The organism is Sphingomonas sp. CFBP 13728, from assembly GCF_014841895.1.
Lineage (GTDB): Bacteria > Pseudomonadota > Alphaproteobacteria > Sphingomonadales > Sphingomonadaceae > Sphingomonas.
Map to the genome: position 1 here is coordinate 57,672 of NZ_JACYUS010000003.1, position 55,399 is coordinate 113,070.

Below are 55,399 nucleotides of genomic sequence, written 5' to 3' on the forward strand. Positions count from 1 at the left end.
AGCGTGCAGAACCCGGCGAGTCCGCCGATCAATCGATCGGGCAGCGGCGGGTCGATATCGAGCGCGGCGCCGACGAGCCCGGTCGCAGCCAGCAGGATCGTCAGTCGATCAGGCAGCCAGAATGCGACGAGGTCGAGGCTCGCCAACGCCAGCAACAACCATCCGAACACCGCGCCGGCGATGCCGACCATCCCCGGCGCAACGAGCCCCGCAGCCAAGCCGATCGCAAGCCCCGCCAACTCGATCCGCCAATGCACCGGACTGATCGCGACTCCGCACCCTTTGCACCGGCCACGCAGGACGAGCGCACTCAACAGCGGTACCAGCTCGACCGCGCGGAGCGTCTGCCCGCAGCCATCGCACGCCGAACGCCCCTGCATCACGGATCGCCCGTCAGGCCAGCGCGTCACCAGCGCCGCGACGAAGCTGCCGATGATCGCTCCGAGCACCCCCAGCAGCACCGCCCAGAACGCAGCCTCAGACACCCGTTTTCCGCACGAGGTAGCGATACACGCCGAGGAGGTTGATGCCGAACAACACGATATTCTGCGTGCCCAGCGCCCAGTCCCCGGTCAAGGCCGCACCGCTCAGCCAGGCGATCGACGAGGCAACAAACAGCACGAACCCCCACCCGGTCACGCGCCGCCCGAAATCGAGCGACACCATGAACGCGGCGATGACGCCGGATGCTGCGGCGGACCATTTGAGCGTCGTGATGAGTGTTTCCATCGGACCGGTGTACGCGCTTCCGCGCCGCCCGATACTGAGCGAGGTCAACACGCCGCGTATGGTGGCAGCGGCTATAGTTCCAGCGTGTAATAGCGCGAGAACGCCGTGTCCTCATACGTGCCGAATGGCTCGCATGCGACGAAGCCGGTTCGTTCGTAGAGCGACCGCGCCGGCGCATAAGCCGCGGTGCTGCCCGTCTCCAGACTGACGCGACCACAGCCCCGCGAGCGTGCCTCGGTGATCAGATGATCGAGCATCGTACGACCGACACCGCGGCGAAGCCGATCGGGGGACGTCCGCATCGACTTCAGTTCGCCGTGGCCTGGATCAAGCTGCTTCAGCGCGCCGATCCCGGCGAGGACATGGTCGTCCCAGCACGACCACAGGGTAACCGCCGGATCACGCAAACCGCTCATGTCGAGCGCGAAGACGCTGTCCGGCGGCGAGTTCGCATAGGCCTCCCGGAGATGCAGCGCGATCAATGCGACGACATCGGGATTATCCAGCGTATCTCGAACGATCCGCATAGTCTCCACCTCCGTCTTCAAGTTCAGGGCAGCGTCTCGCCGGCTTCCACGCCCCACAGCCCGCCGATCTGCACGAACCCCGCCTGCCCCTTCACGTCCATGCGGCACCAGCCACTGCCGCACTGGCTCAACCGCCCGACCACGCCTGGAGCGGCCCGCCACAGCAAGCGGCTGCCGGCATTGGGCTTCTCGCGAAGTTCGACGGGGTCAGTGCCGTGCACGATCGCGGTGCGCGTGCCGCTCAACAGGTTCGCCTGCATCCAGCCTTCGGCGCCGTCGGGATCGGCGATCTTGCGCCATTCCTTGTAGATAGCGACCACCTTGATGGGGAGATCCTGGCGCTGATACAGCCAGCTCGCCGGATAGGTCCGCGCAGGGCCGGTCCGCATCCGCGCGCGCGATGCCGAGATCGACGCGTAATAGGGCAGCGTGCGCTTCGTCGCGTCGGCCGCGGCGACCGGGTCGGGCACCAGCGCGGTGGCAACGAAAACGGAAAGCGCGGCGGCGAGAATGCGCATGGTCATGTCCTAACTGGCGAACCGAACTCCTATCGCGACGAACCGCTTTCCTCAACCGAAGTTGCGGCCCCGACGGTGACGGGACGTTGACGGGCACGAGCGCCTTCGCCAAGCCATCCGCATGACCGACACACGCCGCTGTCCGAACCCGAAGGTCGTCGTCACTCGCGAGCTGGCCGATACGCTGATGGATCGGATGGAGGCGCTGTTCGACACGCAGAACAACCGTGCCGACACGAAGCTCGACCGCGAACAGCTTGCCGCAGCGATGGCCGACTGCGACGTGTTCGTACCGACCGTGACCGACGATATCGATGCGGCGCTCATTGCAGGCGCCGGCGACCGGCTGAAACTGATCGCCAACTACGGCGCGGGCGTGAACCATATCGACCTGAAGGCAGCACGCGCACGCGGGATCATCGTCACCAACACGCCGGGGGTGCTCACCGAGGACACCGCGGACATGACGATGGCGCTGATCCTGTCGGTTCCGCGCCGCCTAGCCGAGGGCGAGAAGCTGGTGCGGTCGGGCCAGTGGAACGGCTGGAGCCCGGGCGGGATGCTTGGCCACCGGATCGGCGGCAAGGCGCTCGGGATCGTCGGGATGGGGCGGATCGGCCAGGCGGTCGCGCTGAGGGCACGCGCGTTCGGGCTGACGATCCATTATCATAACCGCACCCGCCTCCCCGCGGTCCGCGAGGCACAGCTGGCCGCCACCTTCCATGCATCGCTCGACGACATGCTCGGGGCGGTCGACATCGTCACGATCCACACGCCCTTGAACGCCGACAGCCGCGACCTGATCGACGCTCGCCGGATCGGCCTGATGCAGCCGCACGTGTACCTCATCAACGCCGCGCGCGGCGGGATCGTCGACGAGGGTGCGCTGGTCGATGCGCTGGAAGCAGGCAAGCTAGCGGGTGCAGGTCTCGACGTCTGGGCGCACGAGCCGGCGATCGATCCGCGACTGCTCGCGCTACCCAACGTCGTGATGCTGCCGCACATGGGCTCCGCGACGCTCGAAGGGCGGATGGCATCGGGCGAGCGCGTCATCCAGAATATCCGGATGTGGGCGGATGGCCATCGCCCGCCGGATCAGGTGCTCGACGGCTGGATCTGATCCCGCCGATACGATCTGCATCAATATTTCGGAACCGATGCCGCGATGCAGCATTTGTTGGATACCCCCGGAGAGACAGGAGTATCCAAGATGAAGAAGTTTGCCGTTTCCGCCCTGCTGGTCGCATCCGCCGTGTCGATGAGCGCATGCTCGACGCTCAAGGGCGCGGGCATCGGTGCAGCCGGTGGCGCAGGCGTTGCCGCCGCGACCGGTGGTAGCGTCGAGAAGGGCGCGGCCGTTGGTGGTGCCGGTGGCGCCGTCGTCGGCACGGTCGCCGACTGATACGTTACCCCGCAACATGAACGATCCTCCCCCGCCAGGGGGAGGGTTAAACCGAACGCCCTTAAACCGCGCGCATCCAGTGGGTTCGCGCTACTGTTCCGGTCAGGACCTTTGACCCGAACGCCTTGATGATCTTCGCCGCATCCGCGCTGTTCATCAGCACGACGCGCGTTCCGCCCGATGGCAGCGTCTCGATCGCACTGATGATCGCGCCATGCTTCTTGCACATCGCAACGACCTGAGGCTGTTCGACGCTGACATTGACCGCGCGCGAGATCGGCACGACCGTGTCCGTACCCGTCGTCACGATGCGGACTCTGAGGTCACGAAGGCAGAATAGATCGTCATGCGGCATTCCCGGCTCGGAGCGGGAGCGCAAAGCATCTCTCAGTCACAGCCTGCCCGTACGAAGCGCCGCGATGCCTCGGCTATGCGCGCTATCGCCCCGAACGGCAATGGCGCTGCGTGCCCCGCTATGCTCGCACCCGCAGCAAAGCGAGGCCGAACCCGACGAAGATCGCACCCGTCACGCGGTCGAAGGCGCGCCGCAACGCCGGGCGGGTGAGATAGCGCGCGAGCGTTCGCCCACCGGCTGCATACATGCCGTACCAGAAGCTCTCGACCACCGCGAAAGTCACGACGAGGATCGCGAACTGCGGCGCCTGCGGTGACGCGCGGTCGACGAACTGTGGCAGGAACGCGGCGGCGAACAGCAGCAACTTGGGATTGCTGATCCCGATCACGAACCCGCCGCGAAACAGGCGCCACGCCGATACGGAAGGAGGGAGTGCCACCGGCGACGTATCGTCGCCGACGTCGACCGGAGACCCCGCCCCGCGCCACGCCTTGATCCCGAGGAAGATCAAGTACGCGACGCCGGCATAGCGCAACGCGTCGAACACTCTCGGCCAAGCCGCGAGCAGCGCGGATACGCCCGCCGCGGACGCCGCCAGCACGAGCACCAGCGCGGTCAGGCACCCCGCCATCGCCGCGACGCTACGCCGCGCGCCGAAGGCGATGCTGCGCGTCATGACGTGCAACATATTGGGTCCTGGCGTCCCGCACAGGAGGAACACCGCAACCACGAACAACCACCAGGCGTGTAGCGTCATTTACGGCTCCTGTTGTTCACGGGACGGTTCGGGCGGTTCCAGCGAGCCGTCTGCCCCCCAGCCCCGTCACCCCAGCGGAAGCTGGGGTCTCCCCGTTTGGCGGGCGACTAAAACCTCAGAACGATACCCCAGCTTTCGCTGGGGTGACGGGGCTGCTTAGGAAAACGGCGAAAATGTTCGCGTGAGACGCGTTCGGCTCAGTCACCGATATCTACCGCCTCAATCCCCCGTCAAAATCCGGTCGACCAACTGCCCGACGCTCGGCACGAAGCCGTTCGAATAGAACGGGTCCTTCTTGAAATTATACGCCGCATGCCCCGCGAACATCAGATTCTGGTCGATGTCGCCGCCATGCGCGATGTCCTGCAACGTCTTCTGGATGCAGAAGCTACGCGGGTCGGCGAGGCGTCCGGTCGAGTTGGTCTCGGTATCCGCCCAGCTCGAGAACGAGCATTGCGACAGGCAGCCCATGCAGTCGGCCTGGTCCTTGCGGATCATGCCCTTCTCGGTCGGGCTGACGAACACCAGCGTGTTGTCCGGCGTCTTGAGCGCATCGGTATAGCCCTCGCCGAACCACTGCCGCGCACGCAGCAGGTCGTTGCGCGTGACCCAGAAGTTCTTGCCCTTCACGCCGACGTCGAGCTGGAAGATATGGTCGCCCGCCTCCTGCGTCGAGAACGCGATCTGGCGCTCCGAGCGTGCTTCGAGCGAGCGCAGGAAGGGATTGCGCACAGCCGACGAATAGAAGCCGGTCGGCGAAAACTTGTGCAGCAGCACGTCGCCTTCCTCGATCTGGGTCAGCGCGTCCTTCCACCCCTGCGGGATCGGGCTTTCGCGCGTGAGAAGTGGTCGCGTGCCGAACTGGAACGCGATCGTGCCTAGTTCCGGATTATCGATCCAGTCGTTCCAGTCGCGCAGATACCAGACGCCACCGGCCATCACGATCGGCACGTCGTCGCTGATGCCGCCTTCGCGCATCACGTCGCGCAGTTCCTTCACGCGCGGATACGGGTCCTGCGGCTTCAACGGGTCCTCGGCGTTCGACAGGCCGTTATGCCCGCCCGCGAGCCACGGATCCTCGTACACCACCGCGGCTAGCCACTCGGCCGCCTTCGAATACGCCCGCTTCCACAGCGCGCGGAAGGCGCGACCGGAGCTGACGATCGGCAGGTAGCTGACGCCGTAGGACGCGGTAATCTCGGACAGTTTGTACGGCATGCCTGCGCCGCAGGTGACGCCGGCGACCTTGCCACGCGTACGCTCCAGCACACCGTGCAGGATCCGCTGCGCGCCGCCCATTTCCCACAGCACGTTGATGTTGATCGCGCCATTGCCGTCGGCGATCTCATACGCGCGCTCGACCTGCTGGACCGCGCCTTCGATGGCGTATTCGACCAGTTCCTCGTGACGGGCGCGCCGCGTCAGGGCTTCATAGACCTGCGGGATGATCTTGCCGTCGGGATCGTAGCTGTCGGCGTTGACCGCCGACACCGTGCCGATACCCCCGGCCGCAGCCCAGGCGCCGGCCGACGCGTGGTTGGTCGCGGCAACGCCCTTGCCGCCCTCAACCAGAGGCCAGACTTCCCGACCGTTATAGACGATAGGCTTCAGGCCCTTGAACACGACGTCACCTCTCCCGGAAAATACGGCCCCCTATATCGCAAGGACGCAGCGTGCGAGCAATATTACGACCTAGGTTAGCGCACCCGGACGGTTCAGGGCATCTTCGTACAGCGCGCGATAGCGAGCGATCATAACCGCTTCGTCGAATTCCGCGCGTGCCTTGGCCTGGTTTGCGGCCCCGACCGAGGCGCGCAAGGCGGGATCGCCGACCAGCGCCTGCAACGCATCACGCAACCGAACCTCGTTTGCGATCTCGGTCACGAACGGCAGATTCTCGGGCGCGACCATCCGCGTGATGTCGCCGACGGGATAGCTTGCGATCGGCAGGCCCGCGGCCATCGCCTCGACCACCGCGATCGGGAACTGCTCGCTGCGCGACGACAGCGCGAGCATATCGAAATGGCCGATATAGCGGTACGGGCGATCGAGAAATCCGGGCAGCACGAGCTTGTCCGCCATCCCCATCGCGGCGGCGGCTTGCAGGATGTTCGCGCGCTCCGGGCCCTCCCCGATGATCACCAGCCGCACGCGTCCGGATACACCACCGACCGCACGGACCAGCGCAGTGAGGTCCTTCACCTCGCGCAAGCCCGCCAGCGCACCGATCACCACTTCCTTGGCGTTGCGCGTGAACCCGGGGATGGCCTTGGGTTCGGGCTTCTGCGCGTAATAGGCCGTGCCGATCCCGTTGACGATCCGGTGGACGCGCTCGCGCGGCTGTTTCCAGGTCTTCAGCGCGATGCCTTCGAGCACTTCGGAGGGCACCGCGAGCGCATGCGCCGCGCCCAATGCAAGCCGCCGATAGATGTTGCGCTCGATCTTGAGCCCGCCCGCCTCGTCCGCGTTGAACCCGTCCTCGTGATGGACGAGCGGCGGCGCGTCCTTCGCGAACGCCCGCCGCGCCATCGCCCCATCGATCGCACCCCAGTTATAGCTCAGCACCAGATCGAACCGCCGCATATACTGCGCGATCGCCTCGTAGCGCTTCACCGAAGGCTTGCCCGTCAGCGGCGGTGGGTTCTGCGCGATCTCGTAGCGGATGCCCTTTGCGATCGAGTCCCGCGCTCCCAGGGCATCGGGCATACCCGACACGATGGTATGCTTCGCGCGATCGCCGAACGCGTTCATCAACCGAACCGCCCGCGCCTCCTTGCCGCCAAGATCGAACGACGAGTGGAGATGCAGGATGTTCACGGGAGCAGACATGGCGAACGCGATGCCGATTTCGGCGCGCGCTTTCAAGGGACCTTCGATACCCGACAGGACTTGCCCGCTCCGCCATCCGCGTTCGCCGTTCCCGCAATGACCACTTGCAGGCGCCCCTTGGTTGGACGAGCATGGTAGGCAAAGGGGAGAGAATGATGATCAAGGCATTTCTGGTCGGGCTGGCGGCGACCGTCTCGGTATCGGCATTGGCGCAGACCAAGCCGTCGACCACGACCTATATTCACGCCGGCACGCTGCTCGATCGCCCTGGTCAAGCGCCGCGCGGCAACACGACGATCATCGTTCGCGACGGCAAGGTGGCGGAGTTGCGCGACGGCTTCGTGGCACCGGAGCAAGGCGCGGCTCTGGTCGATCTCCGCAACGCCTTCGTCCTGCCGGGGCTGGTCGACATGCACGTGCATCTCTGGGGTATCGGCGGCGATCCGATGCGCGCGCGTCTGGAGGCGCTGAACCGCGATCGGTTCGACGACGAGATGACCGCCGTCGCCAACGCCCGCACGACGCTGAACGCCGGTTTCACGTCGGTCCGCGATCTCGGCGGTGATCCGCGCGGCATCCGTGCGCTCCGCGACGCGATCGATGCGGGGACGGTCGAGGGACCAAGCATCACCAACGCCGGCGAGATGATCTCGGTGACCGGCGGGCATGGCGACGGCGGCAACGGGCTGGCCGAGGAATTCGCCGACATGGTGCATGCCAAGGAAGTGAACCTGTGCGACGGTCCCGACGACTGCCGCCGCGCGGTGCGCGCGCAGGTCGCACTCGGCGCCCGCGTCATCAAGTTCGCCGCGACCGGCGGCGTGCTTTCGAACGTCAGCGGCGGGCTCGGCCGTGCGATGACGCCCGAGGAGATGCGCGCGATCATCGAGACGGCGCATACGCTCGGTCGCAAGGTCGCCGCGCATAGCCATGCGACCGAAGGCACGCGCGCGGCGCTGGAGGCCGGTGTCGATTCGATCGAGCACGGGACGTTCCTCGACGCGGATACGATCAAGCTGTTCAAGACCAGGGGCGCCTATCTGGTGCCGACCGAGATCGCGCCCGTCGCGGCGCTCGCGCAGGCCCGCGGCGGCGCGCTGCCGCCCGCGACGATCGTCAAGGCCGAAGCCGCCGCGGCCGCGATGGCCGACAGCCACCGTCGCGCCTATGCGGCCGGCGTGAAGGTCGCGTTCGGAACCGATACCGGCGTGTCGAAGCACGGCGACAACGCGACCGAGTTCGCGCTGATGGTGAAGAACGGCCTCACCCCGACGCAGGCGATCGCCGCCGCCACCGTCGGCGCCGCCGACCTGCTGGGCCGCGACGACATCGGTACGCTGGCGCCCGGCAAGACGGCGGACATCATCGCGGTGACGGGCTCTCCGCTGCAGGACGTCACGCGGCTCGAACACGTCGATTTCGTCATGCACCGCGGCAAGATCGCCAAGACGTCGTCCGGCGGCGTCTGACAGCCGGGATCGACCGCGCGGCGCCCGGGGTTCAGTGTCGCTGACCCCGGCCCGTCGCGGCCCAGTAGAGTCCGCCCAGCAGGTGCTGGAGATAGCGCTCGTCGCGGTACGCCTCCGCATCGTGGCCGAGCAGCGTGACGAACACCCGCCCCTTCTCATACCGATGATACCAGGCTTCGGGGTGGTCCTTCCCCATCGGCTTCGCCACCTGACCCGGCCAGATCCTGGTCGGGTCATAACTGGTCTCGTCGACCGTGAGCACCGTATCGATGGGGACCGCGAACGGATTGCTGGTGACGTAGAACTCGTCGCTCCAGATCCAGCGGTCGGGCACGCCGAACGTCGCCGGAAAGCCCTTGTCGACCACGGTGACGACGCCGGTCTGCAGCATCGGATGATTGACGAAACTGCGACCCACCAGTTTCTCGTACCACGGCCAGTCGGTCTTCGGGATGATCGCGGCGCGGTGCACGACGATCGCGTTGCCGCCACCACGCATATACGCCTCGAAATGCCGACGCTGCGTCTGGCTCAGCTGTTCCGCCGGCGTATTCAGGAACATCACCGCCGCGTAGTGGCTGAGGTCGCCGTCGAACACCGCAGGGTCGCTGGTCCACTCGACGTGGAACGCATGCAGCTTCGCGAGGTGCTCGATACTGTCGCGCGCGACCGGAATATATTCATAGTGGTATTTGCTGGGGGTCGCGATCACCAGGACCTTGAACTGATCCTCGGCGAAGCCGACCGACGGGATCATCAAAAGGACGATCGCGAGAAGCGCTCGAAAAGCCGCGGTCATCATGTCCCCTTTGCGTCGGCAAAGCGCCTTATAGCGATCGAAGCGCCGCCGATGATACCGCGGCGCGTGTCAATCCGCCGGCGTGGCGAACCAGATGACGTGCCGCGGCCCCTTGCCGTTGCTGCGCGCCCGCACGACGACCTCCTCGGTCCGGAAGCCGGACGAGGCCAGGCGACGGACGAAGACCGGGTCGGGGGCCGCCGACCAGATCGCCAGGACGCCGCCGGGGGCCAGCGCCCGCTTCGCCGCAGCCAGTCCGCGTACCGAATAGAGCCGGTTGTTGTCGGTCCGCGTCAGCCCGTCGGGGCCGTTGTCGACGTCTAGCAGGATCGCGTCGTACGCCGACGACGCCTCTGCGATGACCGCGCCGACATCGCCCTGCACCAATGTCACGCGCGGATCGTCGAGACAGCCCGCCATCAGCGTCGCCATCGGCCCGCGCGCCCAGTCGATGATCTCCGGCACCAGTTCGACCACCGTTATCCGTGCGTTCTGGTCGAGCGCTGCCAGCGCCGCGCGCAGCGTAAACCCCATGCCGTACCCACCGATCAGCAGATGCGGTCCCTGTCGTTGGCGCGGGCGCTTTCCCAGCCGTTCGCAGGTCATGACCGCGAGCGCCTCTTCCGAGCCCGTCATCCGCGTGCTCATCAGCTCGGCACGATCGAGCAGGATCATGAAGTCGCCGCCGCGGCTGTACAGGTGCAGTTCCTCACCGCCGCCCGGCACGATCGCGGTGGCCAGCAATTCCCGTGGTGTCATGCTGCGCTCACGTCCCTGGATACCGGGCCCTGCATCAATGCGGCCGCCGCCCGGCAGTCCGCGCGGCATTGGCCTTCTCTTCGGCCGCGAGCTTGCGCCAGCGCGCGAACCGGTCCAGCGCCAGCGTGCCAGCCTTGATCCCCGCCTGGACCGCACAGCCCGGCTCTACGGTGTGCGAACAATCCGAAAACTTGCACGCCTGTGCCGCCAGTTCGAAATCGTCGAACACCTCGGCGATCCCGGTCGACGCGTCCGACAGTTGCAGTTCGCGCATGCCGGGCAGGTCGAGCAGCCAGCCGCCCTCCTCCAGCCGGTGCATCTCGCGCACGGTGGTCGTATGCCGTCCCGTCGAATCACCCTTGCGGATCGCCTGGGTGAGGATGCTCTCCGACCCGCGCAACGTGTTGACGAGCGTTGACTTTCCGACGCCGGACGAGCCGAGGAACGCCACCGTCTTGCCCTTGCCGCACCAGGCCGCGAGGTGTGCGACGCTGGCCGGATCGCGACCGTCGATCGCCTCGACTTGCAATCCCGCCTCGATGCCGTGCACCGCCGCCACGAACGTCTCCGGGCTGTCGGTCAGGTCGATCTTGGTCAGGACGACGACCGGGTTCACGCCGACCTCGCGCGCGAGAACGAGGTACCGCTCGATCCGCGCGACGCTGAAATCCTGGTTGCACGACGCGACGAGGAACACCGTGTCGACATTGGCGGCGATCATCTGATCCTTGCGCGGATCGGCGGGTGATCGCCGCTTGAACAGGTTCATCCGGTGCAGGACGCGCACCGGCTCCAGCGTCCGATTGTCGATCAGCAGCCAGTCGCCGACGGTCGGATGATCGTCCGTCGGCAAGGCACCGGCTATGTACGGCGAGACGAAACGCTGCCCCCCCTCGCCCGCGACCGCGATCTGGCCGCGGTGGACGGACATCACGCGAACGGGGTGGCAGTGCGCCGTTTCGTCATTCGAAACCTGGACGCTGAAATGATCGTTCCAGCCAAGATCGAGCAGTGTCTCGGTCGGAGCTGTCATCGGGTTGCGGCGTCCACTATCATGCCGGCTCGGCTGACATCATCCGCGCCGATACGCAAGCGACTAGGTCGACGCCGAACCGTCGCTACGCGGCTCGCCAACGCCGATATCCCATGACCGCCAGCGCGATCATCACCGCATAGAGGCCCGCCGTCAGCATGAGCCCCTTCATGATGAACATCCCGACATAGAGCACGTCGACAACGATCCAGAGCAGCCAGCTCGCAGCATGACGCCGCGCCGTCGAATATTGCGCGACCAGGCTGAAACTGCTCAACCCCGCGTCCATCCAGGGCAGCGCCGCGTTCGTATAGCGGCTCATGAACCAACCGATCGCGAGCGCGCCGACCGCACCGGCCGCCAGCCCGGCGGAGGCTTGCGCGCGATGCAACGGCCTCACGACGATGTCGCCGGTATCCGCCTTGCCACGCGCCCACGCGATCCAGCCATAGACGATCGCGATCCCGAACAGCGCCTGCAGGACCATGTCCGCATACAGGCGAACGTCGAGGAAGAGCTTGAAGTACAGGGCGCAGGCAACGAAATTGACCGGCCAGCACAGCATGCGCCGCGTCGCGGTCAGCCAGATGCCCGCGAAGCTGACGACGACGGCGATGATTTCGAACCCCGTCATCGGACCGGACCCTCGCCGCCGATTCGCTTCAGGAAATCCTGACCGACTGCCGACAGGAACCAGTCGGCATGACCGACCAGATAGTCGTCCCATGCCAGCATCGCCGAGTCCGGGTCGCCGACGATGCCGGCGAAATAGTCGATCTCCGACAACGCGAATTCGAGATGGACCAGCGGCAACAGGCGCACGATCGTCGCGATGTCGGCGCAGCTCAGAGGCCGGATCGTCGCATAGCCCGAAAGGATCGCGATCGCGGCCTCCGGGTCTGCGATCGCCGCGTCGTTCCCCTGCCCCAGCTTCAACCACTGTACCGCGGTGCGCTCGATCGCGGTGGCGACATCATGGACGGCGCAAGTACGGTCGGCGAGACCGAAGTCGAACACCGTCCGCACGCTCCCGTCGCCCGACCAGAGCAGGTTGGACGGATGCCAGTCGTTGTGAGTCCATAGCGGCACCTGCGCCGCCAGCAGCGCGGGAAGCCCGTCGCCCAACGTTCCGAACAGTCTCGCAAGGTCCCGCCGCCACGGTCGGGGCGTCAGGAATGCGGCGAGCGCCGGACGGGCGGCGACATAGACTTCGGCCGCCGCGATCGGATCGGCTGCGGGCAGGATCGTAAAGCTCGCCACGAGCGATTGCGAGCGACGTGCCGGAGCCATGAAATCGCGTGCGGCCAAGTGCAGCGTCGCGAGGGCGACACCCGCGGCATGCGCGTGGGCGTGCTTGAAGAACGGCGTCCACGACAGACTGTCGCGGTACAGGTCCGCGCCGGGCGCCTCGCGAAAGAGCTCGTAGGACCACTCGCCGCGCGCAACTACACTCCCGCCATCTGCGGTGGCCATCACTTCGGCCACGGAAACGCCCGCACCGGCGAGATGCGCGATGAATGCGTGCTCCTCCGCCAAGCCCTCGATCGAACGAACACTAGCGTGATGACGTTTCAGCAAGAACGCGCCCTGCGTCGTGTGTGCCAACGTCGCGGCGGAAAAGGGACGCGGGGAATGCCAGTGCAGCCCGGTCATCCGTCCTGCCGCCGGGAAGCGGGCGAGTACAGCCTCGGCCTCGTCCGCGGTTATCGCGGGCCAGGTCGGCGCCTCCATCGCGGTGCCCATGCCGTGGACGAGATGCGCGGGCTGCGACGCCACCTCAGAACGCCCGCGAGATCGTCGCCATGACCGCCGCGCCGCTGCCGATGTAATAAGCGGGCGGTGCGCCAGCGATGACCGTGCCGTTGCGGCCGATTGTGTCCTGCGCATTGGTGCTGACCGACTGCACACCGGCGAGGACGTGCGGATCGGTGACGTTGATCGCGTTGACGCGCAGGTCGGTCCGCTTGCCGTCGAGCCAGTCGGCGAGGTGCATGCCGACCGACAGATCGAGCGTCGCATAGCCCTTGATGCGCTCGTCGTTCATGAAGCTCGCATATTGCCGGCCGATATATTTCGACGCGACGCTGCCGAAGAAACGTCCGTCGTCATAGATCCCGCCGGCGCCGAACTGCACCGTCGGGCTGGACACCGCGTGCTTGCCCCTGGTCGGCAGGAAGTCCGCGCCGACCGGGAGGTCGTCGTCGATCCGGGCGCGCAGATACTCGCCGGAAAGATACAGGCTGACCCCGGCGACCGGGCGATAGTCGATCTCCGCATCGACGCCGTACGAGGTCTGGCCACCCGCGTTGAGCGTCGCGTTGACCTGCGCGCCGCCTTGGTCGAGCACGGTCGCGAGTTGGCGGTTGCGGAACTTGTAGTGGAAGCCGGTCACCGACGCGGAGAACTGCTCGCCGATGAAGCGATAGCCCACTTCCTGCGAGACCGAATATTCGTTCTTAAGCGCGTTGGTCCCCTGAACGACGACCGCGCCACCTGCATAGCTGTTGTAGAGCGTGAACTCATTCGGCGTGCGGAAGTTGGTGGTGATGTTGGCGAACAGCTGCTGGCGATCGTCGATCCGGTAGTGGATCGCGGCGCGCGGCAACGCGGCGAAGCTGTCGTTGCGCACCTTGTCCTGCGGTCCGGGGAGGTAGTTGCGGCCGTTGCGCAGCACGTTCACGCCCTTGAACCCGGCATCGATCGTCAGCCGCGGCGTGAGTGCGATGCTGTCGGCGAGGAAGAAGCCTTTCGTGACGGTGACGGTGCGCTGGTTCTCATAGGCGAGCAGGCGGCCGTCGGCGGTGCGGATTGCCTTCGAACGATAGCCCCAGCGGTCGAACGGCTGCCCATCGGCGTCGACCGAGGTGTACGACTGCGTAACGCGGTCGGTGCCGTAGTCGAACCAGAGCCCAGCGGTGAGCGTGTGTGCGCCGGTCCTGAAGGTGAGCTTGCTGACGTTGCCGGTTCGCATCTGGTCGCCGGTATAATTGCCGAGCACGGTCGCGACGCCGTCGACTGCACCGGGCAGCGCGATCGGCTGTGCCAGTTCCTCGGTGCCAAGGAAATTGCCTTCGGTGGTCAACTGCGTGCCGTAAGGCGAGTTGCCGTAGCCGAACTGGAGGTAGGTGGTGCTGTCGAGCGCCAGCTGATCGGTCAGCACCAGGTGCACCGGCGCGGAGGCGTAGAGGTTACGGAACGGCGCGCGGTACAGGCGCCAGTAATTCGTATTTCCCTGCGTGTAGCGCTTGTCGTAGTTGAAGCCGCGACCTTGCACGTTCCATTCGGCGAGCGTCGGGCTCGGGTAGCTCGACGAGTTCGCGTCGTTGTACGACAGCGCTAGGCTGGCGCGGTTGCCGGCGCCCCATTCGTTGAGAATCTTCGCGTCGATATGCTGGCGGGTGTCGAAACCGGCACCCCGCCAATTGTCCGCGCGGGTGTTCGAATAGGACAGGGACGCCTTAAGCCCGGTATTGCCGATCGTCCCGCTATCGACGCGGAAGAACCCACGCCGCGCCGCGTAGCTGCCGAGCGACAGGTCGAGGAGCGCGCCGGGACGCGCCTTCGGATCGTCCAGCGACAGCGACAACAGCCCGCCGGCGCCGCCGAGCGTCGGTGAATCGATATCGACCGAGCCTTGCGCGAGCGTGATACGCTTGAGGTTCTCCGGGTCGGCGAACTGCGACGGATAGGCGTAATAATAGCCGATGTCGTTCTGCGGCGCGCCTTCCATCAGCACCCCGATCTCGTCCTGGCCGAGACCGCGCAACGTCAGGCTGGAACTCGTCGACAGGCCGTACGGGTCGCTCGATGCGACATTCGCGCCGGGCAACAGCGTGACAAGCTGGAACGCGTTGAGCGTCGGCGCCTGCTTGACGATGAAGTCGGCGGAGATCGCACTTTGCGCGCGCGGCACCTTCTGGTCGGGCAGCAAGCCGGCCGGATCCTGTTTGCCGACCACCCGAATCTCGGCAGGTTCGACCGGATCGGACGCTTGCGCCCCGGCCGACGATGCGGCGAGGGTCGCAGACAGGGACAGTGCGACCCGCCCCAGAAGTCTGCGCTCGCGCCCAGCGGAAATCACACTCAAACCAGCACTGAAAAAAGTCACGTCCACTCCAATCGGAGGGACGACGGGCCAGCCGCAGACCCTCCCTACGCCGGTATAAGCCGGATCAGGTTCAGCGGGTCATGGGCTGCTGCCCACCTCTCAGCCGCGCATGAGCGGCCCCCCGGGGATACGCGTCGCTTAGGCGGTCCGGGGGTGCGTGGAAAGCGCTATCGCGTGCGGTTCACGGGGCGGCGGCGAACGCGTCCTTGGAGATATGCGTGATCCGGCACGCGAGGTCCGCCTCGCCGCTTGCCACCACGTAGAAGTCGCCGGCGTCGGCGATGCCCGTCGTGAAGACCACGTTGTCGAGGTACATGCTGTCCCTCAGCGGCTCGGTGAGCGCGGGGTTCGGCTCCAGCAATGCGGTGTGCTCAGTCGCGACGGTAATCGACGGGTCGTCCTTGTCGAGGATCGACCAGTACGTCCGGTAGATGCCGACCACGCCAGATGGCTCGACACCGTGCCACAGCGTCAGCCAGCCGCGATCGGTCAGGATCGGCGGCGCGCCGCCGCCCATCCGCGCAGTCGACACTGTGGCCGAATGTGGCCGGATGCCGGGCTTGTCGTGCGGCTTCCAATGCAGCGCATCGGGTGAGCGCGACAGGTTGATCGACGGTCCGCTGCGCCATTCGCTGCCCGGTGGATACGCGAAATACAGGTCTCCGAGTGGGCGGGTCTGCGCCCAATACTGCCCGTCGATCAGCCCCTCGAAGATCAGCATGTCCTTGTTCTGGTGATCGAGGACGATCCCCTTGAGCTGCCAGTCGAGCGCATCGGCGGACGAATACAACGTCGTCGAATGCCGCTCCGGGCTCACCGAACAGGTGGTCATCAAATACCGATCCCCAACCTTCGAGATCCGCGCATCCTCGACGCCATAGCATTGGTACGACGTCCGCGGCGCGATCGCCTTGTCGTAATGCACCGCAACGACCGATCGTGCCTCGGGGTCCAGCTCGACCGGCAGCAACCAGGACAACGACGTCAACGCCATCACCTTCCACCCGCCCCCAGGGATCAGGAACTTGCGCGGATCCTTCGTATCAACCATCTGCAACGGCCACGCATCAAGCAGGTACGCGCCGTCCTGCCAGCGGATCGCATGCACGTTGCCGTTCTTGATAGGCTGCCGCAACGCTTCGGCGACGCGCACCATCAGCAGCAGATTGCCGTTCGCCAGCCGCGTCATCCCGGGATTGAACGCGCCGAGCACATAGGTCTCCGCGCCGACCTTCCCCGCCAGCGGCGAGCGCGACAGGTCGATGTCGGCGGGGGTGAAGACGAGCTGATCGAACATGCTATTCTCCTAAGGTATCTAATCTTTCATCGCCCCCCTTCGCCCTCCCCCTTTTTGTTCGCCACCCTATCTCCGTTCGCCCTGAGCGAAGTCGAAGGGTGTGCTCCGAGCGAAGGTGCTTCGACTTCGCTCAGCACGAACGGAATTGGGGAAGCTAGTGGGCGCCTATTCCCCCTCGAGCGCCCGCGGAACGATCACGATCTGCTGGATCACGGTCCGCGTCGGCTGTGTCAGGACGAATTCCACCCCGACCGCAATGTCCTCCGCGCGCAGCATCTGCTCAGCCTCGATCATCTGGCGCTGCTTTTCGTCGGGCACATCCGGATACTGCATGTTCGAGCCGACCTTGCCGGGCTCGACCAGCGAGACCTTGATCCCCTTCGGCCCGAGCTCGCGCCGCAACGCCTCCGAGAAGCCGGCGATGCCCGACTTCACCCCGGCATACACCGTCGAGCTCGGCCCGAGGATATGCGCGCTCAGCGAGCCGATGATGACGATGTCGCTGATCGGCTTCATCCGGTGCGCGGCGTGATGCGCGCTGAGCAGGTACGCGGTGAAATCGACCGCGATCGCATAGCGGAGTTCGTCCTCGCTCATCTGCGTCAGCCCGCCCGCTGCGACCGCCGCGTTGACGACGGTGATGTCGAAGCCGCCGAGATACGCCTCGCCCGCATCGAAGAACGCGCGAACCTTGTCGGGATCGGCCAGTTCGGTGATCATCCCGTCGCCCTCGCCGACCTCGCGGATGTGCGCCAGTGCATCCCGAAGATACCGCTCATCGCGTCCACAGATATAGACCTTGGCACCGTTAGCCGCGAGCATCACCGCGATCGCCCGGCCGATCCCGGTCGTGCCCCCGGTAATGATCGCGCGACGGCCCTTGAGCGGGCGGGCGGTCGTGTGGAGGTCGGCGCGTTCGGTCATTGAGTTTCCCGGCTTGTCAGTAAGGTCGACGCCAAACGCGCAGTCCCAGCCGGATGTCCCTAAGCGCGGATGCCCGCCCCCTCAAGAGCGCGCGCCAGCAACCGGTCGATCGGCTCCTGCAGCATCGTCTCGCTCAGCGTCGGCGCGTGGCCGACGCCCGGCACGGTCACCAGTTCGGCCTGGTCGAGCGATGCCGCCATCCGCTCCGCGGTCGCCGCCGACAGCAGGTCCGAGCGCCCGCCGCGCACGATCAGCGTCGGCACGTCGCGCAGCGACGCCAGCCCCTGCCACATGTCCGGCCCCGCTTCGTTCCCCGGCACGCGGAACGGCTCGGCGATCTTCAGATCGTAGTCGAGCACGATCCGCCCCGAACTGTTGAGCCGGTACAGCCGCTTGGCCATCGCCAGCCAATCCTCGATCTGCCAGTCGGGATAGACGTCGGCGTTGTTCTCGGAGACGCAGCGCGCGGCGTGCATCCAGGTCGGAAAGACGCTCGCCTTGCCGACATAGCCGCGGATTCGCGATAGCCCCTGCGCGTCGATCTCCGGGCCGACGTCGTTGAGCAGCGCCGCCATCATCCGGCCGCGCGATGGCCCGGCCATCAGCATCGTCACGATCCCGCCGAGCGACGTGCCGAACGCGATATACCGGTCGATACCCTGATCGGTCAGCAATGCCTCGACGTCCTGCACGTACGTCAGCGGGACGTACGACATCGGGTCCTTCGCGTACGCGCTCTCGCCCCGCCCGCGAAAGTCCACCGCGATCAAACGCCAGCGCCCCGCGAGCCTCGCCGCGAGCGCATCGAAATCGCGAGCATTACGCGTCAGGCCGGGCATGCAAATGATTGGTGGCTGGCCTTCCGCCCCGCCGGGATAGTCCCTCGCGTGGAGCCTTAGCCCGTCGTTGGACCACCAATAGAGGTTTTCGTAAGCGGCCATGGTTGCGTCCTTCGGGTAGCGGCCACCATATCGCCGCATGCCTATCTCCCCGCAAGCCTATCGCCCCGAAGCAAAGCTCCTCGACCTCGGCGACGGCTTCTTCGATCCCGTCGCGCCCGCCGACTTCCCCGAGACGCGAACTCGCTTCCGCAACGACCGCGCCGCCACGCAGATCGGAGTCGACACGCTCTCCGACGACGAATGGACGCGCCATTTCGGCCGGTTCGAGCCGCTCCCCGGCACGCTCCCCCAGCCGTTCGCACTCCGCTACCACGGCCACCAGTTCCGCAACTACAATCCCGATCTCGGCGACGGCCGCGGTTTCACCTTTGCGCAGATGCGGGATGACCGAGGCCGGTTGATGGACCTCGGCACCAAGGGATCCGGCCAGACGCCGTGGAGCCGTGCCGGTGACGGCCGCCTCACCCTCAAGGGCGGCATGCGCGAAATCCTCGCGACCGAGATGCTGGAAGCGCTCAACGTGCCGACTTCGCGGACACTGTCGCTGATCGAGACCGGCGAGGAACTCCAACGCGGCGACGAGCCCAGCCCAACTCGCTCCGCAGTGCTGGTCCGCCTCAACCACAGCCACGTCCGCATCGGCAGCTTCCAGCGTCTCGCCTACCACCGCGACGAAGCGGGATTGCGCAAGCTCGTCGGCTACACGCTGCGCAACCTCTACGACGAGGACAGCGACGATCCGGTCCGCCTGCTCGACCTTGTCGTCGGCCGCACCGCGCGCCTCGCGGCGCGCTACATGGCGGCGGGCTTCGTCCACGGCGTACTCAATTCGGACAACATCAACGTCACCGGGGAGAGCTTCGACTACGGCCCATGGCGGTTCGCCCCGACCTGGGACCCCGCCTTCACCGCCGCCTATTTCGACCACCAGGGACTCTACGCGTTCGGTCGCCAGCCCGAGGCGATCCACTGGGACGTGATGCAACTCGCCGTCGCACTTCGCCAGATCGCCGAGAGCGACCCGCTGGTAGCCGCACTCGACCAGTTCGGTCCGCGCTACCAACCCGAGGTCACGCAGGCGATCCTCTGGCGCCTCGGCGTCCGCCCGCGCGATCCCGATACCGACCGCGACCTCGTCCAGGTCACCGAACGCGCACTTCGCACCTCGGAAGTCGGCATCGACCGCTTCTTTTTCGACGTGTTCGGGGGCGACTTGCCCGAAACCTATACCGACCCCTGGACCGAGGTCCGCGCCGCGCTCGCGTCGTACGAACCCCGCAAGGACAGGTCGCACGCCTATTGGTCGGGCGAGCCTTGCAGCATGCTGATCGACGAAGTGGAGGCGATCTGGGCCCCGATCGCCGACAATGACGACTGGACGCTGTTGACCGCGAAAGTCGCCGCGATCCGCAACATGGGAGACGCGCTCGCCGAATAATTGGAATCATCCCTGATTTGAGGCAAGAGCAGCGCCATGTCCGACGAGATCATCTCCCACGAACCCGCCACCGGCGCGGTCCTCTGGCGCCATCCGGTCGGCGACGTCGACGCGGAGGTCGCCTGCGCGCGCGCCGGCTGGTCGAGCTGGGCGTCGAAACCGCTCGCCTTCCGGATCGAGACGATGCGGCGCTTCGCCAACATCGTCCGGCAGCGCAACGATGCCTTCACCGACCTGATCGCGCGCGAGACCGGCAAGCCGATCTGGGAAGCGCGCGGCGAAGTCGAGACCGTCATCGCCAAGGTCGACATCTCGGTCAGCGCCTACGCCGATCGCACCGCGCAACGCCGCCTCGAAGCGACGATGGGCTCGCGCATCGCCGTCCGCCACAAGCCACACGGCGTGCTCGCGGTGCTCGGGCCGTACAATTTCCCCGCGCATCTGCCCAACGGCCACATCGTCCCTGCGCTGATCGCGGGCAACGCGGTCGTCTTCAAGCCGTCGGAAAAAACCCCAGCCGTCGGCGCCTTCCTGGTCGAGTGCTTCCGCGCCGCCGGGGTGCCGCCCGAATGCATCCGTCTCGTCATCGGTGGCCCGAACGAAGGCAAGGCGCTCGCCGCGCATCCCGATATCGACGGACTGCTGTTCACTGGCTCGGCGCGCACCGGCCTGGCGCTCAACCGCGCGTTCGCCGACAAGCCCGAGAAGATCCTCGCGCTCGAGATGGGCGGCAACAATCCGATCGTCGTCTGGGATACGCCCGACCTGCACACCGCGGCCGTGCTGATCATCCAATCGGCCTTCACCACCGCCGGCCAGCGCTGCACCGCCGCCCGCAGGCTGATCGTCGATACGAAGCTCTACGACCCGTTGATCGCCACGCTCGACAAGATGGTCGGCCGGATCATCGTCGGCGAGCCGCACGCCAACCCCGCCCCGTTCATGGGCCCCGTGATCGACAACGAAGCCGCCGAGCAACTCACCGAGAGTTTCCTCGAACTGCTCACGCGCGGCGGCCGCCCGATCCGCCATCTCGAACGCCCGGTCGCGGACCTGCCGTTCCTCAAGCCCGCGCTGATCGACGTCACCGACATCGCCGACCGCCCCGATATCGAGCTGTTCGGGCCGATCCTCCAGGTCGTCCGCGTCGATGATTTCGACGCCGCGATCGCCGAGGCGAACAACACGCGCTACGGCTTGTCCGCCTCGCTGATCAGCCAGACTCCCTCGCTCTACGACCGGTTCTGGGCGAACATCCGCGCCGGCATCGTCAACTGGAACAAGCCGACCAACGGCGCCTCGTCAGGCGCGCCGTTCGGCGGCATCGGCTGGTCGGGCAACCACCGCCCGAGCGCCTATTACGCAGCCGATTACTGCGCCTATCCCGTTGTCAGCAGCGAGTCCGAAAGCGCCCGCGCGAGCATCGGCATCGGCTTGGCCGACGGCTGACCGCAGATTGGCTTAGCAGCCTCGAGTTATCGATTGGAGACGCGGTCAAGTTGCGTCCCGTCATTCCCGCGCAGGCGGGAACCCATACTGGCAGGCCTTGCAGCAGAATTGCATGCGTTCGAGGATATGGGTCCCCGCCTCCGCGGGGATGACGAAGGGTGGGACAGCGGTCTCCGGGGTAAAAGCAATCCTACCTCCCGCCAAAGCATCATTCGGTTGCAGCGCCGCGCTCATCCGCCCATCTCCGGTCGCATGGCAAGCCTCCTAGACCCCACCGCCCGCGGGCGCGTCATCCTCGTCGGGGCGGGCCCGGGCGATCCCGGTCTCCTGACCGTCCGCGCGGTCGAGGCGCTCAAGACCGCCGACGTCGTCGTGCATGACGGGCTGATTGACCCGCGCGTGCTCGACATCGCGCCCCCCTCCGCCCAGCGCATCTCGGTCGCCAAGCAACGCGCGCGCCACACGTTGCCGCAGGAGGCGATCAACGCGCTGATCATCGCGCACGTGAAGACCGGGGCGATCGTCATCCGGCTCAAGGGTGGCGACCCGTTCGTCTTCGGTCGTGGCGGCGAGGAGGTCGAGGCGGTTCGCGCCGCCGGCCTGCCCGTCGAGGTGATCCCCGGCGTCTCGGCTGCGCTCGGCTGTGCGGCGGAGGCGATGCTCCCCCTCACCCACCGCGATCATTCGAGCGCAGTCAGCTTCGTCGCGGGCCAGTGCAAGGGTTTGACCGAGCAGGACTGGTCGGGGCTCGCCGGTCAGGGCCGCACGCTCGTGATCTACATGGGCATCGCCACCGCGACCGATATCGCCGACAAGCTGATGGCCGACGGCGTCGCGCCCGACATGCCCGTCGCCGTGCTCGAACGCGGCACGTTGCAGGGTAGCCGCGCAATCCGCACGCTGCTCGCCGATCTCGGCGCGATGGTCACGCGCGAGGCGGTGAAAAGCCCCGCGATCATCGTCGTCGGCGAAGTCGTCGAACTGTCAGACGCCGAAGACAAACTCGCCCGCTGGGCCCGCGTAGCAGAGGACGCCGCCGCATGAAGTTGTTGACCGGAAACGACCTTCCCACTGGCGACGTCGTCTGGTGGACCGGAAATGGCTGGTCGCGCCACATCGAGGACGCGGCTGACGTCGGCGTCGCGGGTGAAGCGGTCCTCCAGGCGGAGGAAGGCGCACGCCGCGTCAACGTCCCCTATCTGATCGAGGCGACGCAAACCGACGAAGGCCCCCGCCCCGCCCACATCAAGGACCGCATTCGTGCGCTCGGGCCCACGATGCGGCCCGACCTGACCCTCAAACCCGCCGACCCCAACGCCGGCAGCTGGGTAATCTGATATGTATAAATACGACGAATACGACCAGGCGATCGTCGACCAGCGGGTCGACGAGTTTCGCGACCAGGTTCGCCGCCGCCTTTCGGGCGAGCTGACCGAGGACCAGTTCAAGCCGCTGCGGCTGATGAACGGGCTGTACCTCCAGCTGCATGCGTACATGTTGCGCGTCGCGGTGCCGTACGGGACGCTCGACGGCCGCCAGATGCGGATGCTCGGGCACATCGCGCGGAAATACGATCGCGGCTACGGCCACTTCACCACGCGGCAGAACATCCAGTTCAACTGGATTCAGCTCGACCAGACCCCGGACATCCTCCAGGAGCTGGCGACGGTCGAGATGCACGCCATCCAGACCAGCGGCAACTGCATCCGCAACATCAGTTCCGACCAGTTCGCCGGCGCCGCCGCGGACGAGGTCGCCGATCCGCGCCCCTGGGCCGAGCTGATCCGCCAGTGGTCGACGTTCCACCCGGAATTCACCTACCTCCCGCGGAAGTTCAAGATCTGCGTTATCGCGGCGGACGAGGATCGCGCGGCCATGCGGCTGCACGACATCGGCATCGGGCTGTACGTCCGCGACGGCGAACTCGGCGCGAAGATCTTTGTCGGCGGCGGCATGGGTCGCACGCCAATGATCAGCCACGAGATCCGCGATTTCGTCCCCGCCGACGACCTGATGAGCTATCTCGAGGCGTGCCTGCGCGTCTACAATCGCTACGGCCGGCGCGACAACATCTACAAGGCGCGGATCAAGATCCTGCTCCACGAGATCGGCCCCGACGAATATCGCCGCCAGGTCGAGGAGGAATTTGCCGCGGTGAAGGGCCTCGGCCTCGATCCTCCGCGGGCCGAGCTGGAGCGCATCACCAGCCACTTCGGCGCGCCCGATTTCGACGCGAGCGCCTCGACCGACATCGACCGCAGCGATCCCGACTTCGCGGTGTGGCTCGACCAGAACGTGAAGGCGCACAAGCAGCCGGGCTATGCGATCGTCAATATCAGCCTGAAGCCGATCGGTGGCATCCCCGGCGACGCGTCGGCGGACCAGATCGACGTGATGGCCGATCTCGGCACGCGCTACAGCTTCGACGAACTGCGCGTCACGCATGCGCAGAACATCGTCCTGCCGCACGTCCGCATCGCCGACCTGCACGCGGTGTGGTCGGCGCTCAACGACGCCGGGCTCGCCGAGGCTAATCTCGACCTGATCAGCGACATCATCGCCTGCCCGGGTCTCGATTACTGCAGCCTCGCCAACGCGCGCTCGATCCCGCTGGCGCAGAAGATCGCGACCCGCTTCGGCAGCCTCGATCGCCAGCGTGATCTCGGCGAACTGAAGCTCAAGATCAGCGGCTGCATCAACGCGTGCGGGCATCATCATGCGGGCCACATCGGCATCCTCGGCGTCGACAAGAAGGGCACCGAGAATTACCAGCTCTCGCTCGGCGGCTCGGGCGCGGAGGATGTCAGCCTCGCGAAGATCACCGGGCCCGGCTTCTCCGAGGACGGCGTGGTCGACGCAATCGAGCGCGTCACCGACCGCTATCTGCAGGTCCGCGACCCCGGCGAGCGCTTCCTCGACACCTACCGCCGCGTGGGCTTCGAGACGTTCAAGGAGGCGATCTATGGTTGAGTATCCGGGCCAGACGCTACTCCGCTTTCGCGACGACGAGCCGCATGACGAGCCCGCGGTGACGCTCGATTCGTTCATCGGCCAGAGCAACGCCGCCGCCGTGCGCCTGGAAGCAGGCGACGACGCGCGCGCGCTGTTGCCGCAAATCGACCAGCTCGCGCTAATCGAGGTGAGCTTTCCGGGCTATCGCGACGGACGTGGCTATTCGTCCGCGCGAATCCTGCGCGAGGCGGGGTATACCGGTGAACTGCGGGCGCAGGGCGATGTCCTGGTCGATCAGATTCCGCTGATGCGCCGCTGCGGGTTCGACAGCTTCGCACCCCAGGCGCCGATCGATATCGACGTGCTGCGCGCGAGCCTGGAACGCTACGATACGCCGTACCAGAAGGCGGCGGATGGCGCGGTGCCGGTTTGGAAGCTGCGCCATGGGTGAGCCCGCGCGCCAACTCGACATGATCGACGTCACCCCGGCGTTCACGCGCGCCGATGCGATGGCGATGCAGGAGCGGTTCGAAGGCGTCTCCGCACAGGAGATGCTGTTCGAGCTACTCGTCGGCGAGTTGCGCGGGCGGATCGCGGCGGTGTCGTCGTTCGGCGCGGAGTCGGCGGTGCTGCTGCACATGGTCGCGCAGGTCGATGTCGACGTGCCGGTGGTGTTCACGAATACGCAGAAGATGTTCGGCGAGACGCTGGCGTACCGTGACGAGTTGGCGGAGAAATTGGGGTTCACGGACCTGCGCGTGTTCCGGCCCGATCCGCGGTTGCTGGCGATCAAGGACAAGACGGGGTTGCGGTGGTCGTATGACCCCGACGGCTGTTGCGATCTGCGGAAAGTCGAGCCGTTGCGGCGAGCTCTAGCCCCGTTCGATGCGTGGATTTCGGGGCGGAAGGGGTTCCAGTCAGGGACGCGTACTGCCTTGCCGCGGTTCGAGGAGGATGAGGGCCGCCTGAAGATCAACCCGCTGGCGGATTGGGACAAGGCCAAGCTTGACGCGTATTTTGCGGAGCATGAATTGCCGCGGCACCCGCTGGAGGCGCAAGGCTATCTCTCGATCGGCTGCGCGCCCTGCACGACCAAGGTCGCCCCCGGCGAAGACCCGCGCGCAGGCCGCTGGCGCAGTTTCGACAAGGTCGAATGCGGCATCCACGCTCCCACCGATTACGATCCGATGATTTGACCGCTGTCCCTCGCCCCTTCGGGGAGAGGGACACCGATTACGATCCGATGATTTGACCGCTGTCCCTCGCCCCTTCGGGGAGAGGGAGGGAGGAGCCGTAGGCGACGGAAGGGAGAGGGGCTGTTGGGATCCAGGTCCCGAGCCACACTCCCCTCTCCCTTCCCACGGCAAGGGCCGCGGGCCTCTTCCCTCTCCCCGAAGGGGCGAGGGAGACGATGGGATCAATACTCGGCGAGATCCGAGAACTTGGTGATCGTCGGATCGAACTTCATCCGCACCTTGCCGGTCGCACCGTGACGCTGCTTCGCGATGATCAGCTCCGCCAGACCATACACCCGCTCCATCTCCGCCGCCCACGACGCATGGTCCTCGAAGATCTTCGAGCTATCCCCTTCCGCCGGCCGCTTGGGCTCCTTCGACGCGACGTAGTAATCCTCGCGGTACACGAACCAGACCATGTCCGCGTCCTGCTCGATCGACCCCGACTCGCGCAAATCCGACAGCATCGGCGTCTTGTCCTCGCGCGACTCCACCGCACGCGACAGCTGCGACAGCGCCAGCACCGGCACGTTGAGGTCCTTCGCCAACGTCTTCAGCCCGCGCGAAATCTCGGAGATTTCCTGAACGCGGTTGCCGTCCTTGCTCTTGCCCGACCCCGACAGCAGCTGGAGGTAATCGACCACCACCAGCCCGATCTCGTTGTTATGCCGACGCTGCAACCGGCGAACACGCGTATGCAGCGCGCCGATCGACAGGCCGCCGGTATCGTCGATGAACAGCGGCAAATTCTCCAGTTCGGCTGCCGCGGCCGCCAACTGCGCGAACTCGGTGCGGCTGATCTTACCCATGCGGAGCGATTCGGACGAAATCTGCGACTGCTCGGCGAGAATACGCGTCGCGAGCTGATCCGCGGACATCTCCAGCGAGAAGAACGCGACCTTCGCGCCGACCGAGTCCTTCGGGGCGATCCCGTCGGCCATGTCGCGCATCCAGCGCCGCGCGGCGTTGAACGCGATGTTGGTCGCGAGCGAGGTCTTGCCCATGCCCGGACGGCCGGCGAGAATCATGAGATCGCTGTGATGCATGCCGCCGATCTTGGCGTTGATCGAATCGATGCCGGTGGTGACGCCCGACAGATTGCCGCCCGAGTTCAGCGCGCGCTCGGCCATCTTGACCGCCGCGGTGGTCGCCTGCGCGAACGACTTCACCGTGTTTTCGGAACCGCCATCCGCCGCGACCTTGAACAGCTCTTCCTCGGCGAGCTCGATCTGTGCGCGCGGGTTGACCTCTTCGGAGGTGTCCATTGCGCGATCGACCAGCGTCCGCCCGACCGACACGAGCGCGCGCAACATCGCGAGGTCGTAGATCTGCTGCGCGAACTGGCGCGCGCCGATCAGGCCGGCGCCGCTGCCCGTCAGCCCTGCGAGATACGCTGGCCCACCAAGCTCGCGCATGCCCTCGTCCGCATCGAACATCGGCCGCAACGTCACCGGCGTCACCAGCATGTCGTTGCCGCGCAGCGTCTTGATCGCCGCGAAGATGCGCCCGTGGACGGGCTCGAAGAAATGCCCAGGCTCCAGCTTGTCGACGAGGTCGTCCGCGAGCCGGTTGTCGATCATCATCGCGCCGAGCATCGCGGCCTCGGCTTCGACGTTGCGGGGAAGCTGCTGCGGTTCGGGGACCGCGGGAACGGGGAATGCGAGAGTTGCCATCCCCTGCACCTACGCGATGGACGGGTCCTCGTCCAAGCTATCGCGCCGGAATGCTGGGGATAAGTGACAGGTCGAACCTGCCCCGCTATCGAACCGGTATGGCCGACCCGCGGATCATCGACGTGCAACTCGACGAGACCAGTCTCGGCTGGCGCTCGCCCGACGTCGAGCAGGAGCGCCGGATCGCGATCTTCGACCTGATCGAGGGCAATCACTTCGCCCCGCAGCGGGCCTATGCCGACGGCTATGCGGGGCCGTACAAGATCAAGCTCCAGTCGGAAGAAGGACGCCTCGGCATCCATATCCACCGCGAGGACGATACGCATCTCGAGACGCTGGTGCTCGCGCTCGGTCGGTTCCGCCGACCGATCCGAGATTATTTCGCGATCTGCGACAGTTACTATCAGGCAATCCGGCAATCCTCCCCCGCCCAGATCGAGACGGTCGACATGGCCCGCCGGGGCGTCCACAACGAGGCCGCCGAGCTGCTCAAGGAGCGTCTCGACGGCAAGATCGAGGTCGATTTCGATACCGCGCGACGGCTGTTCACGCTGATCTGCGTCCTCCACATCCGCAACTAGAAGACCCATGGCTCACGCACTTTTGAAATTCGCGGCCGCGCTCGCCGCGACCGGCTTCGTCGGTATCTGCGGCTGGACCGCCGCGACCGGCTGGCACCCCGACGTCAAACACTACCCGCTGCAGGGCATCGACCTCGCCGAAAACCCCGGCCCGGTCGAATGGGGCACGGTGCGCGCGAGCGGTGCCGACTTCGCCTATATCGTCGCGACGTCGGGCACCGACCGGCGCGATCCGACGTTCGAGGCGAACTGGGCGGCGCTGCCCGACGCCGGCCTGCGACGCGGCGCGGTGCACGTCTATTCCTTGTGTCAGCGTGCGGACGAGCAGGCGAACGCGTTCAACACCTTCGTGCCGCGGACTTCGGACGCGTTGCCGACCGCGGTCGACATCGCGTTCCACGACGACTGCACCGCGCGGCCCGATCGCGCGACGCTGATCGCCGACATCGCGCAGTTCGTGACGATGGTCGAGACGCACACCCGCCAGCCGGTGATGCTGCGGATCAGCAAGGCGATGGATTCGAAGTACACGCTGTCGGATGCCGTGCCGCGGCCGCTATGGGCGGTGGAGAATATCCTCAAGCCCGACTACACCGCGCGGCCATGGCGGATGTGGCGGGCAAGCGATTTCCGCCGCATCGACGGGATCGAGGGACCGGTGAACTGGGACGTGGTGGCATCATGACTGATCAAGCAACGCAACTCGTAGCGGCAGCACGCGACGCCGCGCGCAACGCCCACGCACCCTATTCGCGGTTCGCGGTCGGTGCTGCAGTACTGCTCGACGACGGCACGGTGATCACCGGCGCGAACTTCGAGAATGCGAGCTACGGCCTGTCGCTGTGCGCCGAGACGGTCGCGATCGCCACCGCCAGCGCGGCAGGGCGGCTCCGCGATATCGTCGCGATCGGCGTGATCGGCGGCGCGATGAATGCTGATGGCCGCGCGACCGGCTCCTCCCCCGTCAGCCCGTGCGGCCGCTGCCGCCAGGTCATCAACGAAGCGGCGCAGATGGGCGGCCGCGACCTGCCGGTGCATTGCGGCGCGGCGGAAGGCGATGCAATCCGCACCTATACCGTGTCCGAATTGCTGCCCGACGCGTTCGGGCCGGCGGACCTCGGGGTCAGCTAAGCAACGCCTCCTGGGGGATCGCCGCTTATACTTCGCGTCCGTCGGTGCGCCGCGTGATACGCGACACGGCCAAACAACAGGTCGAGATCCTCTCGACTGACGTCGAGCGTTTCGCCGAGATCGGCAAGCGCGTTGTCCAGATCCTCGGGGTGCGGCGTCGCTTCGTCCGGGATCAGCGGCTTCCCGGATACCGGTATCGCGCGATGCGGATAGCTGTGGCCGGAGAACCGGTGGAACAGAATGCCGCACGCGGTCAATATGATGGCGTTGAGTGCGATCGGCACGACGGCGAACGCGAACCCCGCCTGCAACACGGCGGGGCCGCCGACGACCGCGGTCAGGGCGACCGCACCCGCCGGAGGGTGTAGCGACCGCGTCAATGACATCACGAGGATCGCGCCCGCCACTGCGATCGCCGCGGCGAACTCGGGCACGGGAACCAGTCTTGCCACGACGATGCCGACCAGCGCCGACAGGACATTCCCACCGATGACCGGCCAGGGTTGTGCGAGCGGACTTGCAGGCACGGCGAACACGAGAACTGCGGCGGCCCCCATCGGCGCCGCGATCAGCAGGACACTGCCGTGCGGATGGACGAACGACGCGCTGATCGCACTCGTCAGCGCAATGCCGATCAGCGCTCCGAGGCAGGCCAACAGCCTGTCGCCAAGAGAGCCTCCTGCGAGAATGGGTACGAAAAACGCGCGCATGGTGAAATCCGGTGAGTGACCCCGGCTCCTATGGCGAACGGGGTCCGGTGTCACGGAACCTCGACGCTATGGCGCTAGCTCCTCGCCTCGATCGGCGTCTCGTAGAAGCCGCGAAAGCGCTTGCTCGGCTCGAACACGCGGGTCTGGCCGATCACCGTCTCACCCGCACCCATCACCAGCATCCCCCCCGGCTTGAGCGCGGCGGCGATCTTCGGGAAAACCTGCCCCTTGGTTTTGGTCGACAGGTACAGCAGCACGTTGCGACAGAGAACGATGTCGAACTGCCCCGGCGGCGGCTGGTCGGACACGAGGTTCATCCGACGATAGGTCACCAGCGCGAGCAGTTCCGGCTTGGCGACCCAGTCGGTCCCGGTCGTATCGAACCAGCGGATCATCCGACGAACCGGCAGCCCGCGCTGGATCTCGAACTGCGAGAACCGGCCCGATCGCGCGCGAACGATCGCCGCATCGGACACGTCGGTAGCGACGATCTCCGGCATCGACGCACCGCTCGCCTCGCGACGCTCGGCGAACTGCATCGCAAGCGACAGCGGTTCCTGGCCGGTCGAACAGCCCGCACACCAGATCCGCGCGCGACGGCCATCCTGCTCGACGTCCGTGACCGCCTCCGCGAGCATCTCGAACACCAGCGCGTCGCGAAAGAAGGACGTCTCCTGGTTGACGAGCGCATCGACGATGGAGTCGCCGATCTGCCGATCGCTGCCCTGCAACAACTGCGTGACGAGCTGGTCGAGCGTGTCGAGTTTGCGCGCGCGCAACAAGGGTTTCAGCGCGGTATCCAGCCGCCATGAGCGATACGCGGCGATCTGTTGTCCGGTCCGTGCCTCGAGCAACGCGGTCAGCACGTTGATCGCGGTCTGTGATGCCGTGGAGGAAGTCGGAAGATCACGGTGCGTCATGGTCGACGGCGCGATGCGACGAGGCGGCCGATCGCGTCCGGCGGCAACACCGCGTCCGCCACGCCGGCAGCCGCGACCGCGCCTGGCATGCCCCATACGACCGAGCTCTGCTGATCCTGCGCAACGACGCAGCCGCCGACCTCGTGAACCCGCCGCGCGCCCTCGGCCCCATCGCGGCCCATCCCGCTGAGGATGATCGCCAGCATCCGTGAGCCGTACACATCGGCGAGCGAGCCGAGCATCGGATCGACCGAGGGCATGCAGCCGCTGGCGACCGGTTCGTGCGTGAGCCGGAACGCAGCACCGCCATCGGACAGCTTGACGCATTTCAGATGTGCGTCGCCCGGCGCTATGACGATCCGGCCCGGCCGAATCCGCAACCGATCGACCGCGACCTCGCACGGACGACCGGCAAGCAGCGCGATCTGCGCCGCGAAATACGGCATGAACGACGTCGGCAGATGCTGCGTGATGACGATCGGCAGGCGGAATCCAGCGGGAAGCGCGCGGAACATCTGGCTGAGCGCGTGGATGCCACCGGTCGAGGCGCCGATCGCAACGATGTCATAGTCCGCGCTGCTAGAGATCGGCCGCGTCGGAGCTTCGTTGCTCTCGGGTGTCGGGCGTAGGTCGGACCGGGGAGCAGGACGCACCAACGCCGCAGCCGGCATCGGTGAGGGCCGCTCGCTCAGCTTTTCGAGCTTGGCGACGAGCATCGATCCGAACCGGCCGGACAATGCTCCCGCCGCCGGCTTGATGAGCGTCTCGGCCGCACCCAGCGCGAGCGCCTGGACCGCGATGGCCCCGCCCTCGTCCGCGGTCGACGACACGATCAGCACCTTCGCCCCCCGCCCCGCCGCAACGAGCGACGGCAGTGCGGTCAGTCCGTCGACCCCCGGCATCTGGATATCGAGCAGGATGAAATCGACCGTCGCCCGGCCTAGAAACTCAAGCGCCGCCGCGACGTTGCCGACCGCACCGACCACCGAGAAGCGGTCGCTCGCATCGATCATCCGCGCGATGACGGCGCGGGCGACGACCGAATCGTCGACGATCAACACCTGCGCGGTGTCGAGACCGTCGCGATCCGAGTACCGCGAGACAGGAAGAGGCCGGATCGTCACCGTGGCGCCTCGGTTCAGGCCATGCCGACGATCTGGAGCTTCGATTCGAGCGTATCGCGGTCGAACGGCTTCATCACATATTCGTCCGCGCCCGCTTCGATCGCCGCGCGGATATAGGCCATGCCGTTCTCGGTGGTGCAGAACACGACCTTGGGCCGGCGCGGCACATCGGCTTCACGCAGCGCGCGCAGGAAATCCATCCCGCTCATCACCGGCATGTTCCAGTCGAGCAGGATCACGTCGGGCAGCGACGCCATGCAGGCCGCCAGCGCCTCGCGGCCGTCACAGGCTTCGGTGACGGTGAAGTCGAGCGTCTCCAGGATGTGACGCGCGACTTTGCGGATCACCTTTGAATCATCGACGACAAGACAGGTCTTCATGGCAGGCCTTCCGGGGCAAATCGTGCGACCGTCCTAGATCGCAAAGGGTAAGCAGCGAGTTAAGCGTGGAATTTCAGACTCAAGCGGCCAGCGGCGTCGCAGGAATGACGGCCACCAGATCGAGTATCAGCAACGGGTCTCCGTCACGCTCGATGATGCCGGTGCCCGCCCGGCCCCAGCCGCCTTGCAGCGCGAGTCCGGATGACAATGGTAGCCGCACGAACGGCGCGACGTCTTCGACGGAATCGACCAGTATCGCGTAATGATGCCCGTCGACGACCGTGATGACCGCGCGCCGCACCGTGTCGGGCGTCGGCGAAAGGCCGAGCGCGGTACCCGTGTCGATCACCGTCACCACCCGGCTGCGCAGCGCGGCCAATCCTCGGACGAACGTGCCCGCGCGCGGCACCGCGACGACCTCACCGATGTCGACCACCGAATCGACCTGCGCGGTATCGATCGCGACACCGCGACCGGCAATATGCGCGATCAGGAACAACTCGGTCACAGGCCCCTCCGAGCGGCGATCGCCGCGATCAACGCAGGCCGGTCATAACGATAGACGCTCGCGTCATTGTCGCCCTCGGCATTGCGCGCACGCCGCAACGTCACCACCGGAGCCCGAGTTTCGCGAACCGGTGCGTCTTCCATCGCCAGCGCGACCGCGGCCGTCTCGCCCGCCGCCAGCGCGGTTACACAGCGATAACCGGACGCCTCCAGCGCGGGCTTGAGGAACGTTTCCATCCAGCCCGATCCATCGACCTGCAACAGGCATACCGGCGGCGATGCGATCGTCACTGGCTCGCCTGCGAACAGAGCGTGCGGATCGACCAGTTCGATCTGCTCGCCTGCGATCAGCACGACACCGGCGATAGGTCCAGTCCCGCCCGACGCGGAGCGACGCGCCGGCGCGATCTCGGCGGGCAGCGTCACGATCTCGATCGCATCGGCAATCGCATAGGCCATCTCGCTTTCGCCGTCGGTCAGCCGCAGAACGGCGACTTCGCTCCGGTCGCCGATCTCGCCGACCGCGTGAAGCGGGATGATCGCGTCGCCGACCGACAGCCGCATCGCCCCGGCCGTCCAGCGTATCGCGCTGGTCGGCACCGGCTCGACGCGATCGATCACCGCCAGCGCGATCGCGCGCCGCTGACCGTCGAGATCGTCGAACAGCAATGCCGGCACGCCTGGGACGACCACCTCGTCGGCACCTGCATCGTGCACGACCACCGGCGCGAAGCGCAGCCCCGCCACCGCGGCTATGCCCGATGCGTCGAGCAACAGCATCGGCAGGCCGTTGTCCGGCAGCGTCTTCCCCGCATAGACACCGGTCGCCATCACCGCGGGCGAGGCCGGTTTCACGACCAGTTCCTCGGTATCGATCACGGTGTCGACACCGAGCGCGTACTCGCCCTCGCGGGTCGACACGATCACCAGGGTCGGCGGCGGCTCGGTACCGAGGCGGAACAGATGACCGAGCGAAACCAGCGGCATCCGGCGCCCCCGGACCAGTACCGCCGCGGCGTCGCCGATCGCCTCGATCCGTACGGAGTCGCCGCGGACCGTCACGATCTCCTCGATCGACTGGCGGGCGAGTGCGAAGCGCTGCGTGCCGACGCCGACGATGATCGTCGACAGGATCGACAGCGTCAGCGGCGCGTGGATGACGATGCGAAGCCCGCGCCCCGGATCGTTGGTCAGGACGATCCGGCCGCCGATCTGTTCGATGTTCGCGCGGACCACGTCCATGCCGACGCCGCGACCGGACGTGGCGGTGACGGTATCTCGGCTGGACAGGCCGGGTGCGAAGATCAGGTCGAGCTTGGCGGTCGCGCTCATCGCCGCGAGTTCGGCGAGCGTGTGGAGATTCTGCTCCGCGGCCTTGGCGACGATCCGGGCGACGTCGATGCCCTGCCCGTCGTCGCTGATCTCGATAAGGATCTGGTTGCCGGACTGGCGCGCGGAAACCACCAGACGCCCCGTTTCGGGCTTGTCGGCGACGCGGCGCACCATCGGCGTCTCGATCCCGTGATCGATCGAGTTGCGGATGATATGGACCAGCGGATCGCGCATCAGCTCGATCATCTCGCGGTCGAGTTCGACATCGGCGCCCTCGATCACGAGGTTCACCGCCTTGCACAGCTCCGCGCTGGTATCGCGCACCATCCGCGGCAACGCGGAGAACAGCGCATCGACCTTCTGCATGCGCGTCCGCGTGACGGTGTCGCGCATGTCGGCGACGGTCAGCGACAGGCGTTCCAGCGCGGCCTCGACCTTCGGATCGACATCGCTGTCTCGCAGCCGCCGCGCGAGTTCGTTACGCGCCAGAACCATCTCGGACATGCCGCTCATCATGTGATCGAGCAGATCGACATTGAGGCGTACGCTGCGACTGGTGGCGCGGCCAGCGGGTGCCGAAGCGGCCAGAACGGGTACAGCCGCCGCCTGACGCTGCGCGTCCGGGGCAAGCGCAGCGATCAGCAGGTCCTCGCCCGAATCGTCCAGCGCCGACCCCGCATCGATCGCCTCGACGATCTCCGAAATCCGGTCGACGATGCCGAGCACCGCGTTGACGAGCGCCGTATCGGGCGTCCGCTTGCCGTCGCGGACGGCGGCCAGCACGTCTTCCGCCGCATGGCTGAGGCGGGCAAGTCGTGGCAGATCGAGAAACCCGCAGCTTCCCTTGACGGTATGCACGAAGCGGAAGATCGCATCGAGGCGGGCGCCGTCGGCGGGCTGCGCCTCCCATGCGACGATCTCGCCGGAGATCGCTCCCAGCGTTTCGCGCGTCTCGGCAATGAATTCCTGTAACAGATCGTCCATGCCGGCCCCGCGTTCGAGACGCCGTCATGCATGGTGGAGGTTAAGAGGCCGTTAGCTCTGGTACGAAGGACCGGTGCTTAGATCCTTCCCTGAACGCAGGATCGCGAACCTCGACGCGCTTACCGCGCGCTGAAGACCGCACCGAAGATCATGATGTCATCGGCGGGCTCGGATACGATCACCGCTCCACCAGCTTCCGTGACCAGCGTATTGATCATGTACGCGGCGGCGGCGCGTGGCGTGACGTTGTGAACGCCCTCGCCCTCGACCAGCGTACGCCGGATCTCGGGATCGAGCACGATGCGGGCCCCCTCGATCTTGACGACGATCTCCAGCTGGCCGTCATTGTCCTCGGCGCCGACCTCCATCGTACCGCCGCGTACGAGCGATTCGGTCGCGACGAGCGCGAGGTTGAGCAGCACCTTGACCGCCGACCGCGGCATCGCCGTCGTCTCGACTGCCCAGACGAACGTGATCCGCTTGTTCTCGGCAACCAGCCCCTCGATCGCAGTGCGCGCCTCGTGTGTATCGACCAGCTCGCCGAACCCGCCCGCCGCCCCGAAGGCCAGGCGGAAGAACTTGAGCTTGCTCGCGGACGCGCGTGCGCTGTCGGCGAGCAACTGCATCACCCGCTCGCGCATTGCAGGGTCGGTCTCGTCGGCGAGCAGTTCCAGTCCGTTGTTCAACGCGCCTACCGGTGAGAGCAGGTCGTGACACAGGCGCGAACAGAGCAGGCTCGCGAAATCGACCGGGCTGACCGTCATGAAAATCCCCTAATTCTGGAGGGTCTTGTGACGGGGGTGCAGCCGCTGCGCAAGTGCGACGACTTGGGAGAAGCGGACCAAACCCGCCCCGTGACCCCGGCCCTGTTCCGGGGTCCACGATTCCGCAGACTAACGGCTATCGAGTGGGCGGAACGGTGGATGCCGGAACGAGGCTCTCCTGGGCGTAGCCGAAGGGCCCGGCACGACTGAATTCGACGAGCCTTACGTGCAGTCGATCGCCTCTTCGACGAATGCTCCGACGTCGACCGATCGCCAGGCGCGCGCTCGACCCGCGCCGATAATCAACCAGACCGCCCCGTCCCCCATCGCCTGCGCCGCATCGCGCGGAGACGGAACAGGCAAACCAGATGGATGCGAGTGATAATGCCCGATCACGGCCATCCCGCCCGATCGCGCGTGCCGATGCGCGGCAAACAACGCGGCTGGATCGATCTCGAACGTCCGCGCAGGGTTCGCCGCCACGTTCGCGCACGCAGCCGTCGCTTCGATCCGTCCCGCCGCCCCCAACAGCAGCCCGCAGACCTCCGCATCCGGCGACGCGACCGCCACTGCGACCAACCGCCGCAGCAATTCGCTTGAAATCGTCACGCTCATCGCCACATCGGTAGGACATGGACCGGGGGGTTTCCATCGTCGAAGCATCGATCACGCCGGCCACGGATGGCTGGAGGCTGGATCGTGCGCTCGCCGAAGTGCTTCCCGACATGTCGCGCGAGCGGTTGAAAGCGCTGATTGCCGCGGGCCAGGTGTCGCTCAACGGTCGCGAGTGGCGCGATTCGGCTAAAAAGGCCGCCGCAGGCCAGGTTTTCGCGGTTGTGATCCCTCCGCCGACGCCGCTGCACAACGAAGCGCAGGATATCCCGCTCGTCGTCGCCTATGAGGACGACGACCTGATCGTGATCGACAAGCCCGCCGGCCTCGTCGTCCACCCCGCTGCGGGCAATTTCGACGGTACGCTGGTCAATGCGCTGCTCCATCACTGCGCCGGCAATCTGTCGGGCATCGGCGGCGTCGCGCGGCCCGGCATCGTCCACCGCATCGACAAGGACACGTCGGGGCTGATGATCGCCGCCAAGACGGACCGCGCGCACGAAGGCCTGGCGAAGCAGTTCCACGACCACAGCATCGACCGCCGCTACAAGGCGATCGTCGGCGGCATCCCGCGCCCATCGAGCGGGACGGTCAACGCACCGCTCGCGCGCAGTCCGCAGAACCGAAAGAAGATTGCGATCGTCGAGGGCGGCAAGCGCGCGGTGACGCATTTCTCGACGATCACGGCGCTCCGCGGTGCGGCGTTGATCGAGTGCCGGCTGGAGACGGGCCGTACGCATCAGGTGCGCGTGCACATGGCGTCGATCGGCCACGCCTTGTTGGGGGACCCGGTCTATGGTAGAACAAAGCAAGCTCAGAAGTCGCTGCTCGAAACGCTCGGTTTCCGCCGGCAGGCCTTGCACGCGGCGCATCTGGGGTTCATCCATCCGGTGAAAAGCATCGCTTTGGCGTTCGAAAGCGAAATGCCCGCAGACATGCAGGAACTGTTCACCCAGCTTCACGTATAGATAGTCGGTCCTATGCCGCATTGCGGCAATCGGGGTCAGCAGAAAGGGATTACGACCATGGCAGCCCGCTCCAACGTTCCAGCGACGATTCCTGCGCTCGGCAGCGAGGCGGGTCTCAATCGCTATCTCGCCGAGATCAAGAAATTCCCCCTCCTGAAACCCGAGCAGGAATATATGCTCGCCAAGCGCTTCCAGGAGCATGGCGACACGGAGGCTGCGGCGCAGCTGGTGACGTCGCATCTTCGCCTCGTGGCGAAGATCGCGATGGGCTATCGCGGCTATGGCCTGCCGACGTCGGAGCTGATCTCCGAGGGCAATATCGGCCTCATGCAAGGCGTGAAGAAGTTCGAGCCCGAGCGTGGTTTCCGTCTCGCGACCTATGCGATGTGGTGGATCCGCGCCTCGATCCAGGAATATATTCTGCGGTCGTGGAGCCTCGTGAAGATGGGCACCACCGCGGCGCAGAAGAAGCTGTTCTTCAACCTGCGCCGCATGAAGAGCCGCCTCGATGCGTTCGAGGACGGCGATCTGCGCCCCGAACACGTCACCAAAATTGCGACTGATCTCGGTGTGGCCGAAACCGACGTAGTAAGCATGAACCGTCGTATGGCGATGGGTGGCGATACGTCGCTCAACGTGCCGATGCGCGAAGACGGCGAAGGCCAGTGGCAGGATTGGCTGCAGGACGATGCGCCGTTGCAGGACAAGATCGTCGCCGATGCGCAAGAGGCGGACGTTCGCCACTCGATGCTGGTGTCGGCGATGGACGACCTCAACGAGCGCGAGCAGCATATCCTGACCGAGCGCCGTCTGACCGACGATCCCAAGACGCTCGAGGAATTGTCGCAGGTCTACGGCGTGTCGCGCGAGCGCGTGCGGCAGATTGAGGTGCGTGCGTTTGAGAAGCTGCAAAAGGCGATGATGCGGATCGCCGGCGAGAAGCGACTGCTGGCGGCATAATATGGCGCGCACCGTCGTTATCGGCGGCGGTGCGGCCGGTATTGCTGCGGCAAGGACGCTGCATGATGCGGGCAATGATGTTTTGCTGGTCGAGGCCAGCGACCGCCTGGGTGGCCGAGCCCACAGCCTGCCCCTAGCCTCCCTGATCCCCCGCGAAGGCGGGGGCCCAGACTGGCCCCCCGCCTTCGCGGGGGAACATGTCGACGCTGGTTGCGGCTGGCTACACTCCGCCCAGCGCAATCCCTGGACCGAGATCACCGAAAGGTCGGGCTTTACCGTAGACCGTTCCGACGCGAACTGGCGCACTCAGTGGCACGACCTCGGCTTCTCTCCCGAAGACCAGGCTGCATCCGCCGACGCCTACCAAGACTGGAACGAGCGAGCCCTTGCCGCTCTAGAAGGCGCCGACCGCCCCCTTTCCGACTTCATCGCCCCCGACAACAAATGGCGCCCGAAGATCGACGCGATCTCCGGCTACGCCAACGGCGCAAACCTCACGCAAGTCTCGCTCCACGATTGGGCAGCCTACGAAAAAGCCGCCACCGACGACAATTGGACGGTCAAGGAAGGCTACGGCACGCTCGTCGCCAGCCTAGCCGCCGGCCTAAACGTTCGCCTCTCCACCCCGGTAACGCGCATCGACCACAGCGGCCGCCGCATCAAACTCGACACCCCGGCCGGCACGATCGAAGCGGACCACGTGATCGTCTGCGTCCCCACTACCGTCCTCGCCAAGTCGCAGATCGTCTTCGACCCGCCGCTTCCCGACAAGCATGCCGCCGCCGCGGACCTTCCGCTCGGCCTTGCGGACAAGGTGTTCCTCCACGTCGACCGCCCCGAATGGCCGACCAACGCGCACTTGGTCGGCACCCCCTACAGCGCTTGCACCGCCAGCCACCGCCTGTCTCCGTTCGGCTGGCCGATCGTCGAGAGCTTCTTCGGCGGCGACTGCGCGGAGATGCTGGAGGACGGCGATGCGGCACAGTTCGCGATCGACGAACTCGTCGGACTTCTGGGAAGCGACTGGCGCAAGCGCTTTACGCCACTGGCCGCGACCCGCTGGCGCCACGAACGCTATATCGGTGGCAGCTATAGCCACGCACGCATCGGCCGGGCCGGCCAGCGCGCCGTCCTCGCCGCGTCGGTCGATGGCCGTATTCACTTCGCCGGCGAAGCATGCCACGCGTTCGACTTCTCGACAGCACACGGCGCGTACGAAACCGGGGTGACCGCCGCCCGCGCGGTCATTGGCGAGGCGGCGACGATCGCATAAGGAGCGGCGATGGGCCTTATCCGCATCGCCGTCAAGATCGTCTTCGCCTTCGTCCTGATCACGGTCGCGTGGGTCGGCATCTACCGCTTCGTGCCGGTCCCGTTCACCTGGACGATGATGGGTGACGTCATCAACGGCCACGGCGTGACCAAGGACTGGATGCCGCTGTCGGAGATGGACCCGGACATGGCGCGCGCGGCGATCGCTGGCGAGGATTCGCGGTTCTGTTCGCATCACGGCTTCGATTTCAAGGCGATGGCGGGGGCGGCGGCGCGCAATGCGCAGGGCGGGCGGATCCGCGGTGGGTCGACGATCAGCCAGCAGACCGCGAAGAACGCGTTTCTGTTCCAGGGTGGCGGCTATGTGCGGAAAGCGTTCGAGGCGTATTTCACGGTACTAATCGAAGCGATGTGGCCGAAGCGGCGGATCATGGAGGTGTATCTCAATATCGCCGAGACGGGGATCGGGACGTACGGCGCGAACGCTGGGGCGATCCGGTATTTCAACCACGATGCGTCGCGACTGTCACCAACGGAAGCGGGACGGATTGCGGCTGTCCTGCCGTTGCCCAAGAAGCGGGCTGCGATCGATCCTCATGGCTTCGTGCGGAAGCATGGGAACACGCTGTCACGGCGGGTTTCGGTTGTCCGGAATGATGGGTTGGACAGTTGCCTGCGATCCTAAACCACGTTCGTCACCCCGGACTTGTTCCGGGGTCCACCGGTCCGCAAACTCAGTATCGGTTGTCACGCGGAACGGTGGATGCCGGAACAAGCCCGGCATGACGGAGTGTTTGGTGTGACCGCTCCTCCCACCCCCATGTTCTCCCGCGAAGGCGGGAGTCCAGGCTGTGTCCCCGCCTTCGCGGGGACACAGCCCTTAATAGACGTTACTGCGTCGACTTCTCGACCGCGTCGCCGGCCTTGTCGGCTGCACTACCGACGCTCTTCGCCGCCGAAGTGATCGCCGCGTCCTTGCTGTTCTGTGCGCCTTGACGGCTGAACAGGTAATAGCCGCCGATCAGGACCGCTATCAGCAGGACGATGCCGATCAGCATGCCGCTGCCGCCCCCGCGGCGTTCGATGATCGTGGTGTGGGTGGTCGGGGTTTCGACGATACGCTCTTCGGCCATTTTGACTCTCCCTGATTACTGGAGAGCGCAACGCCGACCGAAGAACGATTGTTCCCGCGCCGAAACGAACCCGATTTGGTTCAGAACGGCAGCTTGAAGCCTGGCGGCAGTTGCAGGCCGCTAGTCATCTTCGACATCTCCGTCCCCGATACCGCATCCGCCTTCGCGCGCGCATCGTTGAACGCTGCGGTGAGGAGGTCCTCGAGCATCTGCTTCTCGCTCACCTGCATCAGCGAATCGTCGATCGCGATGTTGATGATGCGGCCCTTGGCGGACGCCTTCACCTTGACGAGACCGCCGCCGGACGCGCCCTCGACCTCGATCGTATCGAGGCTGGCCTGCGCCTTTTCCAGTTCGCTCTGGACGTTCTGCGCCATGGCGAGGATTTCATCGATATTCTTCATGCGTTGCTCCTTTGGCCGGGCCACGATTCTAGCTGGGCGTCGGGAAACGCTGCCACCGCGGCCCTCATGATGGGGGATCCGAGAATAGCCTGGCGCACCGCGGCGTCGGCGGCGTCCTGCGCCTCGCGCAGCGTCGGCGCGCCGGGGGCGTCGACGATCGACACTTTCCACGCGGTCCGCGTCACGCTCTTCAACAGCGTGTTGAGTTCGGCGAGCGTGTCGGCCGAGACCGGGCGACTACCGCTGAGGACGAATTCGGGCGGCGCATAGCTCACGACGCGGGCGCCGTGACGAAGACGCGCAGCGATCGCGAGGCCGCCTGATTCGTCGAGCAGATCGACCAGCGCTTCGAACGTCGGCGGCAGGATCGGTCCGGTTGCGACGGGTTCGGGCGCCTTCGCAGCGGATCCAGCGTTCCAGGGCGGCGCTTCGCCGGACGGGGGTGTAGGTGGCGGCGGTGCCGTTGGTGTAGCCGCAGGGGGCGTACCGCTGGCGATCTGCCGCGCGAGTTCGCCGGGATCGGGCAGCGTCGAGGCGTAGATCGCGCGCAACAGCGCCATCTCCGCAGCCTCGATCGGCAGCGCGGCCTTGGCGACCTCGTCATGGCCCTTGAGGAACAGCTGCCACAGGCGGTGCAGCGCGGGGTAGCCGAGCGATGCCGCCCATTCCTCGCGTGCCGCACGCTCCTCCATCGGCTGCGCGGCGTCCGCCGGCGTGCCGACCTTGGTCAGCGTGATGCCGTGGACGGTTTCGAGCAGCGAGCGGAGAACCGACAGCGGGTCGACGCCGTAATCATATTGGCGGCGCATCGAGACGAGCGCCCCTGCCCCGTCGCCGGCGAGGATCAGCGTCAGCAGGTCGCGGACCGCGCCGCGATCCGACAAGCCGAGCATCTGGCGTACCGCGTCTGCCGTCACGCCGCCGCCTTCGAGCCCGGCATGCGCAATCGCCTGGTCGAGGATAGACAAACCGTCGCGCGCGGAGCCTTCCGCGGCGCGCGCGATCAGCATCAGCGCTTCAGGGTCCGCTACCACGCCCTCTTGCTCGGAAACCCACGCGAAATGCTTCGAAAGCTGTTCGGCTGAGATGCGGCGAAGGTCGAATCGCTGGCAGCGCGAGAGGACCGTCACCGGGACCTTGTTCACTTCGGTGGTCGCGAACAGGAATTTCACATGGGGCGGCGGCTCCTCCAGCGTCTTTAGCAGCGCGTTGAACGCGTTCTTCGACAGCATGTGAACTTCGTCGATGATGTAGATCTTGAAGCGTGCGGTGACTGCCGAATAGCGTGACGCGTCGATGATCTCGCGGACGTCGTCGACGCCGGTATGGCTGGCGGCGTCCATCTCGATCACGTCGATATGGCGGCCCTCGGCGATCGCGCGGCAGGGTTCGCAGACGCCGCAGGGGTCTATCGTCGGGCCGCCGTCGCCGTCGGGGCCGATGCAGTTGAGTGCCTTGGCGATCAGGCGGGCCGTCGACGTTTTCCCCACGCCGCGGACGCCGGTCATCAGGAACGCGTGGGCGAGCCGGTCGCGCTTGATCGCGTTGCCGAGCGTCTGGACCATCGCGTCCTGCCCGATCAGCTCGGAAAAGGTCTGCGGTCGGTATTTGCGCGCTAGCACGCGGTAGGCGGGGGCGTCCGGCGTTTTCACCGGCTGCGGGGGTTCGCCCAGGTCGAAGGAATCTGACATTGTGGGCGTCATAGCGGGTGCTGCGCGCGCTGTCGAAGGGGAGTGAAGTATAGGAAGTGCAGACGCTGGGAGCGTTCTGCACTTCGCTCGCCTAGAGGGTCGCGGAGAGGTGGCGCGGGGCTGATTGTGGAGGGCGTGCGGGGCATGGGCCGATCTTGGCACAGCGTTGCGACGTAGGACAGCGATTCGGAACGTTTCAGGAACACGCAAGGCCAAAGCTAAGGCTTGCCGGGGTCAACGAGTTCCAGAAGTTTAGAAGGTGCGCTGCGGCTAAGCCGCATCGTCAGACGGTGCTTTGCACCGCTGGCCGCGCTCACGTTTGCTTGCAAACGTTCGCGGTGGGAGCCGGGACGACCCGTAGCTGAGTCGTTGTGGCTGCTTCCTTCCGGATCTGACCAAGTTGGCGACGACCACGTCCGCCCGACTCCCGCGGCGCATATGGCGGGGTCGGGCGGGATGATCAAGCCGCTTTAACGTTAGCGGCTATTCGATCAACGGCTGACGCGGACCGTGCGGCAGACGCGCTGGCGGTGATGGTTGCGATAGACGTTGCGGCAAACCTGCCGCGTGCGCACGGCGTGGCGACGGTAGCCGGGGCGGCGATCGTCGTGGCGAACGACGGTGCGCTCGTGCACGACGGTGCGCTGTGCCGAGGCTTCGGCGGCGATCCCGACGGGGGCAAGGCCGGTCAGTGCGACGAGACCGGCGGCGGCGAGGGTGAACAACTTCATGATAATCTCCTACTGGGTGCGGGCCCTCCCGAGCCCGGCAACCTATGTTACCAAACTAAAGACGGTCGTTACGGTTCCGTATCAGCGGCGGAAGCAGCGACGAACCGGGCCGTAATAGCCACGCTCAATCCGGCAGACGACGCGTGAGCGGCCGTATCCGCGGGGTCCGCGATAGCCGTAGCCGCCGCCGTGGTAGCCGTGATCGCCACGATACCCGCCGCCATAGCCACGGTAGCCACGATCTCCACCGCGCCAGCCACGGTCGCCCCGCCAGCCACGGTCACCATGCCAGCCGCGATTGCCATGCCGTCCGCGGTCGTCGTGCCAGCCGCCGCCGTGGCGGGGGCCGTCCCAGCCGTGGCGCTGCGCATCGGCGGGGACGGACGCAAACAGGGTTCCCGCGGCCAGGGCGCCAGCGGCGAACATTGCGATGATCTTCATGCTCGGTACTCCTCTCAAGACCTCGTACATTGAGGCGATGAGGGGATAGTGTGTCCGCGGCCGTGGACGGTCGCTGAACCGGCCGTTGTCTTCCTGTAAGCTTTGCTGTCGTTTATTCGGGTATGCGCACGGTCACGCCATCGAGCGCTTCGGTCAGGCGAATCTGGCAAGCGAGACGGCTGGTGCGCGTCGCATTGTGCGCGAGATCGAGCATGTCCTCTTCGTCTTCGCTTGCGGGCTGCAGCTTGGGGAAGTCGGCCGCATCGACGATGACGTGACAGGTCGCGCAGGCGAGTTGGCCTTCGCAGGTGCCTTCGAGCGGCTGGTTGTCGGCTTGGGCGACGTCGAGCAGGCGGTCGCCTGCGCTGGCCGTAACGCTGCTGACCGTGCCGTCGCGGGCGATGAAGTGGACGATCATGGCCATTGCGCCTTGGCTGCGGCGACGATCGCATCGATCGCGTCGCGGAGTTCGGTTTCGGTGGTGTAGCGGCCGAAGCCAAGGCGGATGCTGGACCGCGCCTGCGCTTCGGTGAGGCCGATCGCGCGGAGGACGTGGCTGGAGCGGCCGGACCCGCTGGCGCAGGCGGAACCAGCGGAAAAGGCGATGTCGCGCAGGTCGGACATCAGGCGGTTCACGTCGAGGTTTGCGCAGCGGACGTTGAGGTTGCCGTAGTAGCGATGTTCGGTCGAACCGTTGATCGTCCAGCCGGGGCCGAGGCGATCGAGCGCGAGCGACGAGAGGCGGTCAATGTGCGCGGCGTCCTCGTCCTTGCGGCCGGCCATGAGTTGTGCGGCGACGCCGAAGCCTGCGCAGAGTGCGGGTGACAGCGTGCCCGAGCGGCCGGGGGCTTGCTGCCCGCCGCCGTGCATCAGCGGGGCAAGATCGACGCCGTCGCGGATCCAGAGTGCGCCGACGCCCTTGGGGCCGTGGATCTTGTGCGCGGATATCGCGATCAGGTCGACGGTGTCGGGGATCGGAACGCGGCCATAGCCCTGCACCGCGTCGCAGAGCATCAACGCGCCGGCTGCGTGGGCGATCTCGGCAAGCGCGGCGATCGGCTGGATGACGCCGATCTCGTTGCTGACGAGCATCGCCGCGACGAGGCCGGTGCCGGGTTGGATTACGGCGCGGGCTTCGTCGAGGTCGACCACGCCGTCCGGGTTGACCGGGAGGATCGTGACTTGGCGCCCCCTCGCCGCTTCCGCTGCGACCGTGTCCAGGACGGCGGCGTGTTCGGTGGCGAGCGTGACGATCGGGCCGGGCGTACCCTTGATCGCCCAGTTGAGTGCTTCGGTTGCGCCGCTGGTGAACGCGATGCGGCCGCCGGGGGGAAGCAGCGCAGCGACCTGATCGCGGGCGACTTCGACGGCTGCTTTGGCGCGGCGGCCTTCGCGGTGGGGGGAGTGCGGGTTGGCGTGCTGTGACTCGAGCCACGGGAGCATCGCGGCGAGCGCTTCGGGCGCGAGCGGGGTGGTCGCCTGGTAGTCGAGGTACGTCATGCGGCTCGCTTTATGTCCTGGGCGATCTGCGTCCAGGCTTCGGCGAACTTCGCGACGTCTTCGGGTGTGTTGGTCCAGCCGAAGCTGACGCGGATGACTTCGCCGGCGGCTTCGGAGGGATATCCCATTGCGGCGAGCACGTGGCTGGGACGCATGCTGCCGGACGAGCACGCACTGCCAGCCGAGACTGCGAACCCGGCCATGTCGAGGCGGATCAGTTGGGCGGCGGAACTGACGCCGGGCATGCGGTATGAGGCGATCGTGGGGATGCGGGGGGAGTTTTGCGCAACGATTTCGCCGCCGCCCGCCAGAATGGCTTCGTCGAGTTTGGCGCGAAGGTCGGCCATGTCGGCGAACCAGTCGCGAGGCGCTTCGAGCGCGGCGGCGAACCCGAGCGCGCCGGGGAGGTTCTCGGTGCCGCCACGGTAGCCTCGCTCCTGCCCGCCGGTCGGGTCGAGCAGACCGAGATCGCGGACCAGCAGCGCGCCGATGCCGGGAGGGCCGCCGAGCTTGTGCGCGGAGACGATAATCAGGTCAGCATCGGGGAGCGGGAGTTTGCCGGCGGTCTGGGAGCAGTCGGCTATCCAGAGGCCGATGGGGCGATCCTGGAGGACGCCGGTTTCGCTGTTCGCGGACTGAAGCGCGATCGTCTGGGCGTCCTCTCCGTTCGCGGCAACACCTCCTGCATCGACTTCCAGCATTACAGGGTGTTCGGCCGCGCGGAGGACCGCATCATGCTCTACCGCCGCCACCGCGACACCGGAGCGGCCACGCAGCGCCAGCGCCGCGGACTCGCTCGCGCCGCTGGTCAAGATCACGTGATGCGGCCAGTCCAGCGCCCTCGCGATCCGCTTCCGCGCGTCCTCCAGCGCGGCCCGTGCCGCGCGGCCCTCGGCATGCGGCGACGACGGGTTCGCCCAGCGCGCCATGCCCTCCATCACCGCCGCGACAGCCTCGGGGCGCATCGGCGTGGTGGCGGCGTGATCGAGGTAGATACGCGAGTCGTTACGGGCCAGGGTCGGTTCCAATTGCGAAAAGGGGCTCGTTCCCTATATAGCGTCGATAATCCGGCACTCCACCCGAGTGCGTATCCCAGCTCGCGAGTGCCCATGCCAGAAGTCATTTTCCCCGGTCCCGAAGGCCGTCTCGAAGGTCGTTTTGCGCCGGGCCCACGTCCGCGCGCACCCGTTGCGATGATCCTGCACCCGCATCCGTCGGCCGGCGGCACGATGAACAACGCGATCGTGCAGCAGCTGTACAAGACGTTCCAGCGGCGCGGCTTCGCGACGCTGCGGTTCAACTTCCGCGGTGTCGGCAAAAGCCAGGGCGTGTTCGACAATGGCGTCGGCGAACTGAGCGATGCGGCGAGCGCGCTCGACTGGGTACAGAGCTTCCACCCCGAGGCACAGACCACCTGGATCGCGGGGGTCAGCTTCGGTGCGTGGATCGGCATGCAGCTGCTGATGCGCCGTCCGGAGATTCGCGGGTTCATATCGGTCGCGCCGCCGGCGAATTTGTACGACTTCACGTTCCTGGCGCCTTGCCCTTCGAGCGGGATCATCATCCAGGGCGAGGCCGATGAGGTCGCGACGCCGGGCGCTACGCAGAAGCTGGTGGATAAGCTGCGGACGCAGAAGCACATCACGATCCATCACGACACGATCCCGAAGGCGAACCACTTCTTCGAGCATGAGATGCCGGAGTTGATGGGGAGCGTGGACAAGTATCTGGATATGCGGCTCGACCCAAACTCTCCGATCCGGTGATTTCGCTTCTCCCCTCGGTGAGAAGGTGGCGCGGCAGCGTCGGATGAGGGGGAGTTGGGACGCGACAGCTCTCCCCAACTCCCCTCTCCCTTCCCACCGCAAGCGCGGCGGGCCCCTTCCCTCTCCCCGGAGGGGCGAGGGAGTTACAGCGTCCAGATCGCTACGTTGGCTAGCAGGACTGCGGCCATTATCAGCATCAGGACGCCCTTCTTCGTGTCGCGCTTTTTTGCGATCAACGCGATGCCGCCGATCAGGCAGGCGAACATGCCCAGCATTGCTATTGCAGGCGCGGCGGCGGCGATTGATGTCAGTGCGGGGTTCATGCAGCTATTGCCTTCGCGTAGGCGGCGAGGTCGACGTTGCCGCCAGACAGGATGACGAGCAGGCCGCGTTCGAGCTTCACCTTGCCGGACAGAACAGCCGCCAGCCCGACCGCGCCGCCCGGCTCAATCACAAGCCGCAGTTTCTCCGCAGCCCAGCGCTGTGCCGCGGCGATCTCCGGCTCGCTGACGGCGACGCCGGTCGCGTCGCGGCGGGAGAGGACGTCGAAGGTTAGCGGCGATACGCGCAAGGTCTGGAGCGAGTCGCAGGCGGTTGGTGGCGGGTTGGGGCCGACGGGTTCGATCCAGGATGCCTCTAGCGAGCGGCGCATGTCGTCCCAGCCTTCGGGTTCGACGACGGTGATCGCGCTGTCCTTCAATGCCAGCGCGATACCTGCCGAGAGGCCGCCACCGCCGCATGGGATCACGACGCGGCTTGGCACCCCCATGGCGAGCGCCGCCATCTGTGCGGCTGCTTCTATCCCTGCGCTGCCTTGCCCTTCGATGATCCACGGGTCGTCGAAGCTCGGGACCAGCGTCGCGCCGCGCGCCTCGGCCAGCCCTGCGGCGATCGTCTCGCGGCTTTCGGTGGCGCGGTCGTAGGTCACCACCTCTGCGCCCAGTGCCAACGTCGCCTCGCGCTTCAACCGGGGCGCATCCGACGGCATCACGATCGTCGCCGCGATGCCGAGGCGTTTTGCCGCCCAGGCCACACCCTGCGCGTGATTGCCTGAGGAGAACGCGACGACGCCTTTTTGTCGCGTCGCCTCGTCCAATGCGGTGAGCCGATGCCACGCGCCGCGAATCTTGAACGCGCCGATTGGTTGCAACGACTCGGCCTTGAAAGCGACCGGTACGCCCTTGATTTCACTGATGAACAGCGGCGTCGGCGGGAGTATTCGGGCGATCTTCTCCGCGGCGGCCCGCACCCCTGCCCGCGTCGGTTGTCGCAAAATCGTCACACGCCGTCTCCTATCCGCCAAACGCTATTTACATGGGGGGCGCGTAACCCTAGATCGCGCTTCCGCTGCCCCATGGGACTTCCAACCGCAAGGCAGTGTTTTCGTAATTTGTCTCAGGACATTGGAGGTCCCTTGAATTGGTCAAGCATCATATCGCGCTGGGGTTAGCGAAAGCCCATTCGACCGCCGACACCTCCCACATCGGGAGCGGCATCGACATCGCTAAAGGGCGTCCGGTCAATCCGGTCACGCTCGTTCGTCCGCACGCTGCTGCGCGCGCCGCTCGGTTCTTCGTCGAGAAGTTCCCGGGTCGCTCGATGTATGCGGTGAAGGCGAACCCATCTCCCGAACTCCTGCAGATCCTGTGGGACAATGGCATCACGCATTACGACGTGGCGTCGATCGCCGAAGTGCGCCTGGTCGCGCGGACGCTGCCCGAGGCTACGCTGTGCTTCATGCACCCGGTCAAGGCCGAGGAAGCGATCGCCGAGGCGTATTTCACGCACGGCGTCCGCACCTTCAGCCTCGACAGCCTGGAAGAGCTGGACAAGGTCGTTCGCGCCACTCGCGAAGCTTCCGATCTTACGCTTTGTGTGCGTTTGCGCGTGTCTTCTGAGCATTCGAAGCTGTCGCTGGCATCGAAGTTCGGTGCGGCACCGCATGAAGCCAAGGAGCTGCTGTTCGCGGCGCGCCAGGCAGCGGATGCACTCGGCATCTGCTTCCATGTCGGTTCGCAGGCGATGACCCCGGAGGCCTATTCGAACGCTATGGAGCGCGTCCGTGCGGCGATCGTCGACGCGGCGGTCACGGTCGACGTGATCGACGTCGGCGGCGGCTTCCCGTCGTCGTATCCCGGCATGGAGCCCCCACCGCTCGAGCATTTCTTCGAGACGATCCACCGTGCGTTCGAATCGCTGCCCGTCAGCTATTCGTCCGAGCTGTGGTGCGAGCCGGGCCGGGCGCTGTGCGCGGAATATTCGTCGATCATCGTGCGCGTCGAAAAGCGTCGCGGGACCGAGCTGTATATCAACGACGGCGCGTACGGCGCCCTGTTCGATGCGGCGCATATCGGCTGGCGCTTCCCGACCGAGCTGCTCCGCGAGCCGGACAGCCGTGCGAAGGACATGGAGTTCAGCTTCTATGGTCCGACGTGCGACGACATGGACTATATGGTCGGCCCGTTCATGCTGCCCGCGGACACGAAGGCCGGCGATTACATCGAGATCGGCATGCTCGGCGCGTATGGCTCGGCGATGCGGACCGCGTTCAACGGGTTCGGATCGGACGAGACGGTGATCGTCACCGACGAGCCGATGGTCTCGCTGTATGACGAACGGTTCCAGGACCTCGCGTCGAACGTCGTCAAGCTGTAACCAACTTCTAGTACCGCGCCCTTCTTCCTCCCCTCCCGTTTACGGGAGGGGTCGGGGGAGGGCTTGTCCGCGAGCGTGGCGTTCGCGGATATTTCAGTCCCTCCCCTAACCCCTCCCGCAAGCGGAAGGGGGATTTATGGAGCATGTTATGACCGAAGACACCCGCATCGACGCGCAGCGCAAGGCGGAACTCCTTTCGACCACCGTCGAGCATATCGACATCACCAGCTTCGACGCGCGGCCGATCGTCGACGCGATGAAGAAGATGTCGTTCACCAGCCGCGACCTCGGCCGTGCGACCGACATCTACAACCAGATGCTGGCCGACAAGGACTGCACGATCTTCCTCGTGATCGCGGGCTCGACGAGCGCTGGCGGTTGCATGGATCTGTATGCCGAGCTGCTGCGCAACAACATGATCGACGGCATCGTCGCGACCGGCGCGACGATCGTCGACATGGATTTCTTCGAGGGCCTCGGCCACAAGCATTATCAGGCGCTCGAAGTGCCGCACGACGACGTGCTGCGCTCGCTGATGATCGACCGGATCTACGACACCTACATCGACGAGGAAGAGCTCCAGCACGTCGACCACACGATCTTCGAGATCGCCGAGACGCTCGAGCCGCGCGCCTATTCGAGCCGCGAGTTCATCCGCGAGATGGGCAAGTATCTCGTCGAGCACGGCAAGAAGGAGAACAGCCTCGTCAAGCTCGCCTACGAGCATGACGTGCCGATCTTTTGCCCGGCATTCGTCGATTCGTCGGCCGGCTTCGGTCTGGTCAAGCACCAGGTCGACGCGGTGAAGGCGGGCAAGCCGTACATGGTCCTCGACGCGATCGCCGACTTCCGCGAGCTCACCGAGATCAAGATCAAGGCGGGCACCACGGGCCTGCTGATGATCGGTGGCGGCGTGCCGAAGAACTTCATCCAGGACACCGTCGTCTGCGCCGAGATCCTCGGTCACGACGACGTCCAGGTCCACAAGTACGCGGTGCAGATCACCGTCGCCGACGTCCGCGACGGTGCGTGCTCGTCGTCGACGCTGCAGGAAGCGGCTTCGTGGGGCAAGGTCAACACGGGCATCGAGCAGATGGTGTTCGCGGAAGCGGGTTCGGTGATGCCGCTGCTCGCGTCGGATGCGTATCATCGTGGGCTCTGGAAGGACCGTCCGGTCCGCAAGTGGGGCGCGAGCTTCGACTGAGGCGGACCGACTGACGGTTGATTGACGATCGCCCCCAAGGCCGTTCTCCTGCGTAGGCAGGAACACGGCCTTGGGAAGATTGCTTCCGGCAAAAGCAGCGAAATCCACCTCGCGCGTTTGCCAAGCCTTCCCCCGCTTCCCTTCCATCGTGTAGCATCGTGGCATGACCTTCGATCGCCGCTCGCTCCTGTCGCTCCCCCTGGCCGCTGGCATTGCGCCGGCCGCCTTCGCGCAAGCCAGCGCGCTGCCCGGACCTTCGGACATTCCGGTCTGGCCACCCGCCGAGCATTTTCTGCTCTGGCCGGGTATCCCCGCTGGCGCGCCGAACCCGCTCCCTCGACCGAACCCCGAGATCGCGACCCGAGAGAATGGGTATCGCGACATCAAGATGCGCGGCGTCGCGCGGCCTGAGGTCGGTGTGTTCCGCCCGCAGCGTCCCGATGGTCGCGCGGTGCTGGTGATGCCCGGCGGCGGCTATTATCTCACGTCGCTGCGCAACGAGGGAATCGATGTCGCGCGTGTCCTGAACGGCTTCGGGATCACCGTGTTCGTACTGAGCTATCGCCTGCCCTGTGAAGGCTGGGCCGACCGCGCCGACGTGCCGCTGGCCGATGCGCAGCGGGCTATGCGGCTGATCCGCGCCAATGCGCGCGCCTATCGCATCGACGCTCGCAAGCTTGGCGTGCTCGGGTTTTCCGCAGGTGGTCATCTGGCGGGATCGGTGACCGTCCTCCACGATTACCGAGCATACAGCCCGATCGACGCCGCCGATCGCCATTCCGCACGCCCTGCCTTTGCCGGACTGATGTATGCGGTGTCGAACGTCGATCCGGGTCGCAGCCATGGCGGGTCGCGCGCCAACCTGCTGGGTCCCGATCCGTTGCCGGCGGTGCAGGCGCGTTACGCGATCGATCGTCAGCTGCGCCCCGGGACGCCGCCGCTGTTCCTGTTGCATGCAGAGGACGACAAGACCGTACCTGTTGCGAACACGGTGGATATGCTCGCCGCCGCCCGGCGCGTCGATATTCCGACCGAAGCGCACTTCCTGCAACATGGTGGGCATGGTTTTGGCACGCGCTTGTCGCCGCGATCGCCGGGATCGCTATGGCCGCAATTGTTCGATCGCTGGATGGGCGAATCGGTCGCCGGCTGAGGCGCCACGAGGTTGGGCCGGTGCGGCCGGGACCCGCCGCGCAATTCGGACGTTCTCTTTCTATACGGGAGATCGCCGATGACTCAGCCGCACGCCAAACCGCGCACTGTCTTCTATGAGAATGGAGAGGTGGTCATCGACGGGCCAGACGGCGCGATAATCTCGCTGACGCCCGAGGCGGCGTTGCAGACCGCGGGTCGACTCGACGAAGCGGCACTCGATGCACTCATAGCACGCGCTCGAGACGACATCGCCCACTGACGTTTCAATGCGGCTAGCGGGTCAGTTTCATGCCTCCGTCGTCACCCTCGATGACTGCGATACCGGTATAGTTGCGGACGCGGGGATGACCTGCGTCCGGCAAATGCCCCGGCTGGTGGGTTTCGGTCAGGATCAGGACGTCTGCACCTGCGGCCTCGGCAGAGGCGATACCGGCGGCGGCGTCTTCGAACACGAGGCAGTCTGTTGCTGCAACCTTGAGTCGTTCCGCACCAAGCAGGAAGCAATCAGGCGCAGGCTTGCCGTTGGCGACGTCTTCCGCGGCGATCATGGTTGCGGGAATCGGCAACCCGGCGGCCTTCAACCGCACTTCGGCAAGCGCGCGCGGGGCCGAGGTCACTATGGTCCAGCGTTCGGGCGGCAGGCTGGCCAGGAAGGCCGCGGCGCCGGCGATCGGCTTGACGTCGTCGACGTCCTCCATCTCTGCTGCCGTGATCGCGGCGGCCTCCGCTACCGGATCGACACCGGGAAGGCCAAGGCGGCGGATCGTCTCGACCGACTGCACGCCGTGGATCGTCGGCAGGAACGTCCCGACATCGAGGCCATGCGCGATCGCCCAGTTCGTCCAGGTGCGCTCGGCGGAGGCGATCGAGGTGAGGATCGTGCCGTCCATGTCGAACAGGAACGCGGCGTAGCTGCGGGTCGGGAGGGTCATATGAGTGCTCGTGATGGGGTTTGGGCGGTAGGGCAAGGTGGTTCTATCACCTCCTTCGTCATTCCCGCGGAGGCGGGAACCCATATCGGCTGACGGTGGAAATCTATCGAAGCGGCATAGCATATGAGTCCCCGCCTGCGCGGGGATGACAGATATGTGATCTTCGAACGGTAGGAAGCGGTACACAAAGAAAAGGCCCCTCCGGTTTTCCGAAGCGGCCTGTATTCCTGCACTAAGCTAAAGCTTAGATGTCGTCGCCGAGTGCGCCCTTGACGCTGCCCTTGACGTTCTGCGCAGTGCCCTTGGCCTGCTGCGCTTCGCCCTCGGCTACCAGCTTCTCGTTATCGGTCGCCTTGCCGACGGCTTCCTTGACGTTGCCTGCAACCTTGTTGCCTGCTGCTGCGACCTTGTCGGTGAACTCGCCCATCAGAGCCTCCACTTGCTTGTGCGGGCCCGCCAACCGGGCCGCTTGAACTTGCTCTGGTATAACGGCCGTGTTTACCGTGGGTTCCGTGACGTTTGCGTCATGACCTATGTTTCAGATCAGTCCCGCCAGCGGGCTCGACGGATCGGCATAGCGGCGCTGGCCCATCCGTCCGGCGCGGTAGGCGAGCCGCCCCGATTCAACCGCGGCCTTCATCGCGGCGGCCATCATCAGCGGGTCCTTGGCTTCGGCGATCGCGGTGTTCATCAGCACGCCGTCGCAGCCGAGCTCCATCGCCACCGCCGCATCGGACGCAGTGCCGACGCCGGCGTCGACCAGCACGGGCACCCCTGCCCCCTCGACGATCAGCCGGATCGTCACGCGGTTCTGGATGCCGAGGCCCGAGCCGATCGGCGCGCCGAGCGGCATGATCGCGACCGCGCCGGCGTTCTCGAGGCGCTTGGTGGCGATCGGATCGTCGACGCAATAGACCATCGGCTTGAAGCCTTCATTGGCGAGGATCTCGGTCGCGCGCAGCGTCTCGACCATGTCGGGATAGAGTGTCTTCGCCTCGCCGAGCACTTCGAGCTTCACCAGCTCCCAACCGCCCGCCTCGCGCGCCAGCCGAAGCGTGCGAATCGCCGATTCGGCATCGAAGCAGCCCGCGGTGTTGGGCAGGTAGGTGATCTTCTTCGGGTCGATGAAGTCGGTCAGCATCGGCGCATTGCGGTCCGACACGTTGACGCGGCGGACGGCGACGGTGACGATCTCCGCGCCGGACGCTTCGACCGCGGCGGCGTTCTGGGCGAAGTCCTTGTACTTGCCGGTGCCGACGATCAGCCGCGACTTGAAGGTCTGGCCTGCGACGGTCCAGCTGTCCTCATGGTCGCCACCGCCAACGAAATGGACGATCTCGAGGTCGTCGCCGTCCTCGACCATCACGTCCGCCAAGGTCGAGCGCGGCACGACCTCCATGTTCCGCTCGACCGCGATCTTCTCGGGCACGAGGCCGAGTTCGGTCGCGAGTCCCGCGAGGCTCAACCCGGCAGCGACACGCTTGTGTTCGCCGTTGACGGTAATGGAGACGGTACCATCGGAGTGGGGCATGCAAAACTTTCCGTTCGTTTCGAGCCCCTCGACATGGCTCGGGACAGGCTGATCGAGAAACCACCCGTCCGCTGCCGGTCTCATGTCTCGACTTCGCTCGACACGAACGGGTAAGGGTGGGACGACGCATATAGGGGGTCGTTTGCAGCCCCCGCAACCAGGAGCTGCCCTTGCCAGATACCGTCACTGCGACAGTGTTCGTCCTGAACGGCCCCAACCTCAACCTGCTGGGAACGCGCGAGCCGGAAATCTATGGCGACGAGACGCTCGACGATATCGCCGGTATGCTGGAGGATCGCGCTCGCGCGCTCGACCTGGAGATCGACATGCGCCAGTCGAATCACGAGGGGCACCTGGTCGACTGGATCCAGGAGGCGCAGGCGCGCGGTGCCAAGGCCGTGATCCTCAACGCGGGTGCGTTCACGCATACCTCGGTCGCGGTGCACGACGCGATCAAGGGCGTGAAGACGCCGGTGATCGAAGTGCATCTTTCCAACCCCCATACGCGTGAATCGTTCAGGCATGTGAGCCTGGTCGGTCAGGCGGCGAAGGGTACGATCGCAGGTTTCGGCGCGCTTTCGTATCTGCTCGCGCTTGAAGCCGTCGCACGGTTCTGACAGGAGGCCCCGCCATGAACGATACAACTGAAAACACGGGCGCAATGCAGGTCGACGTGACCCTGGTGCGCCAGCTCGCCGAACTGCTCGACACCACGCAGCTGACCGAGATCGAGGTCGAGGACGGTTCGCGCCGGATCCGCGTTGCACGAAAGGCCGCGCAGGCTGCACCGGTCGCGCATTACGCGCCGGCGCCCGCCCCGGCCCCTGTCTCCGCACCGCTGTCGATCCCGCAGGCC

62 protein-coding genes, 1 other RNA gene, 1 pseudogene and 1 riboswitch (2 of these 65 only partly in view) are annotated in these 55,399 nt (G+C 66.1%); of the genes and pseudogenes, 24 read left to right on the plus strand and 40 right to left on the minus strand.

Annotation, left to right across the window (positions count from 1 at the left end; translation table 11 throughout):
* The 4 genes from IFT67_RS13165 to IFT67_RS13180 form a co-directional block, all read right to left on the minus strand.
* On the minus strand, positions 1-485 hold the 5' portion of the coding sequence (locus tag IFT67_RS13165; protein WP_192238731.1) for a prepilin peptidase. The gene continues 271 nt to the left of window position 1, outside the view; the window shows 485 of its 756 coding nt (coding positions 1-485); it begins with the start codon at positions 483-485; its stop codon lies beyond the left edge, outside the window.
* A complete protein-coding gene (locus IFT67_RS13170; RefSeq protein WP_107963586.1) occupies positions 478-729 on the minus strand; it encodes a hypothetical protein in 252 nt (83 codons plus the stop codon). Before IFT67_RS13170 ends, IFT67_RS13165 begins: the two co-directional genes overlap by 8 nt.
* A 71-nt stretch (positions 730-800) precedes the next feature.
* Positions 801-1,256, minus strand: coding sequence for a GNAT family N-acetyltransferase (locus tag IFT67_RS13175; protein WP_192238732.1), 456 nt, complete (start codon positions 1,254-1,256; stop codon positions 801-803).
* 23 nt (positions 1,257-1,279) lie between these two features.
* Positions 1,280-1,780, minus strand: a complete 501-nt coding sequence (locus IFT67_RS13180; RefSeq protein ID WP_192238733.1) for an SH3 domain-containing protein — start codon at positions 1,778-1,780, stop codon at positions 1,280-1,282.
* Positions 1,781-1,895: 115 nt separating this feature from the next.
* Here IFT67_RS13180 and IFT67_RS13185 point away from each other — a divergent pair, with 115 nt between their 5' ends.
* Positions 1,896-2,894, plus strand: coding sequence for a 2-hydroxyacid dehydrogenase (locus IFT67_RS13185; protein ID WP_192238734.1), 999 nt, complete (start codon positions 1,896-1,898; stop codon positions 2,892-2,894).
* A gap of 90 nt (positions 2,895-2,984) precedes the next feature.
* Positions 2,985-3,176 (plus strand): YMGG-like glycine zipper-containing protein, encoded by a 192-nt coding sequence (locus tag IFT67_RS13190; protein WP_093399163.1) that lies wholly within the window; start codon positions 2,985-2,987, stop codon positions 3,174-3,176.
* A gap of 61 nt (positions 3,177-3,237) precedes the next feature.
* Here IFT67_RS13190 and IFT67_RS13195 read toward each other — a convergent pair whose 3' ends face one another.
* From IFT67_RS13195 to IFT67_RS13210, 4 genes are all read right to left on the minus strand, one after another.
* Positions 3,238-3,483 (minus strand): hypothetical protein, encoded by a 246-nt coding sequence (locus IFT67_RS13195; protein WP_132833271.1) that lies wholly within the window; start codon positions 3,481-3,483, stop codon positions 3,238-3,240.
* 166 nt (positions 3,484-3,649) lie between these two features.
* Positions 3,650-4,288, minus strand: coding sequence for a LysE family translocator (locus tag IFT67_RS13200; protein ID WP_192238735.1), 639 nt, complete (start codon positions 4,286-4,288; stop codon positions 3,650-3,652).
* A gap of 219 nt (positions 4,289-4,507) precedes the next feature.
* Entirely contained in the window at positions 4,508-5,911 is a 1,404-nt protein-coding gene (locus IFT67_RS13205; RefSeq protein WP_192238736.1) for a nitronate monooxygenase, read from the minus strand.
* 69 nt (positions 5,912-5,980) lie between these two features.
* Complete coding sequence (locus IFT67_RS13210; protein ID WP_192239125.1) at positions 5,981-7,117, minus strand: glycosyltransferase; 1,137 nt, start codon at positions 7,115-7,117, stop codon at positions 5,981-5,983.
* A gap of 152 nt (positions 7,118-7,269) precedes the next feature.
* Between IFT67_RS13210 and IFT67_RS13215 the strand changes: the two genes are divergently transcribed.
* Positions 7,270-8,586, plus strand: coding sequence for a metal-dependent hydrolase family protein (locus IFT67_RS13215; RefSeq protein ID WP_244647390.1), 1,317 nt, complete (start codon positions 7,270-7,272; stop codon positions 8,584-8,586).
* Positions 8,587-8,617: 31 nt separating this feature from the next.
* Here IFT67_RS13215 and IFT67_RS13220 read toward each other — a convergent pair whose 3' ends face one another.
* From IFT67_RS13220 to IFT67_RS13260, 9 genes are all read right to left on the minus strand, one after another.
* A complete protein-coding gene (locus IFT67_RS13220; protein ID WP_244647391.1) occupies positions 8,618-9,388 on the minus strand; it encodes a ThuA domain-containing protein in 771 nt (256 codons plus the stop codon).
* Between the two features lie 66 nt (positions 9,389-9,454).
* Entirely contained in the window at positions 9,455-10,144 is a 690-nt protein-coding gene (locus IFT67_RS13225) for a spermidine synthase (RefSeq protein ID WP_192238739.1), read from the minus strand.
* A gap of 34 nt (positions 10,145-10,178) precedes the next feature.
* The gene (gene rsgA / locus IFT67_RS13230; protein WP_192238740.1) at positions 10,179-11,177 is read right to left on the minus strand and encodes a ribosome small subunit-dependent GTPase A; all 999 of its coding nucleotides are present in this window, start codon (positions 11,175-11,177) and stop codon (positions 10,179-10,181) included.
* Between the two features lie 85 nt (positions 11,178-11,262).
* Positions 11,263-11,811 (minus strand): nicotinamide riboside transporter PnuC, encoded by a 549-nt coding sequence (gene pnuC, locus IFT67_RS13235; protein WP_192238741.1) that lies wholly within the window; start codon positions 11,809-11,811, stop codon positions 11,263-11,265.
* Positions 11,808-12,953, minus strand: a complete 1,146-nt coding sequence (locus IFT67_RS13240) for a phosphotransferase (protein WP_192238742.1) — start codon at positions 12,951-12,953, stop codon at positions 11,808-11,810. Before IFT67_RS13240 ends, pnuC begins: the two co-directional genes overlap by 4 nt.
* Before the next feature lies 1 nt (position 12,954).
* Positions 12,955-15,258 (minus strand): TonB-dependent receptor, encoded by a 2,304-nt coding sequence (locus IFT67_RS13245; RefSeq protein ID WP_446740819.1) that lies wholly within the window; start codon positions 15,256-15,258, stop codon positions 12,955-12,957.
* A 51-nt stretch (positions 15,259-15,309) separates the two neighbouring features.
* Positions 15,310-15,419, minus strand: a riboswitch (TPP riboswitch).
* A gap of 47 nt (positions 15,420-15,466) precedes the next feature.
* Positions 15,467-16,582 (minus strand): glycoside hydrolase family 130 protein, encoded by a 1,116-nt coding sequence (locus IFT67_RS13250; protein ID WP_192238743.1) that lies wholly within the window; start codon positions 16,580-16,582, stop codon positions 15,467-15,469.
* A gap of 165 nt (positions 16,583-16,747) precedes the next feature.
* On the minus strand, positions 16,748-17,506 hold the full coding sequence (locus IFT67_RS13255) for an SDR family oxidoreductase (protein WP_192238744.1): 759 nt from the start codon (positions 17,504-17,506) through the stop codon (positions 16,748-16,750).
* 59 nt (positions 17,507-17,565) lie between these two features.
* Positions 17,566-18,447, minus strand: a complete 882-nt coding sequence (locus tag IFT67_RS13260; protein WP_192238745.1) for an alpha/beta fold hydrolase — start codon at positions 18,445-18,447, stop codon at positions 17,566-17,568.
* Between the two features lie 37 nt (positions 18,448-18,484).
* Between IFT67_RS13260 and IFT67_RS13265 the strand changes: the two genes are divergently transcribed.
* The 7 genes from IFT67_RS13265 to IFT67_RS13295 all read left to right on the plus strand — a co-directional run bounded on the left by IFT67_RS13265 (position 18,485) and on the right by IFT67_RS13295 (position 25,443).
* Positions 18,485-19,846 (plus strand): protein adenylyltransferase SelO family protein, encoded by a 1,362-nt coding sequence (locus tag IFT67_RS13265; protein ID WP_192238746.1) that lies wholly within the window; start codon positions 18,485-18,487, stop codon positions 19,844-19,846.
* Positions 19,847-19,882: 36 nt separating this feature from the next.
* Entirely contained in the window at positions 19,883-21,295 is a 1,413-nt protein-coding gene (gene astD, locus IFT67_RS13270) for a succinylglutamate-semialdehyde dehydrogenase (RefSeq protein WP_192238747.1), read from the plus strand.
* 252 nt (positions 21,296-21,547) lie between these two features.
* A complete protein-coding gene (gene cobA / locus IFT67_RS13275) occupies positions 21,548-22,339 on the plus strand; it encodes a uroporphyrinogen-III C-methyltransferase (RefSeq protein WP_192238748.1) in 792 nt (263 codons plus the stop codon).
* A complete protein-coding gene (locus IFT67_RS13280) occupies positions 22,336-22,632 on the plus strand; it encodes a DUF2849 domain-containing protein (protein ID WP_192238749.1) in 297 nt (98 codons plus the stop codon). Before cobA ends, IFT67_RS13280 begins: the two co-directional genes overlap by 4 nt.
* Before the next feature lies 1 nt (position 22,633).
* Complete coding sequence (locus IFT67_RS13285) at positions 22,634-24,265, plus strand: nitrite/sulfite reductase (protein ID WP_192238750.1); 1,632 nt, start codon at positions 22,634-22,636, stop codon at positions 24,263-24,265.
* The gene (locus tag IFT67_RS13290; protein ID WP_192238751.1) at positions 24,258-24,698 is read left to right on the plus strand and encodes a DUF934 domain-containing protein; all 441 of its coding nucleotides are present in this window, start codon (positions 24,258-24,260) and stop codon (positions 24,696-24,698) included. Before IFT67_RS13285 ends, IFT67_RS13290 begins: the two co-directional genes overlap by 8 nt.
* Positions 24,691-25,443 (plus strand): phosphoadenylyl-sulfate reductase, encoded by a 753-nt coding sequence (locus IFT67_RS13295; RefSeq protein WP_060527031.1) that lies wholly within the window; start codon positions 24,691-24,693, stop codon positions 25,441-25,443. Before IFT67_RS13290 ends, IFT67_RS13295 begins: the two co-directional genes overlap by 8 nt.
* A 221-nt stretch (positions 25,444-25,664) precedes the next feature.
* Here the strand turns inward: IFT67_RS13295 and IFT67_RS13300 are convergent, their stop codons facing one another.
* On the minus strand, positions 25,665-27,155 hold the full coding sequence (locus IFT67_RS13300) for a replicative DNA helicase (protein WP_056050676.1): 1,491 nt from the start codon (positions 27,153-27,155) through the stop codon (positions 25,665-25,667).
* Positions 27,156-27,253: 98 nt separating this feature from the next.
* Between IFT67_RS13300 and IFT67_RS13305 the strand changes: the two genes are divergently transcribed.
* Genes IFT67_RS13305 through IFT67_RS13315 form a run of 3 tightly spaced genes read left to right on the plus strand, consistent with a single transcriptional unit; the run spans position 27,254 to position 28,867 of the window.
* Complete coding sequence (locus IFT67_RS13305) at positions 27,254-27,736, plus strand: UPF0262 family protein (protein ID WP_056050677.1); 483 nt, start codon at positions 27,254-27,256, stop codon at positions 27,734-27,736.
* A 7-nt stretch (positions 27,737-27,743) separates the two neighbouring features.
* Positions 27,744-28,421 (plus strand): glycoside hydrolase family 25 protein, encoded by a 678-nt coding sequence (locus tag IFT67_RS13310; RefSeq protein ID WP_192238752.1) that lies wholly within the window; start codon positions 27,744-27,746, stop codon positions 28,419-28,421.
* Positions 28,418-28,867, plus strand: a complete 450-nt coding sequence (locus tag IFT67_RS13315; RefSeq protein ID WP_192238753.1) for a cytidine deaminase — start codon at positions 28,418-28,420, stop codon at positions 28,865-28,867. Before IFT67_RS13310 ends, IFT67_RS13315 begins: the two co-directional genes overlap by 4 nt.
* Here the strand turns inward: IFT67_RS13315 and IFT67_RS13320 are convergent.
* The 8 genes from IFT67_RS13320 to IFT67_RS13355 form a co-directional block, all read right to left on the minus strand.
* Positions 28,864-29,577, minus strand: coding sequence for an HPP family protein (locus IFT67_RS13320; protein WP_192238754.1), 714 nt, complete (start codon positions 29,575-29,577; stop codon positions 28,864-28,866). The two genes, IFT67_RS13315 and IFT67_RS13320, sit on opposite strands and share 4 nt — an antisense overlap.
* A gap of 74 nt (positions 29,578-29,651) precedes the next feature.
* A complete protein-coding gene (locus IFT67_RS13325; protein ID WP_192238755.1) occupies positions 29,652-30,497 on the minus strand; it encodes a CheR family methyltransferase in 846 nt (281 codons plus the stop codon).
* Positions 30,494-31,615 (minus strand): chemotaxis-specific protein-glutamate methyltransferase CheB, encoded by a 1,122-nt coding sequence (gene cheB / locus IFT67_RS13330; RefSeq protein ID WP_342450631.1) that lies wholly within the window; start codon positions 31,613-31,615, stop codon positions 30,494-30,496. The genes IFT67_RS13325 and cheB overlap by 4 nt, the downstream gene beginning before the upstream one ends.
* A 20-nt stretch (positions 31,616-31,635) precedes the next feature.
* A complete protein-coding gene (locus IFT67_RS13335; protein ID WP_107963606.1) occupies positions 31,636-32,001 on the minus strand; it encodes a response regulator in 366 nt (121 codons plus the stop codon).
* Between the two features lie 79 nt (positions 32,002-32,080).
* Positions 32,081-32,509: a chemotaxis protein CheW gene (locus IFT67_RS13340; protein ID WP_192238756.1), complete on the minus strand. Its 429-nt coding sequence runs from the start codon at positions 32,507-32,509 to the stop codon at positions 32,081-32,083.
* A complete protein-coding gene (locus tag IFT67_RS13345; RefSeq protein ID WP_192238757.1) occupies positions 32,506-34,824 on the minus strand; it encodes a chemotaxis protein CheA in 2,319 nt (772 codons plus the stop codon). Before IFT67_RS13345 ends, IFT67_RS13340 begins: the two co-directional genes overlap by 4 nt.
* 119 nt (positions 34,825-34,943) lie before the next feature.
* The gene (locus IFT67_RS13350) at positions 34,944-35,588 is read right to left on the minus strand and encodes a histidine phosphotransferase family protein (protein WP_192238758.1); all 645 of its coding nucleotides are present in this window, start codon (positions 35,586-35,588) and stop codon (positions 34,944-34,946) included.
* 222 nt (positions 35,589-35,810) lie between these two features.
* Complete coding sequence (locus tag IFT67_RS13355; protein ID WP_192238759.1) at positions 35,811-36,203, minus strand: M67 family metallopeptidase; 393 nt, start codon at positions 36,201-36,203, stop codon at positions 35,811-35,813.
* A 17-nt stretch (positions 36,204-36,220) separates the two neighbouring features.
* On the opposite strand from IFT67_RS13355, the gene IFT67_RS13360 reads away from it, so the two are divergent.
* The 4 genes from IFT67_RS13360 to mtgA are packed head-to-tail and all read left to right on the plus strand — an operon-like array spanning position 36,221 to position 40,085.
* Positions 36,221-37,168, plus strand: coding sequence for an RluA family pseudouridine synthase (locus IFT67_RS13360; RefSeq protein WP_192238760.1), 948 nt, complete (start codon positions 36,221-36,223; stop codon positions 37,166-37,168).
* Positions 37,169-37,225: 57 nt separating this feature from the next.
* Positions 37,226-38,128, plus strand: coding sequence for an RNA polymerase sigma factor RpoH (rpoH, locus tag IFT67_RS13365; RefSeq protein ID WP_056048373.1), 903 nt, complete (start codon positions 37,226-37,228; stop codon positions 38,126-38,128).
* Position 38,129: 1 nt separating this feature from the next.
* A complete protein-coding gene (locus IFT67_RS13370; protein WP_192238761.1) occupies positions 38,130-39,401 on the plus strand; it encodes a flavin monoamine oxidase family protein in 1,272 nt (423 codons plus the stop codon).
* 9 nt (positions 39,402-39,410) lie between these two features.
* Positions 39,411-40,085, plus strand: coding sequence for a monofunctional biosynthetic peptidoglycan transglycosylase (gene mtgA, locus IFT67_RS13375; protein ID WP_192238762.1), 675 nt, complete (start codon positions 39,411-39,413; stop codon positions 40,083-40,085).
* Positions 40,086-40,290: 205 nt separating this feature from the next.
* Here mtgA and IFT67_RS13380 read toward each other — a convergent pair whose 3' ends face one another.
* The 9 genes from IFT67_RS13380 to IFT67_RS13420 all read right to left on the minus strand — a co-directional run bounded on the left by IFT67_RS13380 (position 40,291) and on the right by IFT67_RS13420 (position 46,295).
* Complete coding sequence (locus tag IFT67_RS13380) at positions 40,291-40,533, minus strand: hypothetical protein (RefSeq protein WP_056048365.1); 243 nt, start codon at positions 40,531-40,533, stop codon at positions 40,291-40,293.
* Between the two features lie 80 nt (positions 40,534-40,613).
* Complete coding sequence (locus IFT67_RS13385) at positions 40,614-40,937, minus strand: YbaB/EbfC family nucleoid-associated protein (protein WP_192238763.1); 324 nt, start codon at positions 40,935-40,937, stop codon at positions 40,614-40,616.
* Positions 40,934-42,628, minus strand: coding sequence for a DNA polymerase III subunit gamma/tau (locus IFT67_RS13390; protein ID WP_192238764.1), 1,695 nt, complete (start codon positions 42,626-42,628; stop codon positions 40,934-40,936). Before IFT67_RS13390 ends, IFT67_RS13385 begins: the two co-directional genes overlap by 4 nt.
* 336 nt (positions 42,629-42,964) lie before the next feature.
* Positions 42,965-43,058: signal recognition particle sRNA small type (ffs, locus tag IFT67_RS13395), an RNA gene on the minus strand.
* A gap of 61 nt (positions 43,059-43,119) precedes the next feature.
* Complete coding sequence (locus IFT67_RS13400) at positions 43,120-43,359, minus strand: hypothetical protein (RefSeq protein ID WP_107963614.1); 240 nt, start codon at positions 43,357-43,359, stop codon at positions 43,120-43,122.
* Between the two features lie 81 nt (positions 43,360-43,440).
* Positions 43,441-43,800 carry a hypothetical protein gene (locus tag IFT67_RS13405; RefSeq protein WP_192238765.1) on the minus strand — a complete coding sequence of 120 codons (360 nt, stop codon included), beginning with the start codon at positions 43,798-43,800 and terminating at the stop codon, positions 43,441-43,443.
* Between the two features lie 112 nt (positions 43,801-43,912).
* Positions 43,913-44,218: a 2Fe-2S iron-sulfur cluster-binding protein gene (locus IFT67_RS13410; RefSeq protein WP_446740815.1), complete on the minus strand. Its 306-nt coding sequence runs from the start codon at positions 44,216-44,218 to the stop codon at positions 43,913-43,915.
* Positions 44,215-45,300, minus strand: a complete 1,086-nt coding sequence (locus IFT67_RS13415; RefSeq protein ID WP_192238767.1) for a cysteine desulfurase family protein — start codon at positions 45,298-45,300, stop codon at positions 44,215-44,217. Before IFT67_RS13415 ends, IFT67_RS13410 begins: the two co-directional genes overlap by 4 nt.
* Positions 45,297-46,295, minus strand: a complete 999-nt coding sequence (locus tag IFT67_RS13420) for a cysteine desulfurase family protein (RefSeq protein WP_342450632.1) — start codon at positions 46,293-46,295, stop codon at positions 45,297-45,299. Before IFT67_RS13420 ends, IFT67_RS13415 begins: the two co-directional genes overlap by 4 nt.
* Here IFT67_RS13420 and IFT67_RS13425 point away from each other — a divergent pair.
* Positions 46,179-47,066 (plus strand): annotated as a pseudogene (locus IFT67_RS13425) (alpha/beta hydrolase); the annotation flags it as partial. The gene IFT67_RS13420 and the pseudogene IFT67_RS13425 overlap by 117 nt on opposite strands.
* A 143-nt stretch (positions 47,067-47,209) precedes the next feature.
* Here IFT67_RS13425 and IFT67_RS13430 read toward each other — a convergent pair.
* Together IFT67_RS13430 and IFT67_RS13435 are read right to left on the minus strand one after the other, a co-directional pair.
* Positions 47,210-47,389 carry a hypothetical protein gene (locus tag IFT67_RS13430; RefSeq protein WP_192238768.1) on the minus strand — a complete coding sequence of 60 codons (180 nt, stop codon included), beginning with the start codon at positions 47,387-47,389 and terminating at the stop codon, positions 47,210-47,212.
* The gene (locus IFT67_RS13435; protein WP_192238769.1) at positions 47,386-48,348 is read right to left on the minus strand and encodes a pyridoxal-phosphate dependent enzyme; all 963 of its coding nucleotides are present in this window, start codon (positions 48,346-48,348) and stop codon (positions 47,386-47,388) included. The genes IFT67_RS13430 and IFT67_RS13435 overlap by 4 nt, the downstream gene beginning before the upstream one ends.
* A 137-nt stretch (positions 48,349-48,485) precedes the next feature.
* On the opposite strand from IFT67_RS13435, the gene IFT67_RS13440 reads away from it, so the two are divergent.
* The 4 genes from IFT67_RS13440 (at position 48,486) to IFT67_RS13455 (ending at position 52,339) form a co-directional block, all read left to right on the plus strand.
* Entirely contained in the window at positions 48,486-49,721 is a 1,236-nt protein-coding gene (locus IFT67_RS13440; RefSeq protein WP_192238770.1) for a type III PLP-dependent enzyme, read from the plus strand.
* Positions 49,722-49,869: 148 nt separating this feature from the next.
* Positions 49,870-50,925 carry a 1,9-bis(guanidino)-5-aza-nonane synthase gene (locus tag IFT67_RS13445; RefSeq protein ID WP_107955180.1) on the plus strand — a complete coding sequence of 352 codons (1,056 nt, stop codon included), beginning with the start codon at positions 49,870-49,872 and terminating at the stop codon, positions 50,923-50,925.
* A gap of 163 nt (positions 50,926-51,088) precedes the next feature.
* Positions 51,089-52,078, plus strand: a complete 990-nt coding sequence (locus IFT67_RS13450; RefSeq protein WP_192238771.1) for an alpha/beta hydrolase — start codon at positions 51,089-51,091, stop codon at positions 52,076-52,078.
* Positions 52,079-52,156: 78 nt separating this feature from the next.
* A complete protein-coding gene (locus IFT67_RS13455; RefSeq protein ID WP_107963623.1) occupies positions 52,157-52,339 on the plus strand; it encodes a hypothetical protein in 183 nt (60 codons plus the stop codon).
* A 13-nt stretch (positions 52,340-52,352) separates the two neighbouring features.
* On the opposite strand, the gene IFT67_RS13460 is transcribed toward IFT67_RS13455, so the two are convergent.
* The 3 genes from IFT67_RS13460 to thiS form a co-directional block, all read right to left on the minus strand.
* On the minus strand, positions 52,353-53,012 hold the full coding sequence (locus IFT67_RS13460; protein ID WP_192238772.1) for an HAD-IA family hydrolase: 660 nt from the start codon (positions 53,010-53,012) through the stop codon (positions 52,353-52,355).
* Positions 53,013-53,256: 244 nt separating this feature from the next.
* On the minus strand, positions 53,257-53,439 hold the full coding sequence (locus IFT67_RS13465; RefSeq protein WP_056050734.1) for a CsbD family protein: 183 nt from the start codon (positions 53,437-53,439) through the stop codon (positions 53,257-53,259).
* Positions 53,440-53,550: 111 nt separating this feature from the next.
* Positions 53,551-54,543 (minus strand): sulfur carrier protein ThiS, encoded by a 993-nt coding sequence (thiS, locus tag IFT67_RS13470; RefSeq protein ID WP_192238773.1) that lies wholly within the window; start codon positions 54,541-54,543, stop codon positions 53,551-53,553.
* A 170-nt stretch (positions 54,544-54,713) separates the two neighbouring features.
* On the opposite strand from thiS, the gene aroQ reads away from it, so the two are divergent.
* Positions 54,714-55,160 carry a type II 3-dehydroquinate dehydratase gene (aroQ, locus tag IFT67_RS13475; protein WP_446740816.1) on the plus strand — a complete coding sequence of 149 codons (447 nt, stop codon included), beginning with the start codon at positions 54,714-54,716 and terminating at the stop codon, positions 55,158-55,160.
* A 14-nt stretch (positions 55,161-55,174) separates the two neighbouring features.
* Positions 55,175-55,399, plus strand: partial view of an acetyl-CoA carboxylase biotin carboxyl carrier protein gene (gene accB / locus IFT67_RS13480; RefSeq protein WP_107955192.1) — the start only. Its footprint extends 264 nt past the window's final position; only the first 225 of its 489 coding nucleotides appear in the window; it begins with the start codon at positions 55,175-55,177; the stop codon falls past the right edge of the window.

Coding starts and splice junctions, on each gene's coding strand:
- IFT67_RS13170 (WP_107963586.1), bottom strand. CDS start 729: ATGGAAACACTCATCACGACGCTCAAATGGTCCGCCGCAGCATCCGGC.
- IFT67_RS13175 (WP_192238732.1), bottom strand. CDS start 1,256: ATGCGGATCGTTCGAGATACGCTGGATAATCCCGATGTCGTCGCATTG.
- IFT67_RS13180 (WP_192238733.1), bottom strand. CDS start 1,780: ATGACCATGCGCATTCTCGCCGCCGCGCTTTCCGTTTTCGTTGCCACC.
- IFT67_RS13185 (WP_192238734.1), top strand. CDS start 1,896: ATGACCGACACACGCCGCTGTCCGAACCCGAAGGTCGTCGTCACTCGC.
- IFT67_RS13190 (WP_093399163.1), top strand. CDS start 2,985: ATGAAGAAGTTTGCCGTTTCCGCCCTGCTGGTCGCATCCGCCGTGTCG.
- IFT67_RS13200 (WP_192238735.1), bottom strand. CDS start 4,288: ATGACGCTACACGCCTGGTGGTTGTTCGTGGTTGCGGTGTTCCTCCTG.
- IFT67_RS13210 (WP_192239125.1), bottom strand. CDS start 7,117: ATGTCTGCTCCCGTGAACATCCTGCATCTCCACTCGTCGTTCGATCTT.
- IFT67_RS13215 (WP_244647390.1), top strand. CDS start 7,270: ATGATGATCAAGGCATTTCTGGTCGGGCTGGCGGCGACCGTCTCGGTA.
- IFT67_RS13220 (WP_244647391.1), bottom strand. CDS start 9,388: ATGATGACCGCGGCTTTTCGAGCGCTTCTCGCGATCGTCCTTTTGATG.
- IFT67_RS13225 (WP_192238739.1), bottom strand. CDS start 10,144: ATGACACCACGGGAATTGCTGGCCACCGCGATCGTGCCGGGCGGCGGT.
- rsgA (WP_192238740.1), bottom strand. CDS start 11,177: ATGACAGCTCCGACCGAGACACTGCTCGATCTTGGCTGGAACGATCAT.
- pnuC (WP_192238741.1), bottom strand. CDS start 11,811: ATGACGGGGTTCGAAATCATCGCCGTCGTCGTCAGCTTCGCGGGCATC.
- IFT67_RS13250 (WP_192238743.1), bottom strand. CDS start 16,582: ATGTTCGATCAGCTCGTCTTCACCCCCGCCGACATCGACCTGTCGCGC.
- IFT67_RS13255 (WP_192238744.1), bottom strand. CDS start 17,506: ATGACCGAACGCGCCGACCTCCACACGACCGCCCGCCCGCTCAAGGGC.
- IFT67_RS13260 (WP_192238745.1), bottom strand. CDS start 18,447: ATGGCCGCTTACGAAAACCTCTATTGGTGGTCCAACGACGGGCTAAGG.
- IFT67_RS13265 (WP_192238746.1), top strand. CDS start 18,485: ATGCCTATCTCCCCGCAAGCCTATCGCCCCGAAGCAAAGCTCCTCGAC.
- astD (WP_192238747.1), top strand. CDS start 19,883: ATGTCCGACGAGATCATCTCCCACGAACCCGCCACCGGCGCGGTCCTC.
- cobA (WP_192238748.1), top strand. CDS start 21,548: ATGGCAAGCCTCCTAGACCCCACCGCCCGCGGGCGCGTCATCCTCGTC.
- IFT67_RS13280 (WP_192238749.1), top strand. CDS start 22,336: ATGAAGTTGTTGACCGGAAACGACCTTCCCACTGGCGACGTCGTCTGG.
- IFT67_RS13285 (WP_192238750.1), top strand. CDS start 22,634: ATGTATAAATACGACGAATACGACCAGGCGATCGTCGACCAGCGGGTC.
- IFT67_RS13290 (WP_192238751.1), top strand. CDS start 24,258: ATGGTTGAGTATCCGGGCCAGACGCTACTCCGCTTTCGCGACGACGAG.
- IFT67_RS13295 (WP_060527031.1), top strand. CDS start 24,691: ATGGGTGAGCCCGCGCGCCAACTCGACATGATCGACGTCACCCCGGCG.
- IFT67_RS13300 (WP_056050676.1), bottom strand. CDS start 27,155: ATGGCAACTCTCGCATTCCCCGTTCCCGCGGTCCCCGAACCGCAGCAG.
- IFT67_RS13305 (WP_056050677.1), top strand. CDS start 27,254: ATGGCCGACCCGCGGATCATCGACGTGCAACTCGACGAGACCAGTCTC.
- IFT67_RS13310 (WP_192238752.1), top strand. CDS start 27,744: ATGGCTCACGCACTTTTGAAATTCGCGGCCGCGCTCGCCGCGACCGGC.
- IFT67_RS13315 (WP_192238753.1), top strand. CDS start 28,418: ATGACTGATCAAGCAACGCAACTCGTAGCGGCAGCACGCGACGCCGCG.
- IFT67_RS13320 (WP_192238754.1), bottom strand. CDS start 29,577: ATGCGCGCGTTTTTCGTACCCATTCTCGCAGGAGGCTCTCTTGGCGAC.
- IFT67_RS13325 (WP_192238755.1), bottom strand. CDS start 30,497: ATGACGCACCGTGATCTTCCGACTTCCTCCACGGCATCACAGACCGCG.
- IFT67_RS13335 (WP_107963606.1), bottom strand. CDS start 32,001: ATGAAGACCTGTCTTGTCGTCGATGATTCAAAGGTGATCCGCAAAGTC.
- IFT67_RS13345 (WP_192238757.1), bottom strand. CDS start 34,824: ATGGACGATCTGTTACAGGAATTCATTGCCGAGACGCGCGAAACGCTG.
- IFT67_RS13350 (WP_192238758.1), bottom strand. CDS start 35,588: ATGACGGTCAGCCCGGTCGATTTCGCGAGCCTGCTCTGTTCGCGCCTG.
- IFT67_RS13355 (WP_192238759.1), bottom strand. CDS start 36,203: ATGAGCGTGACGATTTCAAGCGAATTGCTGCGGCGGTTGGTCGCAGTG.
- IFT67_RS13360 (WP_192238760.1), top strand. CDS start 36,221: ATGGACCGGGGGGTTTCCATCGTCGAAGCATCGATCACGCCGGCCACG.
- rpoH (WP_056048373.1), top strand. CDS start 37,226: ATGGCAGCCCGCTCCAACGTTCCAGCGACGATTCCTGCGCTCGGCAGC.
- IFT67_RS13370 (WP_192238761.1), top strand. CDS start 38,130: ATGGCGCGCACCGTCGTTATCGGCGGCGGTGCGGCCGGTATTGCTGCG.
- mtgA (WP_192238762.1), top strand. CDS start 39,411: ATGGGCCTTATCCGCATCGCCGTCAAGATCGTCTTCGCCTTCGTCCTG.
- IFT67_RS13380 (WP_056048365.1), bottom strand. CDS start 40,533: ATGGCCGAAGAGCGTATCGTCGAAACCCCGACCACCCACACCACGATC.
- IFT67_RS13385 (WP_192238763.1), bottom strand. CDS start 40,937: ATGAAGAATATCGATGAAATCCTCGCCATGGCGCAGAACGTCCAGAGC.
- IFT67_RS13390 (WP_192238764.1), bottom strand. CDS start 42,628: ATGTCAGATTCCTTCGACCTGGGCGAACCCCCGCAGCCGGTGAAAACG.
- IFT67_RS13400 (WP_107963614.1), bottom strand. CDS start 43,359: ATGAAGTTGTTCACCCTCGCCGCCGCCGGTCTCGTCGCACTGACCGGC.
- IFT67_RS13405 (WP_192238765.1), bottom strand. CDS start 43,800: ATGAAGATCATCGCAATGTTCGCCGCTGGCGCCCTGGCCGCGGGAACC.
- IFT67_RS13410 (WP_446740815.1), bottom strand. CDS start 44,218: ATGATCGTCCACTTCATCGCCCGCGACGGCACGGTCAGCAGCGTTACG.
- IFT67_RS13415 (WP_192238767.1), bottom strand. CDS start 45,300: ATGACGTACCTCGACTACCAGGCGACCACCCCGCTCGCGCCCGAAGCG.
- IFT67_RS13430 (WP_192238768.1), bottom strand. CDS start 47,389: ATGAACCCCGCACTGACATCAATCGCCGCCGCCGCGCCTGCAATAGCA.
- IFT67_RS13445 (WP_107955180.1), top strand. CDS start 49,870: ATGACCGAAGACACCCGCATCGACGCGCAGCGCAAGGCGGAACTCCTT.
- IFT67_RS13450 (WP_192238771.1), top strand. CDS start 51,089: ATGACCTTCGATCGCCGCTCGCTCCTGTCGCTCCCCCTGGCCGCTGGC.
- IFT67_RS13455 (WP_107963623.1), top strand. CDS start 52,157: ATGACTCAGCCGCACGCCAAACCGCGCACTGTCTTCTATGAGAATGGA.
- IFT67_RS13460 (WP_192238772.1), bottom strand. CDS start 53,012: ATGACCCTCCCGACCCGCAGCTACGCCGCGTTCCTGTTCGACATGGAC.
- IFT67_RS13465 (WP_056050734.1), bottom strand. CDS start 53,439: ATGGGCGAGTTCACCGACAAGGTCGCAGCAGCAGGCAACAAGGTTGCA.
- thiS (WP_192238773.1), bottom strand. CDS start 54,543: ATGCCCCACTCCGATGGTACCGTCTCCATTACCGTCAACGGCGAACAC.